Genomic DNA, 43,643 nt, shown 5'->3' with positions numbered 1-43,643 from the left:
ATATACCGGGTCGGCGTGTTTCGACCAGCAGGGCGACGCCGTGGATGACGAATCGAAAGACGTATGCGGCAAACGCCTTTCCGACTGTCGCGTCCGCTTCGGTGCCAACAACCCGTTGCCGACCCGGGCGATGCCCGGGCTGGCCCGCTACAAACAGTGAGGTATCACCATGTCTCTCAAGAAAACCTGCCCGCATTGTGGTGCCGTGATCGGTGCGTTCGGTTCTGCGTTCCAGCGTCACCAGTTCGTCGAACATGCCGCGATCTACGATCCGTCGAGCGACACGGTGCTGGGTTGTAGCGGGCCCATCGACCGCGCCGTGGTCGGTGCCTCGATGATCGAAACATTGCAGATCAAAGCTGACCAGAAGATCGGTCAAGCCCGCAGTCAGGGGTGAGCTTATGTTCCCCGAACACATCGACCAGCTGCGCCGCGAGGCCATCGAGGCGCACCCCCATGAGGCGGTCTGGATCATCTACGCCGACGGCGAGTGCCGGCAGTACGCCAACGTGGCCAGCGACCCGGCGACGACCTTCCGCCTCGACAAACGCACGCTGGCGCGGGCGACGGCGCGGGGCATCGCCGCGATCGTGCATAGCCACCCGGACGGCCCGGACTGCCCCAGTGAAGCGGACATGCACGGCCAGCGTGATACCGGCTTGCCGTGGGGCATCGTCAGCACCAACGGGCAGGATGCAACGACGCCGTTCTACTGGGGTGGCGATACGCCCCGCGCGGATCTCGAGGATCGCCCGTTTCGCCATGGCGTGACGGATTGCTACAGCCTGATCCGCGATTGGTACGCCGCAGAGCTGACCGTCGAGCTGCCGGATTTCCCGCGGGATTGGGAATGGTGGTTCAGCGGCGGCGACCTCTACCGGCTCGGGCTCGAGCAGGCGGGGTTCCAGCGTGTCGAGCAGTCCGATGCCCAGCGCGGCGATATGTTCTTTTGCCAGATCCGAGCGAAGGTGCCGAACCACGCCGGCGTCTATCTCGGCGACGGCCTGGCGATGCACCACCTGACCGCGTCCAAGCCGTTCGATCCGACGCGGCTACCCAAGACCGAGCCCATCCACCGGTGGCGTGACTTTGTCACGGCATTCTACCGACACCGCAGCCAGATGGAGTAACGATGCGCGAGATCCACTTGCATGGCTCCCTGGGGGATCGCTTCGGCGGTCCCTTTTCGTTGGAGGTCCGCGACCCGGCCGAGGCAGTGCGAGCGCTTTCCTGTCAGATCGACGGCTTCAAGGACGCGCTCCTCGAGGGCCAATGGCAGGTGATTCGCGGCAGTCTCGACGGCGGCGCCGAGGATGACGCCGACACGTTGGAGCTGGCGCTGGGCGCCAAGCGTGAGCTTCATATCCTGCCCTCGATTGGCGGGGCCAAATCAGGCGCCGGCAAGGCGATCCTCGGCGTGGCGATGGTCGGTGCGGCATTCGCCACCGGCGGGCTGTCGTTGGCCGGTACGGCGGCGCTGGGGATCTCTTCCAGCACGCTGGCCATCGCTGGTGGGGCGCTGGCGCTCACCGGTGTCTCGACGATGCTGGCCTCTACCGCCCAGACGGGCAGCTACGAAAACAGCGCCAACGTCGACGAGCGGCCGTCGTTTCTGTTCGACGGCCCGGTCAACAACAGCGCTCAAGGGCTAGCCGTGCCCGTGATCTATGGCGAGATCAATACCGGCTCCATCGTCGCGAGTGCCGGCATGAGCGTCGAACAGTTACCCGCAGACGAGTAGACCATGGGCGCATACAACGATATTACCGGCCGCAAAGGTGGCAAGGGCGGCGGCGGTAGCGGCCGCGTCGCGCAGGAAGACCCCAATACGCTGCGCTCCAACTCCGTCGCACGCATCATCGACCTGCTGGGCGAAGGGCCGATAGAGGGGCTGGTCGACGGCGCCAAGTCGATCTTCTTCGACGAAACGCCTCTGCAGGCCGACGACGGTTCGTGGAACGTCAGCGGGGTCAACTACACCACCCGCGCCGGCCTGCCGGATCAGGACCACATCGCCGGGTTTCCGTCGGTCGAAAACGAGACCGAAGTCTCTGCCCCGGTGACTCACGCCACACCGTTGATCCGCACGATCAATGACGCCGATGTCGACGCGGTTCGCGTCACGCTGCAGATCCCGGCGCTGACCGAGCAGGACAAGGAAACGGGCGACCTGCACGGTTCCCGCGTCCAGATCGCCATCGACGTGCGCCCGAGCGGCGGAAGCTGGAGCCAGCGCAAGACCGACACGATCAAGGGCAAGACGACCAGCCCCTACCAGCGCGGCTATCGAATCGAACTCGAGGGCGCCGCGCCGTGGGATATCCGCGTGCGTCGCCTGTCGGCCGACAACGACGACGACTCGGCGATCCGTAACGAGACGTACTGGTCGAGCTTCACCGAGATCATCGACGGCAAATTCATTTATCCGGATTCCGCCCTGGTCGCGCTCGAGGTCGACGCGCAGCAGTTCGGCAACTCGATCCCATCGCGGGCGTACCACGTTCGCGGCCGGCTGGTCAGCGTGCCGGACAACTACGATCCGGAAACCCGCGCCTATACCGGGATCTGGTCCGGCGCCTTCAAGCAGGCGTGGACCGATAACCCGGCGTGGATTTACTACGACCTGGCCACCAACGTGCGCTTTGGCGCCGGGCTGACCAACGTCGACAAGTGGGCGCTGTACGAGATCGGCCGCTATTGCGACGCGTTGGTGCCCAACGGCTACGGCGACGACGAGCCCCGATTCACGATCAATACCGTGATCAGCTCACGCGAGGAAGCCTACAAGGTGCTGACCACCTTGGCGTCGGCGTTTCGCGGGATGATGTATTGGGGAACCGGCACGGTCACCGTGGTTCAGGACGCCCCCCAGGCGGGCTCCGGCGGTCGTATCTTTGGCCCTGCCGATACCGTCGATGGGCAGTTCAAGTATTCCGGTTCGTCGCTCAAGAGCCGCCACACCGTAGCGCTGGTGACCTGGAACGATCCGAGCGACAACTATCGCCAGTCGATCGAGGTCGTCGAAGACCCGGCGGGCATCAAACAGTACGGCTGGCGGCAGACCGACGTGACGGCGTTCGGCTGCACCTCTCGCGGGCAAGCGCGCCGCGTTGGCCTGTGGCTGCTCTACACAGAGCGGGAAGAGACCGAAACGGTCGAGTTCACCGTGGGTCTGGATCATGCCGATATCCGCCCCGGCGAGATCGTCAAGATCAACGACCCGCATAAAGCGGGCGCTCGGCTGGCGGGTCGCTTGCGCGTCGCCGGTACCGATAGCCTGACGCTCGACAAGCGGCCGGACGTGGCCAGTGGCACCGGGTGGCAGGTTGCCGTCCAGATGCCGAATGGCAGCGTCGAGACGCGAGACGTCGCTGGCTTCAGCGGCGATCAGATCGACCTGGCCACGCCACTCTCGACGACACCCACTGCACATGCGATGTGGATGCTGTCGAGCGCCGACATTCAGCCGCGCCGGTTCCGCGTGCTGGGCGTTGCCGAGGATACCGATACGCTCGAGTACACGGTAACGGGGCTCGAGCATAACCCGAACAAATTCGCGCTGATCGAGCAGGGGCTGGTGCTGCCGGAAGCGCCGACATCGCTGATCCCCACCGGGCGACTGACGCCGCCGCTGGATATCTCGGTCGAGAGCTTCACGTATCTGAGTGGGGGCGCTTCTCATCAAGGGCTGCTGATCTCCTGGGTCAAGAGCAGCGACCCGCGTACCCAGTATTACATCGTCAACATTCTGCCCCCGGGCGAACAGGCTTGGCAGGACGTGGGCGCGACCGACCAGACATCGATCGAGTATCGCAACGCGCCGAGCGGTGAGTACCAAGTGCGCGTGCGCGGGGTCGATGGTGCCGGGCGTTTGTCGGCCTGGTCCGTGCGCGTGACCACGATCAGCTCGTTGTTGCAGCCGTTGCCACCGGAGACGGTCGACGTCGAGACGGCCAACTACTCGGTAACGCTGATTCCGCGTAGCGATCGCCAAGGGCAGCTTTACGAATACCGGCGCGCTATGACGCCGCTCGAGGGCGATGGCGAGATTGAGACCAACGCCGTCGACCTTGGCCAGGCCACTCAGTTGGCGGACACCAACCTCAAGTCTGGCACCCAGTATTACTACTGGGTGCGCGGTGTGAACGCCTACGGCGTGTCGAGCTGGTATCCGGTGCAGGCCAAGACGCGGGAGGATTTCGCGCAGGAATGGGGATACGTCGACGAACAGCTCCGCCGCCCGGGCGGCCTGGTCGATCAGCTCGAAAACGGCATCAATGACAACGCCGAGCAGCTCGCGGTAGCGCGGCAGCAGTTCGATGATCGCGTCGATGACGCCAACTCACGCATCGACGAGGCGGACGCGCGGGCCGATGAGCTGTCAGCCCGTGCCGATGATGCTCTGGCAAACGCACAGTCCGCGCTTGATAACGCCACGGCGGCGCTCGATCAGGGGGCGCTCAACGGGCAGGACATCGAGAGCGTGCGCAGCAACCTCGATGCCGCGCAGTCGACCATCGACGCCCTGCGGCTGGACGTGAACGCGATCCAGACCGACGGCGCGACCATCGACTACGTCGAGCGGATCACGCAGCAGCTCGAGCAGATGTCCGCGCTGCGCTACACCGCGCTGCGGGCGATCTCGTCGGGCAACGCGGCGACGATCGATGTCGTGCAGAACGTCATGGCCACTGACAACGCGGCGATGACGCAGCGGATCGAGCAGCAGTCGAGCCGCATCGATGACGCCGAGGGGCGTATCACTGATGTCGACACGACATACGCCGATCAGTACGGCGCGCTGTCGAGTCGGATCGGCGAGCTGTCCGCGAAGATCGACTCGGCGCCGACGTTCGGCTCGGGCTTCGAGCCTGGCGCTGATCTCGAGCAGTGGAACGTGCCGAGCAGCAACACGCTCGCCGCGCAGACGACCGACGTCTATGCCGGCGTGCAGTCCGCGCTCGTGACGTCATCGCGCACCGCGCCGTCGGCGACGCAGGTGCCGAACGCGCAGATTCCAAGCGGGGCGACAGCGGCGTTCGCGGGTTATGAGGTCGTCGTGCGCATTGCCGCCCGCCGACCAGCCAGCGGCGCGTCGTCTGAGTTCGCCGTGCGCTACACCGGTGGTAGCCAGAACAGCGGCTGGCAGCGGTTCACGCCGACCGAGGTCTGGGCGCTCTACGAGTTTCGCTATGACGTTGCTGAGGGCGCCAGGTCGAACGACCGCATCGCGGTGTGGGCAGATACGTCCGGCGCCGGCGGCGGCGTGCTGATCGATGCGGTGAGCGTGCGCCGGGCCGACGCTGCGATCACCGAGATCACCGCGCTGATCGAACGTGAGCAGCAGGTGCGCGCCCAGGAGGACGAGGCCAACGCCAGCGACACGCGGACGCTGAAATCCTCATTCGAGGGCGCGCAGTCTCGCAACGAGCAACGATTCGAGACGCTGACGCGGGACGGCGAGGCGCTGGCCCAGCGTACGGGTGATCTTGAGTCGACGGTCGGCGATCACGCATCGCAGATCCAGACGCTTGAGCGGACGTCAGCCGGCCGCGACAACGCCGAGACGATCCGCTATCTCGCGCAGAGTGCGAAAACCGCGCTGGCCGCGACGTCGATCGAGGTGCTCGACATTCAGCGCATCAACGACCGCGAGGCACTGGCGCAGCGCATCGTGACCGTGAACGCCGAACTCGCGGGCAATATCGCGGGCTTGCGTGATCAGTACACCGCGCTGTCTACGCGCACGACAGCGATCGCCCAGCGTGTCGAGACGACCGAGTCGCAGATCGGTGAAAACGCGGCGGACATCACCGAGACGCGGACGACTATCGCGGACGGTGAGCGATTCCAGGCGATTGTCGCGCTGGCGCAGCGGGCGAAAACCGCGCTGGGTGCGGTGTCGATCGAGGTCGAGCAGCAAGTGCGCCAGACCGAGGACGAGTCGCTGGCGCAGATCACGACGAAACTGCGGGCAGATCTCAACAGCGCCTCGTCGTCGATCGATCAGCGGCTAACCGCGCTGGTCACCGGCCAGCAATCGCTCGCGCAGACCGTCACCGATATTCAGACGGACTACGGCGACGCGATCTCGTCGATTCAGAACTCGCTGACATCGCTGAGCGACGAGACTGGGTCCATCGCCCAGGATCTGCGTCAGATCGATACCCGGTTCGGTGATTCAACGGCCGCGCTCGAGTCCGACGTCCGGGCATTGAGCGATGCCGATCAGTCGCTGGGCGAGCGTATCGATAGCACGCGGACGGAATTCCGTGATCGCTCGTCGTCGATCGAGTCGACCGTGTCGTCACTGTCGGACGATCAGCAGTCGATCGCCCAGCGGCAGGAACGATTCGAGGCCGAAGCCGGCGATCAGTTCGCCGCGGTCGAGGACAGCGTCAGCGCCCTCACAGGTCCGGCTGGGATCATTGCCAGCTCGATTCGGACGGTCAACGTCAACGGCAAGAAAGCGATGATCGGCATGACCGTCAACGGTGAAGTTGCCGAAATCGTGATGGCCGGTGACCGCATCGCGTACTACACCGGCAGCGGCGAGTTACGCCTCACTGCGCTGTTCGAAGACGGGCGAGCGGTGATTCGCAATGCCCGGATTCGTGATCTGACAGCTGACAACATAGACGTCAAGAGCCTTTCTGCAGCACTGGTTGACGCGGGAGAGATACGCGTCGGTTTCGATCAAGTCGACGGCTTGGGTAGCGTTGCAAAACAAAACTCGATTGAACTCGATGACCTCAACGGCGGCACACTCGAAAAAGGAAGGCTGAGCGACAGCGTCACACTCGACGGAGGCGACAAGGGCACCGTCGGCGAGCTGAGAGAGCGAGCGTTTGCGGGTCTGAAGGCCGGCGAAATTGTCGATATCTGGAAAATGGTCCAGGGCGGTAAGACCGTAATCAATCCAGAATATTTCGCTACCGATATCGCATTCATCAATCGCGGCATGGTGAAAAACGCGGTGATCGGCACGCTGCAGCTCGAAAACGAGGCTGTGTTCATCCCCCGCAAAACCTACGACCGCAGCGCCATCCGCCTCGGCAGCGACTGGCAGAACGTCCTGCAGCTCGATATCGATGACCTGGACTACGACACGGATTTCAGCATTACCGTTTCGTATCGCGTCGATACCAGCGGGTTCAGCGGCGCTTACCAAATGAACTGTTTCGTCGGCGGGGACAACCTGGCGCGCATCACGAACGGGCGTAGCTGGGAGTCCGGTCAGCGGTTCGAGTCGTTCAGCGTGGGCCGGCGCACGTTCGGCGGCGAGCGCCTGACGGTCGCGATGAAACGCGACAGCAACGTCAGCGGCGTCATCGAGATCAGCTATCGCGGCATCATCATCAACGGCGTGAAGTACACCTAAACCAACATCAACCCTATCGCCGCCCATCGAGGCGGCTTTTTCATTCCTGGAGATAATGAAATGGCAGATACGCCGACAAACACGAATCAGCTCAACGCGTTCATCGACGCGCTAATTGCACGAATGACGGATGTCGAGAAAGCCCAGCTGGGGATGATCGATGCTGGCAACTCCGGCGAGCTGGGATCGCTGGCGCTGTTCAACCGGTTGTCGGATGCGCCGATCGGCGATGCAGCGGCTGTGCGTGCAGCAATTAAAGCTTTGACTGCGGGAGACTTTGGTCTCGGGTCTACCAATGCCCCAAGCGTTAATGACCCAGATCAAATCACTAATACTGGTTTCTTTACGGGTTCTGGAAGCAGTGCCACCGAGCTCCCCGCAGACTTCAGATTTTCCACCATTCTAGCTTGTCTCAGAGGTGAGAATGTGAATCTAATTTATATTGCCCCAAAGGGATCTGGCAGTAGTGAGCCAGTTGCTGGGATACAAGCATATTATGATGGTTCTTTTGGCCCATGTAGAAATCTTCTAACAAACGGCAATACAACGACGGACTCAAACGGCTTCATCAAAGCCGCGTCGCCGATCTTTAGGCTAGCCAACCATGCTGAATACGCCAGTGGCGATGGCTTCACGTTAGACGGCTGTGGCGCATACAACGGCGAGGCCGAGGGCGTGACGGCGACTCACGATGAGACTGGCGTCTATACCGTCTCGGGCTCGCTGGGATTCGCGGGTGATGGCTGGACGATCGAGATACCCCAGGATGTGAACGGCAACCGCCTGTGCTTCGTCGAAACCGAAACGGCCAACGACGGCACGATCACCGTTCGCACGTTCGGCCGTCGGTTCGACTACGAGACCGCGATGATCGTTGCCGGTGATCCGATCGACATTCCTGACGGCCGCTGGATCGATCTGCGCCTGGCCATGCCGGAGCCCGAGCAGCCGGAAGACGACGATGCAGCCGAACAGGAGCCCACCGAATGAGCCAGTTTCCGGAGATCGACAAGCTGAACGATGCAGCCCGCGCCGCGCGCGACAAATGCGAAGCGAAGCTGCGCGAAACCCTGCCGCCCGGCAGGCGGGTCGATATCAAAGCCGGCCCGGAATGGATCGGGCCCTATGAAGTGCAGGAGTACCAGCGCTTCAGCTTCGGCCAAATCGCGCTGAAGAACATCGAGACCGGCGTCGAGCGCAGGGTGGGATATGGGCAGGTGAGGGTGGCGAAGGAGTAGAGAGGAGCGGCCGCCCCGGGTGTTTGCCGCACCCGGGGCGGCCCCGAACATGCAGTCCATGCCTGCAAGCCGGCCAGGGCTCCCCGCCTCGCGCGAGGCGATGCGAGTCTAGGCCAACGGTCCACGCGACAACAGGCTTGACATGGCAATCAATGAAATTCGATGCGGGCGCTGTGACCGCATGCTGGCTCGCGCCGGCGAATTCCAGCTACTCGAAATCAAATGTCCGCGCTGCGGGCATCTACACACTCAGAGGGCCACGAGCCCCGGACCCCGGAGAAACCCTCGTGGCCAAACCTATCATCCCGTGGATGGGCGGCAAGCGCCGTCTCGCTAAGCGCATCGCTCGGCTCATGCCTCCCCACCGCTGTTACGTCGAACCGTTCGCCGGCGGCGCCGCGCTGTTCTTCATGCGTGACGAGCCGGCGCCGGTCGAGGTCATCAACGACGTCAACGGCGACCTGGTCAATCTCTATCGTGTCGTGCAGAACCATCTCGAGGAGTTCGTGCGCCAGTTCAAGTGGGCGCTGACCTCCCGGCAGATCTTCGAATGGCAGAAAACGACGCGCCCGGAGACGCTGACGGACATTCAGCGCGCGGCCCGGTTCTATTATCTGCAGCGGCTAACGTTCGGCGCCAAGCCGGGCGGCTACACGTTCGGCACGAAGACGACTAGCGGCCCCGGGCTAAACCTGCTGCGGCTCGAGGAAACGCTGTCAGAGGCGCATCTGCGGCTTTCTCAGACGTTCATCGAGCATCTGACCTGGCAAGCCTGCGTCGAGCGCTACGATCGCCCCCACACGCTGTTCTACATGGACCCGCCCTACCTCGACACCGCGGGCTATGGCGTCGAGTTCGGCATTGAGCAGTACGAGCAGCTGGCGGAGACGATCGGGCGGATCAAAGGCCGGGCAATCGTCAGCCTCAATGACCACCCGGAGGTGCGGCGGATCTTCGCCGGCTATCACATCGAGTCGGCTGATATCCGCTACACCGTCGGTGGTGGCGCCAGCGGCGGCAAAGCGGCGCGGGAAGTGCTGATATGCAACTGGGCGGTAGACGCCTAGCTTTCACGGGCCGGTCGCTTGACCGGCCCTGTCTCGGGCTTACCCGGCTCGGCCGGGCGCCAGACCTGCATCGCGTGGGGCTCGTTACACAGCAGCACGGTTTCATGCGTGAAGGCGCCCCAATTCAGCGTCTGTGGTGACCGGCTTAGTACGCAGCGGCCCGAGTAAATATCTCCCCGATAAAGCGCGTGATATTCAATCATGCGCTCGCACGGCGGCCCCAGGTGGTCCCGCATCCTCCATCCTTTGGCGAGTAACCCGTCTCGCCATGTCCATACGTAGTTCGGCAGATCCCCCATATTTTTCTCCTTTCTGCGCTATTCGCGCCCAAAAAGGGCAGCAAGCCGACATTGGCGGGCTTGTGGCCATGAGATCCTGAGGCATGTCGCACACGCGACATGGCCGGCAGCGTGGCGGGCTGACAGTCTGTGACGGTCAGGATTCACGGTCGTCTACTGAGTGCCGTGTGCGATATCTCGTATAAGCGGGCGGTGTCAGTAGCCATAAAATACTGTTTAAATGTACAGTAAAACAGGCCGATAACAATCGGCTCTCTCACCCCGTGAGGGGCCATCACCAGAGACAGGAGGTAGTACGTATGGGTGGTACATCAGGGCGTTACGGCAGCAATCCTTTAGTGCGGGATGATTCGCGTGATACTCTCGCGGAGATTCGACACCAGATCGCCTACCTGGAATTGAGCCAAGACCGTGAGCACCCCGGTTACTCCCACGGGCTGAAAATGGTCGACGAGGCTATCCCCTGTTTGGTCCAGCAAGTCGCCGATGAAATGGGTGTCGAACAAAAAATCCTGTCACAAAACGTGTCAAAGTGACTTTTGTGGTGTTAGACTGAGGCCAGACGCAAACGCGGAAAGAGATAGAAAAGGCAGGTATTTCAATAATTTAGGCTGCACAAAAAGAAAACGCCGCCCGGCAAGGCAGCGTTTTCGGATGTTCTTCGCAGCGGACACACTGGAGAGAACCGACGCCCCCAGTGTATCCGCTGCCAGAACGATGGGCAAGCCTTGGCCAAAATTGGAGCCAAGCGGATCATGGGGTCAGCAGGACACATGCCGCATTTTGCCCTCAGATGGGGTAAATCGGCGTACCCGCACCCGGGTAAATTCTGGGGAACGGGCAATCGATGCGGGCACGACCCGCAAAAGGGCGAGTTCGAACGCTTCAACAAGCCGACGACGCAGCGCGAGCTGCCGAAGGCGCAACAGAAGCTGCTCGAGCTGGTCCAGCGCTATTACGAGTCGCCGGCCATGCTGCCGACGCTCTCGAATCTTAATGGGCGCAAAAACCTCGACGGCAATCCTCGCAGCAACCGCAGTGAAGCCCGGGCGGCGGAAAGCCTGGTGCTATCCGCGATCATTCAGCATCTCGATTTTGCCTCGCTGCGCGTGGGCACGCCCAAGGCCGATGGCACTTTCACCCCGCGCTCCTGCGGCGAGCTGGCCAGAGTTGCTGGCTTGCTCGCGCCCGGCTGCGACCCGAGCTACCCGCAGCCATCCGAGCGGTTTAATCGCGCATGGCGCCGGCTCAAACTGGCTGGCGCGTTCACGGTCCATCAGATCGCCGTGAAACGCCCGGACGGCAGCACGCGTGCCCGGCCCGCGATCAAGCACATCAATCAGGATTTCCTCGTCGCGCTGGGCATCGGTTACGGAAAGCTGAAAGAGCTGCGCGACTGGGCTAGCCGCTCATTCAGGCGTGCGAAAAAGCGTTTCGAAGAGCAGTTCCCCGGCGAGGGCGACGCGAAGAAAGCCAGGGCCAACCTGGTTACCGGCAAGATCGCCGGCGGCGGTGGTCGGTCATACATGCCGAAGGATCGACGCGGCCCCCGCGACACGCCGGACGTGAACCCGGATAAACAGCGTCAGCGGGAATACTCGCAAGAGGTGTTGCGCTGGACCGCCGAAGTCGCGGCGAACAACCCCAACGCTTCGCCGCGTGAGGTTCGAGAGCTGGTCAACAAGAAGTATCCGCCGTACCAGGTCTGGCTCGCCCAGCAGAACGAGTAGCACCACTCCCTGCCCCGCCTTCCTGACCCGGCCCCGCCGGGCATAGCCCGTTCCCTAGCGCCCATATTTCAGCGCCGACACTCCCCGATCGGCTGCTTTTGCCTCCCTCCGCGTGCCATTTCCTCCTCGAATCCCGTCGCCCAGTATCGATGGTGGGAGACCAACAAAATTAAGTGATTTGGTAATGATATTAAGTCTGGCCGTTTAGAAATTACCTGCCTATCGTTAATACGTAGTTCCTTATGAAAAACCGTAGTTAGGTCTACCACCCAGTGCCTGGGTGTTATCCCCAAGGCATTTAAAATGCCTCGACAAGTCGAGATCCTGCCGCCGGTGCTTACGCACCGTTGTCCCAAAGGGGCTACGCCCCTCTGGACACCCCTAGTGCTGCAATGAAGAAGTCCGAGATTTGCCAGTTGTCCAGCGCCTACGGCGCGTTACGGCGCGATAGAATGGGTAACCGTGCCCAATGGCCGGTGGGCGCCTTTCATGGCGCTACGCGCCATCACTGCAACCCCGTACAATATGGCCATGATCGATACCAGCCGACACTTTGCCGCCGAAGCCTGCCCCTTATGCCATGGCCAGGGCACACTGGCGGGAGTATTCCATCGCCTGCATTGCGAACATTGCGCCGGCGTTGGCTATCTGCAGGTGGCCACCGGCCAGCCGGTGGATCTGCGTGCCGCGAAGTTGCTTCGTCGGCCGGCGCGATCCGGGCCCGCTGGCTACGTCGAAACGACGCCGGACACCTGGCAGCTGGTGAATCACTTCCGCGGCGATTGATTGCGTGACATATTCACGTTTACCGGCGAAAATGGTGTGACATTGTCACGGAGATTACGGCATGCCCCGCGAACGCTATTCGAGTATCGCCCCGGAGGAAGTCGAGATGTGGCTGGGCGCGTTGATCGGTGCGGCGATAGATCCCACCAATCACACGCTGAACCTGGGCCGGAGTGCTGAGCTGCTGAATCAACGGATGCGGGAAAGCGGCATTGAGTTCACGCCGAAGCGTGGGCGTGATGGGATCTCGCAGCTGCTGGCGCTTGCCGGCGACTTCGTGAACTATCCGGATGACCACACGGCGGCCAGGCGCGCCGAGCTGCTGGCGGAATGGTGCAAGCTGTGGCTGCAGCCAGACGACTGGACGCGGATCAGCGCGAAGATTCGCAAGCGGCGACAGCGGGCCGCGCCGTAACGCTATAACGATTTAACGCTATAACGCACAATATAGCGATATTTGGCTATGGCCCGTCGCGCTTCACGTCTTTGACGGTGCTGGTACTGCAGCCGATGAAGTTGGCCACGTCTCGGATCGAGTAGCTCCGGCCGTCTGCGTGCGTGGATTGCAGCAACGCGGCGATGCGTCGGCGCTTCGGCATGTCCTTTTGCCTGCCCTGGTACTTCCCTTCCCCTTTGGCCTTTTCGATTCCTTGCCGCTGGCGGTATCGCCTGTCCTCGTAATCCTTCCTGGCCACGGCGGCGAGTGTGTCCAGCATCATGCCGTTGACGGCATCCAGCACGCGGGCGGTGAAGTCATCGGCCGCCGTCGGCGATAACGCCAGGTGGCTCGTCGGAAGATCCAGCGCGACGACACGCAGACTCTTGGCGTCGAGCTGTGCGCGCAGTTCGCGCCAATCGTCGCGATCGAGACGGGATAGCCGGTCGATGGCTTCGACCAGGATGACGTCGCCGGCGTGGGCGTCCTCGAGTAGCCGCCGAAGCTCGCCGCGGTTTGCCGATGCACCCGAGGCATTCTCGACGTACCAGCTGGCGATCGGGGCACAGTGCTGGCCAGCGAAGTCAACGAGCTGCTGGCGGGCTCTCTGGGCGTCCTGCTCGGCGGTACTGCCACGGAGGTAGGCTCGAACGAACATCGCGACACCTGGGGCGTTATGGGTAGGGTGCTATGGTGTGGGGCGATTAGGATGGGCGCAAGAGTGAAAATCGGTCTCGGCAATGTCGTCGAGATCTGGGGCGGTTAGGGAGTACTCTAAAAACCTTACGGGCTATTTGACCTGCGACACGTTACGCATTACACTAGGTGTGTCGATCAACAACAAGGAGGCAAAGCAATGCGATGATTAAGCGGATCAAACACAAGGGGCTGAAAAGGCTCCATACGAAAGGCGAACAGCAAGGAGTACAACCGAACCACATAGAAGATCTGGAAGACATACTGGCAGCCTTGGACGCAGCGGTTAAACCAAGCGACATGAACCTGCCGGGGTTTGACTTCCACGAGCTGAAGGGAAATCGAAAAGACACCTACTCGGTACACGTCAACGGTAACTGGGTTGTGACGTTCACTTTCGATGGAGCGGACGCGGATCAGGTGGATTACGAGGACTATCACTAAGCCGGCGCCCCTTGGTATCCGTTGATGGGCGGATACCAAGGCCCACCGAAGTGATCATGGATAGACCGTTGTAAAGATAGACAGGCAGACAGACTAGTCTGATAGCTAGACTAACCAAGAGACGAGAGACAATTGATATGACCATGAAGAACCCGCCGCACCCTGGCCGCCTCCTGCGCCGCCGTGTTGTGCCAGCGCTGGGGCTTTCTGTCACCGAATTTTCCGAAAAACTGGGCATGTCCAGAAACGCGGTATCCCGCGTGCTGCACGAGCATGCGAGCATTTCTTCCGACCTGGCCGTGCGTCTCGAGCATGGTGGCATTGGTAACGCCCATCATTGGCTTACCATGCAGGCGAACTACGACCTTTCCCAAGCGGAGAGCCGCAATCAGAACCATATCCCTAGATTCGCGGCCGTGTAATGGTGTGGTAGGCATTCAGCCTCAATAAAGAAAGCCCGGCGACTCCATCCCGCCGGGCTTTTTGCATACTAAAGCCCGCCACGACCCTAGGCCGCGCCGGGCTTGCTACTACTTGACGAGGATCATCACCAGTATCTTGATGATGTCCACGACAAGGGTGGCGATACGAATGAATTTATCCATATCGTTTCCTCTATCGAGGATCGCCCGCTTGCAGTTGTCTGCCTTACACGCTTGCGGCGGCCGTTAAGCAGGTCTTGGACGCGATCGATTGCGGTTCTTCGCCTTTCAGGCAGCCGGTTCCCTGTCCGGGGCAAAGTCCAAAACTGTTCAGATGCGTTACCGATCGCGGCCAGCTCAACGACTCCAAGGCTTACATTCAAAAATCTGCGCGTAAAAGGCATAAAGAATTCGCGGTGCCAGTTACAAATAGATTCAACTAAAAGTTGAAAAACGCCATTTTCGAGCGTAAATTGGACTTCAGCCGTTAAGCAGGTCTTTGACCGCAGCAATCGTGTTCGAGCACGATTGCACATCTCGCCGCCCACCCAGGGCGGCGTTTTGTTTACTGGGAAAAACATTCTACCACACTCTGTTTTTTACCCTTCCGTATCGCCTTATACCGTTACCGATGCTGCTCGCTTACCACCCAGGTCATCTAACCTGACTGATTCCGCCGGCGAAAACGAAAACGGGCCGCGTGTGCGGCCCGTGGCGGTCATGGCTTGCGCTACCTGGCGCGGAATATCGGATCGAGCGCGGCGCGCGTGAGCGGGCAGCAACGCTCGAGTAGCGCCTGCAGCTGATCATCGGCAGCTGGAGGATCTGCGTTATCGGGGTGCGTGCGATGATGCTATAGTCGGTATCTGACATGATGCTTTCCAATCCCATGGTGGTTTTGTGTCGCGGCCGTCGGGTGGTGAGAGACCCGACGGCCACTTCGTTTCTGCCCTGCTTCCCTACTCTTGCGCGACGTAGACCGTCAGGCCTAGCACCGGGTCGACCTCGATCCCCAGCCGCTCTTCTCTTGCGAGATCCAGCCACGCGAACGCGATCTGTTCGCCGCTCAGCGTCTGGTACTCGTCGCCGGCCTGTCGCCGTCGATTCTCGATGGCCTCCATCCACTGGCCGCGATTGGCGATGCCGTTGAACGACTGCACCAGCTGGTCGACGGCGACGCGGTAGTCGATCGACTCCATCAGCCGCCCTTCTCTCTCAGGCTCTTGTCGACGGCTTCCATCATGAAGTCGACCATGTCGATGTTGTGCTCGACGCAGAACACCTTCAGGCGGCGTTTCCACTCCGGCGGGACGCGGGTGTTGAACGTGGTTTTCTCGCCGTCTGCCGGCTGGCTGGTGTTGCTGGCCACGGCCGGGGTGTCGTTCAGCGTCGGCGGTGCGCCCTTCCCTCTTGCGGGCTTTTTGCTCGGTCCTGCCATTGGTCTATCTCCTATGCGGTATTGCGTCACAGCGTTCTATGACGATTGCGTTATAGCGTTACGCCGTGAGCTTTTCGAATCGGTCGATGATTGCCTGGATGACCTGGTCGGCTTTCGCACGCGGCCCGGCGTGCTGGGATTCGGTGATCGACTGGCCAATGTCCTGCGCCTGCCGTAACGATGTCTTCTCGGGGATCTGTCCGTCGAGTATCAGGTATGGCGTCTCGCCGAGATAGGCGCGAACGTCGCGCAGCTCGGCCTGGCTGTCGCCGCACTTTGATAGCGCGATGGCGATTTTCTCGAGCGGAATGCCGTGCTTCTGGACGAGTGTCGCGGCGAGGATCACGGCCGGCTCGAGATCGTCCAGCGCCAGGCTAGTGGGTATAACGACCAGATCCGCCGCCTGGGCGATCTCGACGGTTGCTTCGCTGGCGTGTGGCGCTGCATCGAACACCAGCAGGTCGTATTGGTCGGCGACCTTGAGCGCCCGGGATACGCTGCCGAACGATTCGACCGCGACATCTGGCTTGATGCCGTTATCCAGGCGGCGCTTTAGCCAGCCGACTGTCGACGACTGCTTCGTGTCCATGTCCGCGATCTTGACGTTCCAGTCATGCGCGGCGAATGACGTCGCGATCGCGCGGGCGATGGTGCTTTTACCTGGTCCGCCTTTCTGGCTGACGACGCCGATGATGTTTCCCATGGTGGCTTTCCTGTCGTGAGAGATTGAAAGCGTTACATAACGCCAGCGTTACAGCGTTACAAGTACAAATTGAGTCTATGCCTAGAGGGGCGGGGATTCAAGTGGTAAAGCGTCAAATAACGCAAGCGTTACAGCGTTACGAATTCGAGGGCATGGCCATCCGTGGCCAGGGTAGGGCGGTCAGTCGTTGGCGGCAGGTGATGAAAGCTCGGCACAGTGGGACGATAGCTGGCGGACGTGGTCGGCCATCATCGCGGAGAGCAGAGCAATGTGCTGGAGCTGGTCGTAGCTGGCCTCGCCGTTCTCGACTGCACGTTGTGCGAGCGCGTCGACGCCGTTGGCCATGGCGAGCGCCTGCTGGCTCTGCAGGTGAATCCGCTGGCGGGTGCGTAACGATATCGGTGATTGAGGTAGCGGGGTGAGCGTGGAGGTCGTGGGCATGATGGGCGTTCCTGGTTGCGATGAGCGATCCGCTGGCGCTTCCAAGCGCTGGAGGCGGATCGTGCGCAGGTTGGAAGACCGGGGCAACCAGAACCCGGCGCGCCGTGGCGCCCCACGCACGACCCGCCATAAACGGGCGTGCGCGGTCGGCGCCGCGCCCTGGGGCGTGCGCTGGCTGCTTTCAGGCTTCCAAACCTGGTCGACGATGAGCGACGACGAACGGACATTAGACCCGGGGCCGATGAGCGTCAATGCAACCGGCAGGGGGATCATCGGCGGGGGAGTGGGTCAATTCAGAGGATTGATCTAGGCTGGTGGTGCGGCTGGCGGGCCGCACTCACAGCAGTTCGATAAACGACGGGCGCCATTGCGGCGCCCGTATTCGTGACAATGTCCCGATTATTTCAGAATAGCCGCGCCCAGGTCTGGCAGGGGCCGTCCTCCGTATCGACGATGGCCAGCAAAAACCAGCCGTCTGCGTCGCTGGGCGGTTGCAGGGGCCATTCGTTGAGGTCGATCGGCTCGCTGGCTTCTAGCTGTGCGGAAAACCGGCTTTCTGGCTCGTCCTCAAGCGTGTGACATTCGACGATGAGGTTGTGGCTTTCGGACCAGGTGTCGAGTTCGTCGCAGGTGATGTTCTCGCGATCTCCGAACAGTGCATCCCATGCGGAATGGCTCCACATGCCGTCTCGATTCCGCTCGACGGTTTCGGGGGTGATGGTCATGGCTAGGACTCCTTGTCTTTGTCGTCGTCGATAAGCCAGTTTGCCGCCGGGATCAGGCGTCCGAGCTGGCGGGTTTTATCGTTGGTGTCCGGGGCGCTCCGCAGGCTGATCATTCTGTCGGTGACGACGGCCAGCAGCGTGAGCCGGACGCCGTCCGGCATTGCGTCTGCCGCCGGGCTGCCTTCCCGAGTTGGCCGACTTTCGATAGCAGCGGCCGCGCTGAAGGTGTGGTGAGTTTTTGCCTGGGCACGCCGAATCTGCTCTTCGCGGGAATTCATGCGGCACCTCCGTCTAGAGGTTCAACGATTGCACGCGATAGCTCGTTGGCAACTATGGTGGCGAGGTTCCCCGCCTTTTCCTGGGAGGTGACGCCCAGCGTTTGCCACTGGGTCCGCTCCCAGGCTTTTTCCGCAACTAGCCTTGCGCCTTTCGCCTGCATGGCGATATCGCGCTGGGCGAGGCTGGTTTCTGGGGCGTCTTCGCAGGCTTCTACCCAAAGCTCGGACTCCCGTGTAACCCCAAAGGCGCACATATCGGCGCAATTACCGATCTGCGTCAGCCGCTCCACATGCGCCGCCAACGCGTCGCGTGCTGCCGCGTTCTTCACTGCTGCGTCATATGCCGCCCGGGCAGCCTGTTCGGCGCTCTGGTAGGAAATGCGCCAAGCTTCGTAGGTCATGGTCATGCCTCAACCTCCCCAGCCCGCGCCGTCACCACCCGCCGCGTGCCGCTGTTGTCCATCGCGGAAACGACGCCGGCGCGCTCCAGATCCTCGATCAAGCGAGCGGCGCGGTTGTAGCCGATCTTAAAGCGCCGCTGCAGGGCGCTGATCGATGCGCGTTTCTCACTGAATACGAACGTCGCTGCGTCGGCTAGCAGGGCATCTTCGGCTTCGTTGACGGGCTGGCGGATCTTGATCGAGACACCTTCCTCGAGCGCGGCCGGCTCGGTGGCCACCGCTTCGCCGCCGAGGGCGTCGATCAGCTGCGCGATCACGTCGCGGAAGACGTCGGTCATGATGGCGAAGTCAGCGTCAACGCGTGCGGCCTCGCTTTCGGTCTCGACACTGGATGCCTGATCCAGTAATGCATCATCGAACGTCAGCGACTTGATCGCGAGATCGTCGGTCAGGACGAAGCGGGCGCGGCTTTCGTTGCCGATGCTCATCTGCGTGGCCTGACGGCCGTTTTCGACCAGCTTCTGGACCTCTTCGCTATCGAGATCCACCTGGCGGGCGCGGAAGACGCCGTCGTCCTCGGCGGCGCGCAGCTCGACGATGCCGCCCAGGGTGAGCCATTGCGGCCGCGTGCCAGCATCGGTCAGCCACTCGGTCATGGTCCGGGCTGGCGGCGTCTTGGTGGCCAGCGGCGTGACCTTGAGCGAGCCGAGCGTCTGGCGCAGCAGGTCCAGCACCTCTTCGGCACGCTTGCGGCTGGAGGCGTTGATCGCGATGGTGCCGCGCTGGGTATCCCACCACAGCTCGATGCGCTGGGTGCGGGTGAATGCCTGGGGCAGCAGCTCCTCGAGGACGGCTTCCTTGATCAGCTGCTTTTCGCGGCGGGAGACTGGCTGGCCTTCGGCCTGCTCGCGTGCGGCGCACCGATCGTCGACCTCGTCATTGATCACGGCGGCGGGCAGTAGGCGTTCCTGGCGCAACATGGCCAGCAGATAGTGGCCGTTGACCGCGTGGGCGCGGATCTCGCTGCTGCGGCCGGCGGGCGTCGTCCAGCCGACCCGGCGCGCTTCGCGTGGTGATACCGGGCGGAAGGCGAATTCGGCTAGCGCGGCTTCCAGTTCCTCGACCGCGACCGCCGCCTGGTGGACCTTGTAGAGAATGGCGTATTTGAAAAACATGGGATCTCCGGGCGTCAGGCGACGCGCATTTCAGGGGTGCCGGCGGTGACATACCCGACGTCGGCGGTTTTGTTGGTCAGCATGTCGATGAACCACGGCTGCCAGGCGGGAACGATGCGCCGCAGATCGATCTCGCCGGGGTGGGCGATGATGAAGTCGCGCAGCGCCTTGGTGGAGATGAATCGATGCGTGTTGGGCGTGCCGGCGTGCGTTGAACGCCGTGTCACTTTCAGCCGCCCGGCATCGATCCAGCGGTTGATGCGGTCCGATGTCATGCCGAGGGCTTCGCTCAGCTGGTGGGGCGTGTACAGGTTGCTGTCGGCGGTACTGTTGCCGAGCTGCTGCTGGCGCTGGGCGACGGCGGAAAGGGGATAGCAATAGCCAAGGGATTTAAGGCGCCGATAGATCACGTCAGGGCTGGTGCCATCCATCTGCTGGATCAGAGCGTCGACCTCTGGCGGCCATCGGCGGTATTTGGTGGTGGCCAGGCCGCGCTTGGCGGCGACGTGCTTCAGCCAGTAGTAATCGACGTGGTGTCGAGCGGCCAGCTTCTTGAGGTCAGGCCGTCCGGTGCGGTATTCCCGTTCCAGATCGCCGATCAGCGCCTTGGTCTCCTCGCCTCGGAGGAATGGCTTGCCGCGCTTCACGCCAAGGCGCGACGCCATGGCGCGGATCTGCTCGTCGGTGTGCGTCTCTTGAAGGTGCGGGCGTACCCCGCCGGCGCCGCCGGTGGGGTAGTGGTCCATGATTGCTTCTCGGTCTGGGTCGCTCCAGCGTGGGCCTGGCATATCACGCCTCCTTCCCGAAGATGCCGGCGGCGGCATAGACGAAGAGACAAGCGACGGTGACCCAGTAGATCGCCCGGCAGGCGAGCTGCAGCCGTGTTGGTTTGGGGTGGCGGATGCGGTTGTAGGACATCATCAGGCCTCCAGGTCGCTTTGCTGGATGACGTAGGGGCGGGAGTTTTCGACCGCGTAGAACGACGGCGGGCAATGTTCATCCGCCCAGGACTTCATGAACGATTCGAGCAGCCGCATCGCTTCGGGGCTCGGGTTTGGGTAGTCGTCGGCGAACTCTCCGACCTGGTCATAGGCTTGCTCTCCCATCCGTTCGATGACATCGGCGCTGTTGTCGATGTAGCCGCTGCCGGTGTGACGTACCGGATCGGCCCGATAGACCGTCGCGCCAGCTTCGATATCGTCGTTGTCGTCGACCAGTTCTTCGAGGCTGGTCCAGCGGTATTTCTCGTCGTTTAGGCTCCAGCACTCCGATAGCGTGTCAGGCGAGGGCTGATCGGATACGTGAGCCCGATCCAGTCGCTCGATCTCGGCGAGCAGCAGGGCGGTCGCTTTGACCAGGTTGCGGCGGGGCGACGTCGACGGCTTCCACCAAGCGGACCGGAATGGCCAGCCTTCTCCGGCACCGCGCGCGGCAATCGGGTCTAGGCCGCATACCTGGCGAACCGCAGCGAAGGCGTAACAGCCTGCTGCTGCAGCTAGTTCGCCGGCATCGTGGGTGTCGTCGTGTTCCGGCTTCCAGCCTTCGGAATCGATCTGTCGCTGACGTTCGTTGAAGGCGTCGAGTAGTGCTTTCATGGTGTCGGTTCTCCAGTGGTTATTCGCGGGCGCATTGCCGTGCGGTCACGCGAACATGCGGCGGTCTAGCTCGACCGGGTAATCGGGGTTTTCGTAGCACCACAGCGAGCCTTCGCGGTGCGGGAAGTGGTAGCCATCGCAGCGGCAGACGTGCCGGCGCCATGGCTTGCTATCCGCCCATTTGTCGATGCGAAGCGTGCCGACGCGCGCGCAGTTGCGGCAGCGAGGGCCGCGCACGTATTCGTCGGGGTGCTTCGGCTTGACCTGCCGGGCACCGCAAATGCGGCAGCGGCAGTGTCGACGGGTGGGCAGATAGACAAGCACGTCATGCCACCTGACACGCCATCAGCGCGACGAGATCCGGCAGCGGGCCGTCGTCGCGCTTGCTCTTGGCGCTGCGGGCGCCGCCCATGGCGGTGATCGGTGCGCGCGAGCGCTTCGGGACGCGCTGGGTGCCATCGGTGTGGTAGGCGTTGATCGAGGCGATGCAGAGCAGCAGGCAGAGCGCTCGCGGGATAAGGACGCCGAGGACGAACGCGCGGGACATGGTGTGCGGTTTGGTGCCGGCGCCCAGCTTGGCTTTGGTAGTCCGCTCGAGCTGGCTGACGGTGAACGCGTCGAACCCGAGATCCTGCTGGATCTCGCTGGGCTTGCGACCATTGGCCTGGGCGACCAGCAGGGCCAACTCGTCGTCGTTGAGGTTCTGGCCGGGCAGGCCAACCACGTCTTCGCCCATGAATCGCGGATCACTCATGGCTGCGCGCCTTCGACTGGAGAGCGGCCAGCGTGCCGCTCAGCTCTTCCATGTCCCGTGCTTGCTGGCGGAGACGCTGGGCCAGTAGCTGGGTGCCGGCATGCATTTGTTGCAGCGTGTCCGGATCGCACTCGCCGTTATCGACGGCACGGCTCATCGCGGCCTCCAGACCGAACGCAATGGCGGTGTTCTGATGCATGCACGTGCTGAATGTGCGCGTGGTGGTAATCAGGCTGATCTGCTCAAAATCGGCGACGCGCATCAGGCTGACAATCGATGGCTGCGTTATGTTCTGGCTCATGTGGCTCTCCCGGCTGTCCCGTAATGTTTCAACCTGCCACGTTTTGTGTCAAGTCGAGACGCAAAAAAACACGGCCTTGCTGCCGTGATTTGCGGTGTCTAAGGGTTATCGATCGCTGGCGATGCGGGCAACGCGCCCGAGAATGTCCAGCTCGTCGAGCGCTTCACGCGATAGCGTCTGCTCGTTGTCGGTTGCCTCGGCGGATACCGTGAAGGTGTTGTCGAGGTTGCGGCGAATCCAGCGAACCCAGGCCTGGCCGTCGACGAGAATGCCGAACAGGTCGCTGGAGCCCGGCGCCTTTACGCTTCGATCGATCAGCACTTCATCGCCCCGCTTGCAGACCTCGCGCATGTCGTCGTCGGCGACGATGAACGACAGGCATTGCGTCTCGGTGAGCCCGCGCTTTTCCAGATAGGCGGCGCTGTAGGCGGTGATGCTGGCGGCATTGTTGATCCGCGCCGAGCCGTTGCGGGTCGGCACGCTGGTGCGATTGGTGGTGACGTAGCCAGTGCTGCCGATCGCGACGTTCGAACGGTCGTTGGTCCAGCCGACGATCCAGCCCGCCGGCACGCCGAGCTTGTCGGCAACGCTGGCCAGTTCGTCCAGCTTGGGAGAGCGAAGCCCGGTTTCCCAGTTGGCGTATCGCCCGCGCGAAATCTTGAGAAAGCGAGATATTTCGTCCTGCGTCATTCCCCGTTCACGACGCAACGTGGCCAGCCGTTCGGCGATGACTTCGGTGGTGTCGGACATCGAGTGTTCCCCATGCTGTGCGGCGCTGGCCGTTCGTTTCCGTGACAGTTTACACAAAACGTGGCAAGGGGAATATGAAAACCCTTGCAGCTGGCGGCTTTCACGCTTTAAGCTGTCACAAAACGTGACAGCGGAACCCTATTCGTGACATTTAACGACTGGGTCGACGAGGTGGGCGGAATCAAACCGGCGGCGACACTCCTGGGAGAGAAGCACCGCTCGGTGCGCAGCTGGTATCACGCCGAGCGCGCCCCACGTCAACGATCGGCCAGGAACATCATCGAGAAAAGCGGCTATCGAGTCGACTGGAGCGGCATTTACCAGCCGATCGAGACGGCGCGCGCCGAGGCTGAGGTTTCCGCATGAACGCCTTTCTATTCCCCGTCGATTACTCGTCTCGCCCCAAGGTCGAGCAGGTCATCGAGCGTTTCGCGCTGATCGGTTACGCGCGGCTGTTGCTGCTGCTGGAGGACCTGGCCAAAGCGCCCGAGGGCGACACCTGTCGCCGCAAATACGTCTATAGCGCGCTGGGCTCGCTGCTCGAAGCGCCGCCCGATGTGGCGCTGGAGTTCATCCAGGCGCTGGCGGAGATCGGGCTGGTGACGCTCGTGGATGATGGCGAATTCGTCACCGTGACGACGACCGGCATCTGCTGGCCAGTAGCCGAAACCGCGCCGAGCGGCCCGCAGTTGTTCACCGACCCCGAGCAGTGGGCGGCATGGATGCATGCCGAAGTGGGCGTGCCGTTGGCATACGCAAAGGGCGAAGCCTATTCGAGCAAGTACCGCCATTGGATCGCGTCGAACGTGACGACCGATGAAATGGAAAGGGCGATCACGCGGACAGTCGAGCATGGCGTGGGGCCGACACCTGCCGAGCTACACAATCAACTCAAGGCCGTACGCGCGGCCCGCATCCAAGAGGCAAGACAATGATTCTGATCGGGCTGGCGGGGTCGACGATGGCCCGCCGCGACAACATGGGCTTGGCGCTGGTCGATGCCGGCTTGCGGATGGCGGGCGGACCACGACGGCTGGCGCGCTTGGCCATCTGCTCGCCAGAGCCGGGAAAGATGCACGACGAGATCATGCGTGCCGAGCGCACGCGGGATCGAATCGACGATATGCGTGGCTCTTCATTTTCCGGGGCCGTGATGGTGCATGTGATGTGCGAGGCGGAGGCGAAGGTGATCCGCGCCCGTGGCGGCGAGATATGGCACGTCGAGGGCATGCCGAGCGACAGCGTGGTCATTCACTGGGGCGATCGGCTGGTGACGGATACCGAGGGTGGCAATCGGCACTACTTGGATGCCGTCGAAGCGCTGTCCGAGCTGTCGCTGGCGGCGAAAGGCAAGCGCTCGACGAAGGGGGCGTGATGTTCAGCTACGCGAGAGGTTCTGCCAGAGTTTGCCAGCAGTCGGTATTTCGTGACTTTGTCATATCGAAAGGCTATCGCGCCTCGACTGACGACGAGGCGGCTAATGCTATGCGCGATTACTGCGGGGTCAAAAGCCGCGCCGAATTCGATAGCGATGTCGGTGCCCGCGATCGTTACCTGGCGATGCTCAATGAAATGAATGCCTGGCTGGCGGGGATTCTTCGTGCCTAGTCACCGCATGAAGCGACCGCCGACGCTCGAGCAGGCGCTGGGCAAAGGCGGCAGCAAGTACGGCAACAAGCGCACGGTGATCGATGGCATCACGTTCGACTCGAAAAAGGAGGCGAACTACTACCTGCAGTTGAAAGCGCGGCAGCAGGCCGGCGAGGTGGTGATGTTCTTGCGCCAGGTGCCGATCGGGCTGCCAGGCGGCGTGAAATACGTCATCGATTTTCAGGTGTTCCTGGCGGATGGATCGGTCGATTGGGTCGACGTCAAAGGGCATCGCACCGACACCTATAAGCTGAAAAAGCGGCAGGTCGAGGCGCTTTACCCGATCGAGATCATCGAGGCGTAACGATGGCGCGACGCGCACGAACCCGGATAGATGACCTGCTGGATGCTTGGGCGCTGTGGCTGGAACAAGGCAACCACCATGCTGCCCCGCGTTCGGTGCTGGCTAAGTGGATGGAGGGCAAGGGCCAGATACTGCCGAGCGCTGGCGGGGCGGACGTGGTGTGCGCGGCGGCGTTCCCGATCGAGGAACAGGTCGAAGCGGCGGTGCTGGCGATCGCGCTGGATGAAACGCTGGCAGCTGACGTGCTGCGGCTGGAGTACAACGCGGCGCACGCGGGAGTTTGCCAGCGCCGTGGCGCTAGACCGTACAACCCGCATCGAACGGATCAGGCGGCTAAAGCGGCGCTGCTGAATGTCTCCGTGCGGACCTATCGAAGCCGGCTGGCTTGGGCCCGAGGTGAAGTCGAGCGACGGGTCGTGGCGCGATGATCATCAACCGGGTGTTTCGCGTGCAGGTGGCCGACTCCCGAACGGGAGAGGTCAAGTCATTCTCGATGGTGTCGTCGAGGCTGGCCAGCGAAGCCGAGGCGTTCGAAAGAGTGGTCTCGCAGTTCGGCGTCGCGCGGGTGGTGAGCGTAACGCTATAACGCTTTAAAGATATAAAGACATCAAGCTGGCGGAATCGCGCACGGCAATGCGCCCGCCGGAGAACCGACGAGAGGTAACAGCCATGATTGGTGTGCCCGATAAGCTTCGTCCTTTGCGGCCGGATGAGATTCAGACCCTTAAGCGACTTCATGAAACGCGAGTGGATCGATATGAGGAGCAGGGTCTTACGCCCAGACAATCTGACCTTCAGGTGTTGCGCCTGATCGAAATGGTTAAGTGGGGCGTTTCACCAGCAAAGGAGGGCGTCCAATGAATACCGTCAGACAAGTGACTCGGCACCACATCGAACCCGGGCGGGCCGACATGAATATTCAGATAACTGCGCAAGGCCCATACGGGCAAGGCGGTGATCAGAGTCAGTACGTCGTGACCGCCGGCGCCGAAGCGTTGCTGCATGTTCAGTTCCAGCAGAGCAATCCTGCCGATCATGGCGTCAACGGCGTGAGCCTGGAAGCGTTGCTTGCGATCTGCCTGGATCGTCTAGACCATCTTCAGCGCGGCCCCTATGCCAATCCCTACAATGAGCATGCCAGGCTCGACGTTGAGCGCGCCATTGAGTCGCTGAATGATCGCGTCCGGGAGAGGGACCTAGCCAAGGCGGGATTTCTCTATGACGAAGATCGTGTGGCGTTCGCCCAGGCGCGAGATCGCTGCTTGTCGCGCGGCGGATCGCCGGCCGAATTGCATAAAGAGCTGGAGCTGTTCGGCGAGCGTTGCGCTGATTTCATCTTCAACGGTGGAGGCTGGCTAAGGGATGCTATTGTCTGCTTGGGCATCACGTCCAAGGATCTCGAGCGCCGATCTACCGATCAGTGCCTCGGGCTGTTCATCCGTCGTCTCAACGAGCTGCCGAAATATTCTGACCGCGTCTTCGCCGCTGAGAGTCTGATCGCCGACGGGCATGTCTGGCTGGCACTACCCACCACAAATACGTAACGCCATAACGCTTTAACGCTAACGCATCGGCTCGCGGCCGCACTGTCGCGGCTGCGCGGGCCGCTGCTGCCCGGAGTTCAGCCGATGCCTGATCATTCCCCGGCGACACTCGTCGTCAATCTCTCCGATGCCGTCATTCGTCGGCATATGTCCGACCCAGCCATTCGTCAGCTGCGCGATCCGCGCTACCCGCTGCGCGTGCGCTTCAACCAGGCCCGCACTCGAGCTTCGTGGTTCGTGGTGCGCTTTGCGGGTGGGTCTGATCATTGGCGCAAAATCGGTGCTTGGCCGGATCTGGCGAGCCGTTCCGTCATCGCTCAGCTGCCGGAGATTCAAACGCGGATGGCTGTCGATCCTACGTTACCCGTGGGCGCGACGAGCTGGAAGACGGTGGGAGATCTGCTGGTGTGGTTTCGCGATCGCTCGAGCAAGAGTCGGCAGTTATCAGCGAGCCGGAAGTCTCAATATCGCGTCGCCATCAACCGGCACCTGTTGCCGGCGATAGAGTCGTTTCCGCTTGCCGACCTTGCAGCGGCGGATCTCGACGACAACCTGGTTTGGCCGATGCAGGCCCGCTATGCAGTGTCGACGATCCGGCAGACGCTTGCCGTTTTGAAGGTGGCTTTCAAACAAGCCGCGAAGGTGGGCCAGATATCAGTCAATCCAGTGGTGGACGTGAAACTATCCGACTTCCTCGATGCTCGGGCGAAGCCGAAACCGGGCCGCTTGCGCGCCGATCATCTGCCGGAGATCCTGCCAATCATCGGTTCCGCTCGCGTGGGAGCATGCGTGCTGATGCTGCTAGTGCTTCTGTTCGGGACGCGAATATCAGAAACGCGTCTGGCCAAGTGGCGGCACTTTGATCTGTCGGCTGGTCGCCGGTGGACGATACCTGCCGCGCACGTGAAATCCCGCCGAGAACATCGCCTGCCATTGACCGACGTCGCGTTGACGCTATTGAAGCGATACCGGGAGTGGCAGCTGTCGCGCGGATACCGTGGTGTGTATCTGTTCCCAGGATCGCAAGGAAAGCCGATCGGGAAGAGTGCCGCGCATGAATGGGTCGCTGATATCGGGGGCGGGGATTGGACGTCCCACGATCTCCGAAAGCTGGCACGTACTGCATGGGCGGATCTCGGCGTCGATTACCTGGTGTCGGAGTTGCTCCTAAATCATGCGCTGTCGGATCTCGATCGAACCTATATCCATACGTACGTGGAACGCCAAGCGGAAGAGGCTCTGACTCGCTATCACCAGTGGCTTTTCGAGCGCGGAATTTCCACCATCCTGACCGAGACAATCCCGAGACAGACGTCTGGAGCCGATAACCATGCAGCTCAGTGGTGGCGCGGTGCCGTATAGGATCGACCGGATTTAACCGTTAGGAGTGTCCGTTATTGAGCATCGAAGCGGAAAACGGCGGCTTGTCATTGTCACGATTTGGTGAGACTTGTTGCATATCGTTGCAGTTAGCTATATCGTTCCCGTCATGGTGTGTTGCTGTGCATGCAGCGCACCACCCTTGAATGATCCCTGCTTTGCCCAGCCCTCACCGGCTGGGCTTTTTTGTGCCTGACAGTTGGAGCATCGAATGAGAGTCGATTCTGGCCGCGTGATCGCATACGGCGGCGGCAGTGGCGTTACGGCGTTGTCGTCTAGCGCCAAGGCCTCCGACGTCGGCGTCATGCCATCACCAGGCGACGTCATGACGCTGCTCAACATGCCGCTTTTTCAGTTCGGAGGCGTGCAGGTTGTAACCGCCGACATTGTCAGCATCGCGGGCGTGGTGCTCGTCATGGCCCGCCTGGCGTTCGATGTCATCAAGTATCTATCCGAGCGCCGGCGGGATCGCCGAGGAGGCAATGGTGAGACTGACTAAGAAGCTCGGCGGCGCCATCGCCGGTGGTGCGATGGGAATCCTGCTGCTGATCGTGCCCTGGTTCGAAGGCACCGAGATGCAGAGCTATCAGGATGCGGTAGGGGTCTGGACGGTCTGCACGGGGCACACGGGTGACGTAACGGCAGGCATGACCGCGACGCCGGCGCAGTGCGAAGCGTTTCTACGCTCAGATCTCGGCGTAGCGTTGAGCGCTGTCGATGATCTCGTAACGGTCGACATTCCGGAAACGACGCGCGCCTCGTTGGGCTCGTTCGTCTTTAACGTCGGTCGCGGTGCATTCGCTGGGTCGACGCTGCTCAAGAAGCTGAACGCAGGTGACATCGTCGGGGCGTGTAACCAGCTCCCGCGTTGGGTCTATGCCGGTGGTAAGCGCTTGCGCGGGTTGGTGACGCGGCGGGCCGAAGAGCGGTCGCTTTGTCTTATGGGGGTTGAGTGATGGGCTCAATTCTTGCTGGTCGCGTTCTGCCGTGGGGGCTGGTCGGGGGCTTGGCTTTGGTGGCGTGGCTCGCCTACGACGGTCAATCGAGCCGCGCCGATCTTGCCGAGGTTCGGCAGGCAGCGGCGGAGGATGCGGCAGAGGTGGCGATGACGACAGCAGACTGGCAGCGAACGCAATTCGAGTCAGCCATACAGGCGCTCGATGATCGGCAGGCCACGCTCGAAGCGGCAGCCGAATGGATCGAAGGCCGTCGAGCGGATCTCGGCACACTGGAGGATGACGATGGTGAGAACGCTGAATGGTTGGCTCGCCCTTTGCCTGCTGACATTACTGACTGGGTGCGGCTTCTCCCCCGTGAAGGAGCCACCGCCGAAGCTGATGTGCCCAATCCTTCCAGAGTACCTGACCGACCCTCTGCCAGCGCCGGCGCGGTCGGTGACTGACAGTCGAGACCTGCTCGACCTGCTCGCTGACTATGAGTTTCTGCGCCGTCGCGCGAACGCCGATCGGGCGGTGGTGGCGAGCCAGTCTCGGCAGGAACCGGCCGACATCGATTGATGCACCGAAGTGGTGCATATTTTGGCTTGGGTCCTCCCCCACCCCCTACCCGTAGTACGGGGGCAGAGCATCGCGGAATTTGGCTACATACGAAAATTTCCTGAGCCGAGGTTGTTGTTATGTCGAAGGGGAATAAGCCGACCCAGCTTCACCCCGGCTGGCTGAACAAAACCGACATGGCCAAGAGCCTGCGGATTTCGACGCAAGCCTTCGATAAATGGGACGTCGAGCCGGTGGCGAAGGTTGGGCGGTCGGTCTATTTCGACTGCGCCGCCGTGGTCGAAAGACGGCTGGCGCATCAGGCCGAGAAGCACCAACCAAAGCCAACCGATGGCGACGAGGAAATCGACCCGTTCATCGAATACAAGTTGGCGGTCGAACGTCGACGGCTGACCGCCGCCCAGGCAGAGGGGCAAGAGCAGAAAAACGCCATTGCCGCGCGGCAGTCCGTGCCAGCCGAATTCGCCATCTTTGCGCTGTCCCGAACGGGTGCCGAGATCGCCACGATACTCGACACGCTGGCCTCGACGATGAAGCGGAAGCACCCCGACCTGGAGGTGCGCCACTTGGAAACTCTCGCGCGGGAGCTGAGCAAGGCGCGGAACCTGGCGGCGGGGCTCGACCAACGCCTGCCGGAATTCCTTGATGAGTACATCGACGCCAACACCTGAACAGGCCGACGAGTTCGCCAAGAGCGTGCGCGCCGGTCTTGCTGCGCTGTACAAGCCACCGCCGGTGACAGGCGTCGAGTGGGCTGATGAGAATTTCTATCTGTCGTCGGAGTCGAGCTACCACGAAGGCCGCTGGCAGACGCTGCCGTTTCAGCGCGCGATTCTCAACGCGATGACGAACGACCAGATTGAGGTGGTCAACGTCGCCAAGTCCGCGCGACTCGGTTACACCAAGATGCTGCTGGCGGCGCTGGGGTACTTCGCCCAGCACAAGAAGCGCAACTGTCTGACGTTCTCACCGACGGACGACGACCGCGACCGCTTCATGAAAACCCACGTCGAGACGATGATCCGCGACGTGGGGGCGGTGCGGGCGCTGGCCCCGTGGTACGGCAAAAAGCACCGCGACAACACGATCTCGGCGAAGGTGTTCGCCAACGGTAAGCAGTTGATCTGCCACGGTGGTAAAGCTGCCCGCAACTATCGAGAGATCTCGGCGGACGTCGTTATCTACGACGAGCTGGCCGGCTTCGACCGGGACATCGAGAAGGAAGGGACACCGACCAGCCTGGGCGACAAGCGCCTGGAAGGCGCCACCTATCGCAAGTCTATCCGTGGCTCGACGCTCAAGATTGCCGGCCAGTGCATGATGGAGCAGGCCGCCGCCGAGGCGCCGGTGCGGCTGCGTTTCCACGTCCCGTGCCCGCATTGTGGCGAAGAGCAGGTGCTCAAGTGGGGCGACAAGGAGTCCGCCTACGGCATCAAGTGGGATGAGGGTAAGCCGGATTCCGCGTATTACCAGTGCGAGCACAATGCTTGTGTGATTCGGCAGCACGAATTGCACGATGAGTCGCGCGAGTTCCACATCGCCCAGGGGCGTTACGTTTGCGACGAAACCGGCATCTGGACCCGTGACGGTATCGAGTGGCTCAGCGTCGACGACGAGCCCATTGCCACGCCACGCGCGGTGTCGTTCTACATCTGGACAGCCTACAGCCCGCTGACCACGTGGACCCAGATTGTCTACGACTTTCTGAACGCCAAGGGCGATCCGATCAAGCTCAAGACGTTCGTCAACACGACGCTAGGCGAGACGTGGGACGACACTGCCGGGCAAAAGCTCGATTGGGAAATCCTCTACAACCGACGCGAAGTGTTCGCGGAAGTGCCCGACCGTGCGGTGGGGCTGTTCGGCGGAATTGATACGCAGGACGACCGCTACGAAGGTCGCGTCTATGCGTACGGCGAGCAGGAAGAATCGTGGCTTGTCGACCGCTGGATCGTCTACGGCGATCCAGCGGGTGCCGAGTTGCTGCGTAAGGTCGGCGAGCGGATGCACAAGACCTACGCCCGATCGGATGGCGCGCGCATGACAGTGGTGCGGTGGTGCTGGGATTCCGGCGGCCACTACACCGATGAGGTCTACAAGGCGTCGAAGCGCCACGGCATTCAGTGGGCCATTCCCACCAGGGGCGCGAACGTCTATGGCAAGCCGATCCAGAATTTCCCGCGCAAGCGGAACAGCAAGGGCGTGTTCCTGACCGAGATCGGCACGGATAACGCCAAGGAACTGATCTTCAATCGTCTGCAGATCCAGCCCAACGCGGGCGAGCCGGTGCCTGGTTGCATTCACCTGCCGGCGAACGATGCCATCTGTGACAGCGACGAGGTCAAGCAGATCACCGCCGAGATCAAAGTTCGAAAAATCGTCCAGGGCCGCGCCGTCTATCGCTGGGATTCCGGCGGTCGACGAAACGAAGGGCTCGACTGTGCGGTGCTGGCGCTGGCCGCGTTGCGGATCTCGCAGGAGCGTTTCGGGTTCGATCTTGATGGCCCGGTTGCCGTTGCGCCGGATGACGACGATACACCACCGACACCGCCCGTCACGCCACCGCCAAGCGGCAACGGGGGCGGCTGGCTACAGACTTCAGGAGGGGCGTGGGTATGACCCCAACCCAGCAAGCGCAAAGCATGGTCGGCTTTTACATCGAAGCCGAAACGGCGGTGCTACAAGGTCAGTCGTTCTCGAAGAACGGGCGGACATTGACCATGGCCAATCTCGGCGAGATCCGGAAAGGCCGAGAGTATTGGGAGCGCCGCGTTCAGCAACTCAGAGGACGGGGTGGCGGCGTCTGCAGCTTTGCGAGGTTCGTCGATGAGTAACGCACTCGAACGCGCGATCGCGGCCATGGCGCCGCAGTGGGGCGCTCGTCGCGCGGCCGCCCGGCAGATGTTCAATGCCTACGAAGCCGCCGATCGCACCCGCACCAACAAGGCCAAAGGGTCGGTGCTGAGTGGTGACATGACCGCGCAGATCGGCGGTCGTTCGTTGCGCGAGCAAGCTCGGTGGCTGGATGAAAACCACGACCTGGTGACGGGCATCTTTGACCGTCTTGAGGAACGCATCGTCGGTGCTGACGGCATGGGTGTCGAGCCGATTCCGCTAACGCTGGACGGCAAACGGCATCGAGAGCTGGCCAAGCAGCTCAAAGCCGAGTGGGCGGCGTGGTCGCTCAGGCCCGAAACCACCGGCGAGATGACGCGCCCGGAAATGGAGCGGCTTGTCGTGCGCAGCTGGTTGCGCGATGGCGAGGTGCTGGCGCAGGAGCTGCGCGGCCGCGTGCCGTTCTACGATCACCTGACCGATGTTCCCTACGCGCTGGAATGCCTCGAAGCGGACTTTATGCCGATCCACTTCGACGACCCCGGTCAGGGGATTTTCGCCGGCATTGAGCGCAATGCCTGGCGGCGCGTCCGGGCGTATCACGTCTACAAGCAGCACCCCGGCGATATGAAGGCGTTTTCGTTGGCGACCAAGCGGGTGCCGGCGGAAAACATGATTCATCTGGCGCATCGCAAGCGCCTGCAGCAGTCGCGGGGGATCTCGGTTCTCCATGCGGTGATCCAACGGCTGGCGGACCTCAAGGACTACGAGGAAAGCGAGCGCGTCGCGGCACGCATCGCGGCGGCCATGACGATGTACATCAAGAAGGGCGAGCCCCTGATGTACGACGATCCGGCAAAGGGTGGGGGCGCAAAGCAGCCCGGGCAGTCGCAGCTGCCCAGCGGCGCTCGCTCGATCCCGATTGCGCCCGGCATGGTGTTCGACGGTCTGATGCCCGGCGAGGACGTCGGCACCATCCAGTCGAATCGCCCCAGCGCACTGTTGGATGGGTTTCGGGGCGCGATGGTTCGCGCAGTGGCCGCCGGTACGCGCATGGGCTACTCCACGGCGAACCGGGACTACAACGGCACCTACAGCGCCCAGCGTCAGGAGCTGGTCGAAGCGCAGCTGGGGTATGACCTGCTGCAAGGCCAGTTCCGTGATCAGTGGTCGCGGCGGGTCTATCGCAGCTTTGTCGATATGGCCGTGGCCAGCGGCCGGATCAAGCTGCCACCGGATCTCGACCGTAGCACGCTCTACAACGCGTTTTATCTTGGTCCGGTCATGCCGTGGATCGATCCCGGCCGCGAAGCGGATGCATGGGAGCAGCTGGTTTCGGCGGGCTTTGCCGACGAGAGCGAAGTGGCGCGAGCCCGCGGGCGCAACCCGCAGGAGCTGAAACAGAGCCGCGAAGACGAGATCGCGGAGAACCGCGAGAAGGGGCTGGTGTTCAGCTCTGACGCCTATCACGAGAACTACGGAGGCAAGAACGGTGCAGACCAGTACGGCAACACCAAGCCTGACACTGCCCGCGATCGTAACCGGCAGCTTCGCCAGTCCGATGGCGATGGCGGCAACGAAAACGGCGATTGATCAGGTCGGGAATCAGACGTGGTACATGATCCGCGCCGTCGCCCAAGGCGTCGCCGAGATCGCCATCTACGACGAGATTGGCGCCTGGGGCGTGACCGCCAAGCAGTTCTCGCAAGATCTCAAAGCCATGGGCGATGTGCAGACCATCAACCTGCACATTCACAGCCCCGGCGGCGATGTCTTCGAGGGTATGGCGATCTACAACCTGCTCGCCAACCACCCCGCGACGATCAACGTCTATATCGATGGGCTGGCGGCGTCGATGGCCTCGGTCATCGCGATGGCGGGGAACATCGTCAACATCCCTGAAAACGCCATGATCATGATCCACAAGCCGTGGGGCATTCAGGGTGGCAATTCCGACGATATGCGCCGTTACGCGGAGCTGCTCGACAAGGTCGAGTCCACGTTGCTGACGGCGTACACGAAGAAGACCGGAAAAACCGAGGACGAGATCCGCAGCTGGCTTGCGGCCGAAACCTGGCTATCCGGTCCCGAAGCGGTGGAGCACGGCTTCGCCGATCAACTGGTGGAGCCGCTGGCCATGGCGGCATCGCTCAAATCGAAACGACTGCAGGAGTTCGAGCACATGCCCGAAGCATTGAAAAATCTACTGGCGCCGCGCGCTCAAGGTGGTCAGCCGCAAGGTGGCCAACCCGCTGGCGGTCAGCCTCAAGGCGCCCAGCCGCAAGGTGGTGCGCCCTCCGGTGGGCAAGGTGACGGTGGCCAGCCGCTAGGCGGCGCGCCTGCCGGTGGTCAGCCGCAGGGTGGTGGTCAGCCTGCGCCGACCATGCAGCAGTTCCGGGAGCAAGAACGCACCCGCCGCGACGCCGTTCGTGCCGTTTTCCAGCCGTTCCCGCAGCACAACGAATTGCGCGACACGCTGCTGGACGACATGAACATCAACGCCGAAACCGCGCAGGCTAAGCTGCTCGCAGCGCTCGGCGCGAATACCGAGCCAACAGCGCCGCCGCGAACCGATCACGGCGTGCATGCCGGAAACGGCAATATCGTTGGTGATGGTGTCCGCAACGCGATCGCGGCCCGGGTCCAGTTGGACAAGCTGGAAAAGGACAATGCCTACGCCGGCATGACGCTGATGGAAATGGCGCGCGCGTCCCTTTCCGAGCGGGGCGTGGGTATCGCCAGCTACAGCGGCGACCGCATGTCGATCGTCGGGGCGGCGTTCACGCACACCTCTAGCGACTTCGGGCACCTGTTGGCGGACGTGGCGCGTCGCCAGATGCTCAAGGGCTACGACGAAGCCGAAGAGACGTTCCAGAAATGGACCGCCCAGGGCAGCTTGCCGGACTTCCGGCCGATGCAGCGTGTCGACCTGACCACGTTCCCGTCGCTGCGCAAGGTGCGCGAGGGCGCGGAGTACAAATACGCGAGCGTCGGTGATCGCGGCGAGCAGATCATGCTGGCCACCTACGGTGAGCTGTTGAGCATTACCCGTCAGGCGATCATCAACGACGACCTGTCGGCGCTGCAGCGCATCCCGCGCATGATGGGCCGCGCCGCAATCCGTACCGTCGGCGACCTGGTCTATGCGCTGCTGGGCTCCAACCCGACGATGAGCGACAGCAAGAAGTTGTTTAGTGTCGATCGCGGCAATCAGCTGTCTGCCGGTGCGCTCTCCATCGCTCGCATCGACCAGGCCAAGACCATGATGGCCATGCAGAAGGAAGGCAACGCCACGCTGAATATCCGGCCCAAGTATCACCTGACGCCGGTATCGATGGAGTCCACGACCAAGGCGCTTTATACCGCCGAGTTCGACCCGGCCCTGGCCGAAGCGCGTGTACCCAACCCAGTGCGCGGTCTGACCGAGGTGATCGCGGATGCGCGCCTCGACGAGCAAAGCAAAACGACCAGCTACATGGCTGCCGATCCGAACCAGTTCGACACCATCGAAGTGGCCTATCTGGACGGCAATAGCTCGCCGTACCTGGAGCAGCAGCAGGGCTTCACGGTCGACGGTGCTGTGTTCAAGGTGCGCATGGATGCCGGCGTCGCCCCGCTCAGCTACCGCACCATGGTGAAGCTGCCGGGCAACTGATCACAGCTAGTCGAAATAAACCGCGCCCACCGATGACCGCCGCTGGCGGTTTTTTTGTGGGCGCCTTTCTCAAAGCGTGAATTTGTCACGACATAGATCGTTACGAATAGGAGAAGCCAACCATGGCTAAGAATTTCAACGGTTCCGGCAAGACTCTAACCATGATCGCCCCCGCTGGCGGCGTGACGTCCGGGATCCCCGTGGTGCTTGGCGCGCTGGTGTTGGTGCCGCTCGATAGCGCTGACGCGGGCGAAGAGTTCGTCGGGCATACCTATGGCGAGTGGAAAGACGTTCCCTGCGCGTCCGGACTCGTCGCCGGTGCCAGCGTCTCGATGCTCGACGATGAGATGGTCGCCGCCGGCGCCGCCGATAGTGCAGGCCCGATCGGTGCGCTTACCACCGACTCAGCCGATGGCGTCGCGACGGTGTTCATCGTCCAGGGTCTGGCGAGTGTCGCCAGCGGCGCGTAATGAGCCGCTTCGCCAAAGCGATGGCGCGGGCTAACCGCGTCCTCGCTGAAAACCTGGCCGACGGCCTGGCCACGTACCGGCGCGACAACGGCGAGACGATCGAGGGCGTGCCGTACGAGCTGAATCTTTCCTTCGAGGTTTACAAGGAGGGCGATCAGCTCCCCACCCCGGTGAAGGCGGTCGAAGTGCCGGTGTCGTTGGTGCCTACGTATCAGCGCGGCGACGAGATCGTCATCGACGGCAAGACCTGGGAGGTGTTGTCCACGCTCACCGACGACGGCGATTTTCGCCAACTGGAGATCGGATGATCGAGTACAAGTACGACATCAACCGGCTGCAGAAGCTGAAAAACCGATTCGACGAGAAGATCGTCGAGAAGGCGCTGCGGCAATCGGTTGCCACGGCGACGAGCCGGGTGCGGACCTACGTCTCCCGCGAAGTTCGCGGCGTCTACCCGCTACGGGCCAAGGATCTCAACGGCAAGGTCCAGATCCGGAAGTATCGGCAGATGGCAACGCGGGCGCTGGTCTACATCGGCGGTCGCCTGCCGCTGTCGACGTTCAAGCCGACGACTCGCAAGGTCAAGGTCGTGGCGACTAGCCGCCGAGGTAACCAGTTCAAAACGACGCGCCGGCGCGTGTCTGTTCGAGTCCGAAAGGATAAGGGCCGGCAGGTGGTGCGCAGCGGTTGGTACGCCAAGGGCGAGGTGATGCGCCGCGCCAAGGACGGATCGCCGCGGACGCAGTATGGCCCGTCGATCCCCGGCATGGTGGCGCATGAATCCGTGATCACCGGTGCGACCGACGTGGCGCGAGACGTGCTGCCGCGTGAGTTCTCGCGGCGCTTGGAAGTGCTGCTCGAGGAGGAAGGCAAGGGATGAGCGAGATTGCCAGTGGCGACGATCTGACACTGGAAGTGATCGAGCGCCTGCGCGCCGAGTGCGACCTGCTGCAGAGCGTCAACGAGGCCTGGTTCGCCGAGCCGATCGACGACCTGAGCGAAGAGCTACCCGCCGCGTTCGTCTACATCGAGAACGATGCAGCCGAAGGCGCGGCGGAGACGTTACGGCCAGTGCAAGCGGTCAAGCAGGTTTATGGCATCTGGATCGTCACCCCGCGCGACCAGTTCCGTGAGCTGCGCAAACAGGTGCGCCGAGCGCTGTTCGGCCACGACTTCAGCCCCTACCACGACCCGATGGAATACCAGAGCGGCCAGCAGGCGGACGTGAAAGGCCGTTATGTGTGGTGGCTCGAGATGTGGTCGACCGACACGCATATCCGTTAGGTCATCGATAACGCAATTCGAGAGGTAACCTCCATGCCCGCAAGATCCGGCGGCAGCTACGTGCTGCGCGGCGGCAAGCCCGAGCTTGCCCATTTCAGTGGCGGCAAGAAAACCGTCCAGCCGCAGGCGGAACCCGCAGACGCGTCGGTAACGGCCGTCGAACCCGAACCCACCCAGGAGCCAGACGACGATGAAGATGCGTAAAAAGCTGCTGCTCGCTGCCCCAGAAGCCGCCGATGGCGCAGGCGCGGACCTAGAAAATGCCGTCGTTATCACCGTTTCGGAGTTGGACAACAGTCCCTATGAAGGGGATCGAGTCACCAGAGACAGGTTGCGTGAGTATTTCGGTGCCGTGCCCGAAGCCAACGCGGCACCTTACGCCACTGTGACGGCTACGGTGCCCATTGCGGGCTCCGGTACTGTGGGTACGCCTCCGGCTTATGGCTTATTGCTGCGCGCCTGTTCGATGTCAGAGAGCGTCGAAGAGGGTGTGTCGGTTACCTACCAGCCAGTGACAAACAATGCTGAGTCGGTATGCCTATGGTTTGTCGAAGACGGTCAGTTGCAGAAAGTCCCCGGGGCTCGCGGAACGGTGGAATGGTCTTTCACAGTCAAACAATACCCGACGATGTCATTCACCTTCACGGGTCTCTACAAGCGTCCTGAAGCGTTGGCCAATCCGATCAATAAGCAGCCGACCAACATCGTTGCAGAGCTGATCGTGAACAACCAAAACACGCCTGATCGAAGTGTTCACGGCTTTAAGGCTGTTCTCCAATCGCTCAGTCTCAATGCGGGGAATGATGTTGAATTCGTTTCGAAGCTGGGCAAAGAACAGTCTGAGGTGACCGATCGAGATAGTGCCGGCAACGTCGAGATCGAGGCGCCAGACATCAGCACCAAGAACTACTTCGCGGCGATCGAGAGCCACGAGGTGATCTCGCTCGAGCCAGTCTCGCTGACCCATGGCACGAAGCCCGGCAACATCGTCACGGCCGCCGCGCCGAAAGTCCAGCTGTCCACGATCAGCCGCAGCGATAGCAGCGGTACCACTCATTACTCGATGGGCATGCGTCTGAACCCCGACCAGGGCGATGACGAATTCACCATCACTTATACCTAAGGGCAGACCATGATCGTCAAAAGCGATATCACTACCATCAAGGTCGACGTGACTATCGTCGACCCGGAAACGGGCGAGCCGAACACCTGCCAGGCGCGCTGGAAGCTGTATCCGGTTGATGACAGTCAGGCCAAGATCAAAGAGATCAACGCCGGCAACGTCTCCGACGAGCAGCTGGTCGAGGACGACCTGGTCGAGCTGATCGGCATTACCGATGGCAAAGGCAAGGCGATCGAGGATGACGCCTCGCTGCGCGAGTGGTTCCTGAAATGGCCGCATACTCGCGGGCCGCTGATCCGCAGCTGGTTCAGCGCTCAGGCAGGGCACGCGGCGGCCGCCCAAAAAAACTGAGAGACCTGGGCCGGCATTGGGCCGGCGCCGGCTCAGGTGGAAAGAACGAGCTGGCCAGCGACGCCGAGATACTGGGTGTTTCATTGCCTGACAGCTACTTCGAGCCGGAAACGGCCGAGTGCTGGCCCGAAAACTGGGACGCGCTGCAGGTGTTTCTGTCGTGCGGCAGCCAATGGCGCACGATCTCCACCGGCAAGTCGATCATCTATCAGGGGCTGGATTATGGCGCGCTCGAGGCTGTGATCCGGCTGCGCGGTATCGCCGAGCCCTGGCAGGTGTTCGAGCAGGTAGGGCAGATCGAGCGCGGGGCGATGGAAGTGATCAATGACTGACGACCGTTGCCAGCCGACGCTTATCGTGGCCTAGTGTTGCGGATACGACACAAAGTGATACGCGCAGGGGGATTGATGAAAGTCATCGGGGGATCGTTTGGCACAACAGGCTCGGCGCATATCAGCCGCGATAACACGCTGGTGGTGAAGTCAGGCAAGAAGCACTTATTCAAGCCGGACCAGGTGAAAAGCATCGACACGCGAGTGGATAGCGATGGCGGTTTCAGTTTCTCGCGCGGCCTGGTGGCGATGCTGATATTAGGGGGCATTGGCCTGGTAGTGCTCAATCTGCTGGGGGCTATTGTGGGGCTGTTGATCGGTTTCGGTGTCGGGTTTCTGCGCGAAAAGCGCAACGTCGCCGAGCTGGATATCGAGGGCGGAAAGCGTCTCACGCTGGAGTGTTCTCCCAAGGCCATCCAGTGGCTGTTGGAATTCAAAGGCTAGCCGTTCGGCCAGCTACTAAAGACCTCGCCCTCGGCGGGGTTTTTTAATGCCTGAAATTTGAGGTCCCCATGGCCAAGAAATTCGAAACCGGCATCATCATCTCGGGTGACGGCAAAGGCGGTGTGCGCGCTGTCAAAGCCAACCGGGAAGAGTTGGAGCGTTTCGACCGGCAGTCAAAACAAACCCGCAGCAGCACCGAAAGCCTGTCGGCCAGCTGGCGTTCGGCGACACGTATCGCCGGCGGCCTAACGAGTGCCTTGGGCCTTTCGACAGCGGGTTTCGCGGCGATGGTTGCGCGTCAGGCCAGCGCTGCGCGAGAAACGGCAGCACTGGCTAGCTCTATCGGTGTTTCCACCGGGCGGCTGCAGGAGCTGCAATACGCGGCCAAAAGCGTTGGGCTCGAGAGTGACGCCATGGGCGACATTCTCAAGGACGTCTCCGACAAGATCGGTGACGCCTATGCCAACGGCGGCGGCGAGGCGCTGGATGTCATCAACAACCTGGGTCTGTCGGTTCAGGATCTGATCAACCTGCGCCCCGATGAGCAGCTGCTGGCTATCTCCCAGCGGCTCAACGAACTACCGCGTGCGTCCCGAATCAACGCGCTGGAATCTCTGGGTAACGATCTTTCGCGTCTGCTACCGCTGCTGGAGAACAACGCCGCCGGTCTGAAAGCTGCCGCCGATGAAGCGCGCGACTTTGGCTACGCGCTGGACGAAGAGCAGAACAAGGCACTCGTCGACGCCGGCAACGGATTGACACGCCTGACTGGCTTCGCTGAAGGCTTTGCCAATCGCCTGACCATTGCCGTGGCGCCGGCGATCAGCCAGACCACTGACAACCTGGGCGAGTTGAACGACCTCGTTTCTGATCCTGGTTTCCAGCAGGCATTGAATGACGTCGCCAGCATCGGCGCCAAGATGGCCCAAGGTCTGGCCAAGGGCTCGCTTCAGTTCTTGCGTCAGGTGGGAACGATCGATGACCAGCTGCGGGTCTGGGCATCCGGTCAGTTCGGCATCGGCGACGATTTCAGCGTCGACATGTCTCGAAGCAATGCCTTGCGCACCGAGATCGACTATCTGCAGACGTTGGCTAACGGCAACTGGTTCGACCGGATTGGCAATGGGTATGCCAGCGTCGAGGCGGTCAACGAGAAGCTGGCCGAAAAGCAGACCGAACTGGCCACGGTCAACGGGAGAGTCTTCGACAGTTTTGGCGCGCTGGTCGCGGGTATCGGCGGTGCCAGTAGCGCAGCAAAGGCTCATGCCGATGCGACCGATGAGGATTCATCGGCAATGGATGGGCTGGCCAGCGCGATCAAGCCGCTGCTGACTGCCTATGATGCGGATCATACAAAGCGCCAACAGCTGCTCGCCGATCGCAAGACGCTGACCGACGCGCTCGACAAGGAGCCCGAGAAAGCCGAAGCCATCCGGCGCGCCATTGCCGATATCGACGATCAGCTCAAGAAGCTCAACGGTACACAGAAAACGACCCAGAGCGAAGCCCAGAAAGCCGCCAAGCAGCTGCAGCAGCGCTACGAGTCGACCCGCGACAGCATGGCCCAGCAGATCGCGTTGATGGGTCAGGTGGGGCAGGCCGCGCAGGTGCGCTACGACACCGAGTTCGGCGAGCTGCGCAAGCTCAGCGACGAGCGGAAAAAGGCGTTGGTCGATCAGGCGACCGAGCTGGATATGCTCCAGCAAAAACAGGATCTCCTGGACAGCTTCGTCAACGCGCAAAGCCTGGGCACTTTGTTCGATCAACGGGACCAGGCCCAGCAGATCGGCGGGGCTACCGGCCGCATCGCCGAGCGCAACGTGGGCAAGGCGATCACCGATCAGGCCCGCGATGGTGCGCCGCAGGTGCAGGGGCTCGACGCGCAATACTCCGGCGCCTTCGGTGAAGCCAACCGCATAGAGAAAGAGCGTGCTGATCTGCAGGCGTGGTATGCCGAACGCATCGCGATGTATGAGGACTTCAAAACAGCCGAGGCTGACAAGGCCGACGAGTACAACGCGGTGATCGCGGGGCTCGAGCAGGACCGGGCGTCGCAGATGCTGGCGATCGACCAGCAGTCACAACAAGCCAGGCTGATGGGCTATTCCGACCTGTTCGGCAACCTGGCGGACCTTTCGAAGTCTTTTGCCGGTGAGCAGAGCGGCATCTATCAATCGATGTTCGCGGTCTCCAAGGCATTCGCCATTGCCGACTCGATCATCAAGATCCAACAAGGCATCGCTAACGCGGCCGCGCTCCCGTTCCCGACCAATATCCCGGCAATGGGCGTCGTGGCAGCAGAGACGGCAAGCATCGTCAGCACGATCGCGTCGACGAGTCTCGTAGGTCAAGCGCATGAGGGGATCGACAACACGCGTGCTGGAACCTGGCTGCTCGAGGACAACGAGCGTGTCGTCGACAAGCGCACCAATGCTGACCTGAAGCAGTACCTGAACCGCGCCAACGCGGCCAACCAGAGCCACTACTACGGCGGGAAGGGCGGTGACGTGACTGTTCAGATGGCAGTGCATGTACAGGCGCAGCCTGGCATGAGCGATGCGGATGCCCGCCGTCAAGGCAAGGCCGTCGGCGACCAGGCAGAGGCCCAGATGCGCCAATTCATCATGAAAGAACAGCGGCCCGGCGGGCTGCTGGCCAAATAAGGGCAGCCGATGGACACCCTACCCGATGTGCCGATGGACTGGGAGCCGCAGATCACGCCCCAGGCCAATGTCGATACGATCAAGTACGGCGACGGCTACGAGCAGCGCCGGCCCGCTGGTATCAATTACGTGAAACACCAGGCGAACGTGCAGTGGTCCTCGCTGACGCGGGACGAGTTTGACCGAGTCTATCCGTTCCTGACAGCCCGCCTTGGGCTGACGCCATTTCTATGGACCGAGCCGACCGAGACGACCCCGCGAAAGTGGATTTGTGACTCGGTCGCCAAGGCAGAGGTCAATGCGCGTTTCTGGCGCGTATCGGCGGCATTCCGGGAGGTGTTCGCATGAACGAGATCATTGCACGCGAATCCCAGTCGGTCAGCCAGGAGCCGGTGGTAACGCTATTCGAGATTGATGCGCGGGAGTGGGAAGCCGGCATTCTGCGATTCTGCAACCAGACCGCGCTGGATGGTGGGCCGATTCACTTCAACGGCTATGCCTATACGCCGGTGCCGATCGAGGCTGACGGCTTCGAATGGAACGGCAAGGGCACGTTGCCGACGCCGTCGATGCGGCTCTCGACGTTGGAGGTCTCGATCGTCTCGATGCTGCTGGCCACCAACGATCTGATCGGCGCGCCGGTGAAGCGCATCCGGACGTTCGCAAACCACCTCGACGACGGTGCCGATCCGGACCCGGAGGCGACTTTCCCGGTGGACGAGTACCACATCGAACAGAAGCCGGAAGAGATCCCGGCGCGCGGAACGCTGGAGTTCTCGCTATCGATCTCGCTCGATCAGCAGGGCCGGATGATCCCGGCGCGGCAGTGTCTGCGCGACACCTGTACCCATACCTATCGCTACTGGAACGGCTCGCGCTTCGTCTACGAGGGCGTGAGCTGCCCATATACCGGGTCGGCGTGTTTCGACCAGCAGGGCGACGCCGTGGATGACGAATCGAAAGACGTATGCGGCAAACGCCTTTCCGACTGTCGCGTCCGCTTCGGTGCCAACAACCCGTTGCCGACCCGG

At 62.0% G+C, this 43,643-nt stretch carries 61 protein-coding genes; 45 read left to right on the top strand and 16 right to left on the bottom strand.

Annotated features, from left to right (window positions below; translation table 11 throughout):
• From ACUN9V_RS18890 to ACUN9V_RS18830, 13 genes are all read left to right on the top strand, one after another.
• Positions 1–160 (top strand): hypothetical protein (locus ACUN9V_RS18890; protein WP_445512515.1); only part of this gene is annotated, 160 nt, incomplete at its 5' end.
• A 9-nt stretch (positions 161–169) separates the two neighbouring features.
• Positions 170–397: a hypothetical protein gene (locus ACUN9V_RS18885; protein ID WP_445512514.1), complete on the top strand. Its 228-nt coding sequence runs from the start codon at positions 170–172 to the stop codon at positions 395–397.
• Between the two features lie 4 nt (positions 398–401).
• Entirely contained in the window at positions 402–1,130 is a 729-nt protein-coding gene (locus ACUN9V_RS18880; RefSeq protein WP_445512513.1) for an NlpC/P60 family protein, read from the top strand.
• A gap of 2 nt (positions 1,131–1,132) precedes the next feature.
• A complete protein-coding gene (locus ACUN9V_RS18875; protein ID WP_445512512.1) occupies positions 1,133–1,741 on the top strand; it encodes a hypothetical protein in 609 nt (202 codons plus the stop codon).
• A gap of 3 nt (positions 1,742–1,744) precedes the next feature.
• Positions 1,745–7,381, top strand: coding sequence for a TipJ family phage tail tip protein (gene gpJ / locus ACUN9V_RS18870; protein WP_445512511.1), 5,637 nt, complete (start codon positions 1,745–1,747; stop codon positions 7,379–7,381).
• A 60-nt stretch (positions 7,382–7,441) separates the two neighbouring features.
• Positions 7,442–8,371, top strand: a complete 930-nt coding sequence (locus ACUN9V_RS18865; protein ID WP_445512510.1) for a phage tail fiber protein — start codon at positions 7,442–7,444, stop codon at positions 8,369–8,371.
• On the top strand, positions 8,368–8,619 hold the full coding sequence (locus tag ACUN9V_RS18860) for a hypothetical protein (RefSeq protein WP_445512509.1): 252 nt from the start codon (positions 8,368–8,370) through the stop codon (positions 8,617–8,619). The genes ACUN9V_RS18865 and ACUN9V_RS18860 overlap by 4 nt, the downstream gene beginning before the upstream one ends.
• Before the next feature lie 142 nt (positions 8,620–8,761).
• Positions 8,762–8,956: a Com family DNA-binding transcriptional regulator gene (locus ACUN9V_RS18855; protein ID WP_445512508.1), complete on the top strand. Its 195-nt coding sequence runs from the start codon at positions 8,762–8,764 to the stop codon at positions 8,954–8,956.
• Positions 8,907–9,686, top strand: coding sequence for a DNA adenine methylase (locus ACUN9V_RS18850; RefSeq protein WP_445512507.1), 780 nt, complete (start codon positions 8,907–8,909; stop codon positions 9,684–9,686). Before ACUN9V_RS18855 ends, ACUN9V_RS18850 begins: the two co-directional genes overlap by 50 nt.
• 598 nt (positions 9,687–10,284) lie before the next feature.
• Positions 10,285–10,521: a hypothetical protein gene (locus ACUN9V_RS18845; protein WP_445512506.1), complete on the top strand. Its 237-nt coding sequence runs from the start codon at positions 10,285–10,287 to the stop codon at positions 10,519–10,521.
• A 237-nt stretch (positions 10,522–10,758) separates the two neighbouring features.
• Positions 10,759–11,715 (top strand): hypothetical protein, encoded by a 957-nt coding sequence (locus ACUN9V_RS18840; protein ID WP_445512505.1) that lies wholly within the window; start codon positions 10,759–10,761, stop codon positions 11,713–11,715.
• A 489-nt stretch (positions 11,716–12,204) separates the two neighbouring features.
• The gene (locus ACUN9V_RS18835; protein WP_445512504.1) at positions 12,205–12,501 is read left to right on the top strand and encodes a hypothetical protein; all 297 of its coding nucleotides are present in this window, start codon (positions 12,205–12,207) and stop codon (positions 12,499–12,501) included.
• Positions 12,502–12,562: 61 nt separating this feature from the next.
• Complete coding sequence (locus tag ACUN9V_RS18830) at positions 12,563–12,916, top strand: hypothetical protein (protein WP_445512503.1); 354 nt, start codon at positions 12,563–12,565, stop codon at positions 12,914–12,916.
• A 46-nt stretch (positions 12,917–12,962) separates the two neighbouring features.
• Here the strand turns inward: ACUN9V_RS18830 and ACUN9V_RS18825 are convergent, their stop codons facing one another.
• Positions 12,963–13,595 (bottom strand): recombinase family protein, encoded by a 633-nt coding sequence (locus ACUN9V_RS18825; RefSeq protein WP_445512502.1) that lies wholly within the window; start codon positions 13,593–13,595, stop codon positions 12,963–12,965.
• 203 nt (positions 13,596–13,798) lie between these two features.
• Here ACUN9V_RS18825 and ACUN9V_RS18820 point away from each other — a divergent pair, with 203 nt between their 5' ends.
• Both ACUN9V_RS18820 and ACUN9V_RS18815 read left to right on the top strand, forming a co-directional pair.
• The gene (locus tag ACUN9V_RS18820; protein WP_445512501.1) at positions 13,799–14,077 is read left to right on the top strand and encodes a type II toxin-antitoxin system RelE/ParE family toxin; all 279 of its coding nucleotides are present in this window, start codon (positions 13,799–13,801) and stop codon (positions 14,075–14,077) included.
• 137 nt (positions 14,078–14,214) lie between these two features.
• Positions 14,215–14,499 carry a HigA family addiction module antitoxin gene (locus ACUN9V_RS18815; protein ID WP_445512500.1) on the top strand — a complete coding sequence of 95 codons (285 nt, stop codon included), beginning with the start codon at positions 14,215–14,217 and terminating at the stop codon, positions 14,497–14,499.
• 959 nt (positions 14,500–15,458) lie between these two features.
• Here ACUN9V_RS18815 and ACUN9V_RS18810 read toward each other — a convergent pair.
• The 15 genes from ACUN9V_RS18810 to ACUN9V_RS18740 all read right to left on the bottom strand — a co-directional run bounded on the left by ACUN9V_RS18810 (position 15,459) and on the right by ACUN9V_RS18740 (position 23,060).
• Positions 15,459–15,698 (bottom strand): hypothetical protein, encoded by a 240-nt coding sequence (locus tag ACUN9V_RS18810; RefSeq protein WP_445512499.1) that lies wholly within the window; start codon positions 15,696–15,698, stop codon positions 15,459–15,461.
• A complete protein-coding gene (locus ACUN9V_RS18805; RefSeq protein WP_110644107.1) occupies positions 15,698–15,937 on the bottom strand; it encodes a hypothetical protein in 240 nt (79 codons plus the stop codon). Before ACUN9V_RS18805 ends, ACUN9V_RS18810 begins: the two co-directional genes overlap by 1 nt.
• Before the next feature lie 58 nt (positions 15,938–15,995).
• Complete coding sequence (locus tag ACUN9V_RS18800) at positions 15,996–16,640, bottom strand: ParA family protein (RefSeq protein WP_110644106.1); 645 nt, start codon at positions 16,638–16,640, stop codon at positions 15,996–15,998.
• A 180-nt stretch (positions 16,641–16,820) separates the two neighbouring features.
• On the bottom strand, positions 16,821–17,081 hold the full coding sequence (locus tag ACUN9V_RS18795; protein ID WP_445512498.1) for a hypothetical protein: 261 nt from the start codon (positions 17,079–17,081) through the stop codon (positions 16,821–16,823).
• A gap of 404 nt (positions 17,082–17,485) precedes the next feature.
• Complete coding sequence (locus ACUN9V_RS18790) at positions 17,486–17,806, bottom strand: hypothetical protein (RefSeq protein ID WP_445512497.1); 321 nt, start codon at positions 17,804–17,806, stop codon at positions 17,486–17,488.
• Positions 17,807–17,808: 2 nt separating this feature from the next.
• Entirely contained in the window at positions 17,809–18,084 is a 276-nt protein-coding gene (locus tag ACUN9V_RS18785; RefSeq protein WP_445512496.1) for a hypothetical protein, read from the bottom strand.
• Complete coding sequence (locus ACUN9V_RS18780) at positions 18,081–18,491, bottom strand: hypothetical protein (protein WP_445512495.1); 411 nt, start codon at positions 18,489–18,491, stop codon at positions 18,081–18,083. Before ACUN9V_RS18780 ends, ACUN9V_RS18785 begins: the two co-directional genes overlap by 4 nt.
• Positions 18,488–19,660 carry a recombination-associated protein RdgC gene (rdgC, locus tag ACUN9V_RS18775; protein WP_445512494.1) on the bottom strand — a complete coding sequence of 391 codons (1,173 nt, stop codon included), beginning with the start codon at positions 19,658–19,660 and terminating at the stop codon, positions 18,488–18,490. Before rdgC ends, ACUN9V_RS18780 begins: the two co-directional genes overlap by 4 nt.
• A gap of 14 nt (positions 19,661–19,674) precedes the next feature.
• Positions 19,675–20,406: a hypothetical protein gene (locus ACUN9V_RS18770; protein ID WP_445512493.1), complete on the bottom strand. Its 732-nt coding sequence runs from the start codon at positions 20,404–20,406 to the stop codon at positions 19,675–19,677.
• A gap of 43 nt (positions 20,407–20,449) precedes the next feature.
• Positions 20,450–20,581: a hypothetical protein gene (locus ACUN9V_RS18765; protein WP_445512492.1), complete on the bottom strand. Its 132-nt coding sequence runs from the start codon at positions 20,579–20,581 to the stop codon at positions 20,450–20,452.
• Positions 20,581–21,255: a hypothetical protein gene (locus ACUN9V_RS18760; RefSeq protein ID WP_445512491.1), complete on the bottom strand. Its 675-nt coding sequence runs from the start codon at positions 21,253–21,255 to the stop codon at positions 20,581–20,583. Before ACUN9V_RS18760 ends, ACUN9V_RS18765 begins: the two co-directional genes overlap by 1 nt.
• A 45-nt stretch (positions 21,256–21,300) precedes the next feature.
• Entirely contained in the window at positions 21,301–21,579 is a 279-nt protein-coding gene (locus ACUN9V_RS18755) for a hypothetical protein (protein ID WP_445512490.1), read from the bottom strand.
• Between the two features lies 1 nt (position 21,580).
• Positions 21,581–22,009 carry a hypothetical protein gene (locus ACUN9V_RS18750; protein WP_445512489.1) on the bottom strand — a complete coding sequence of 143 codons (429 nt, stop codon included), beginning with the start codon at positions 22,007–22,009 and terminating at the stop codon, positions 21,581–21,583.
• Positions 22,002–22,310, bottom strand: coding sequence for a hypothetical protein (locus ACUN9V_RS18745; RefSeq protein ID WP_445512488.1), 309 nt, complete (start codon positions 22,308–22,310; stop codon positions 22,002–22,004). The genes ACUN9V_RS18750 and ACUN9V_RS18745 overlap by 8 nt, the downstream gene beginning before the upstream one ends.
• Positions 22,311–22,415: 105 nt before the next feature.
• Positions 22,416–23,060, bottom strand: a complete 645-nt coding sequence (locus ACUN9V_RS18740; RefSeq protein ID WP_110644095.1) for an XRE family transcriptional regulator — start codon at positions 23,058–23,060, stop codon at positions 22,416–22,418.
• Positions 23,061–23,204: 144 nt separating this feature from the next.
• Between ACUN9V_RS18740 and ACUN9V_RS18735 the strand changes: the two genes are divergently transcribed.
• From ACUN9V_RS18735 to ACUN9V_RS18590, 30 genes are all read left to right on the top strand, one after another.
• Positions 23,205–23,426: a hypothetical protein gene (locus ACUN9V_RS18735; RefSeq protein WP_110644094.1), complete on the top strand. Its 222-nt coding sequence runs from the start codon at positions 23,205–23,207 to the stop codon at positions 23,424–23,426.
• Complete coding sequence (locus ACUN9V_RS18730) at positions 23,423–23,995, top strand: hypothetical protein (RefSeq protein WP_445512487.1); 573 nt, start codon at positions 23,423–23,425, stop codon at positions 23,993–23,995. Before ACUN9V_RS18735 ends, ACUN9V_RS18730 begins: the two co-directional genes overlap by 4 nt.
• The gene (locus ACUN9V_RS18725; protein ID WP_445512486.1) at positions 23,992–24,435 is read left to right on the top strand and encodes a hypothetical protein; all 444 of its coding nucleotides are present in this window, start codon (positions 23,992–23,994) and stop codon (positions 24,433–24,435) included. Before ACUN9V_RS18730 ends, ACUN9V_RS18725 begins: the two co-directional genes overlap by 4 nt.
• A gap of 110 nt (positions 24,436–24,545) precedes the next feature.
• Positions 24,546–24,668 carry a hypothetical protein gene (locus tag ACUN9V_RS18720; protein WP_445512485.1) on the top strand — a complete coding sequence of 41 codons (123 nt, stop codon included), beginning with the start codon at positions 24,546–24,548 and terminating at the stop codon, positions 24,666–24,668.
• Entirely contained in the window at positions 24,661–25,014 is a 354-nt protein-coding gene (locus tag ACUN9V_RS18715) for a DUF1064 domain-containing protein (RefSeq protein ID WP_445512484.1), read from the top strand. Before ACUN9V_RS18720 ends, ACUN9V_RS18715 begins: the two co-directional genes overlap by 8 nt.
• A gap of 2 nt (positions 25,015–25,016) precedes the next feature.
• Positions 25,017–25,442 (top strand): hypothetical protein, encoded by a 426-nt coding sequence (locus ACUN9V_RS18710; protein WP_445512483.1) that lies wholly within the window; start codon positions 25,017–25,019, stop codon positions 25,440–25,442.
• Positions 25,439–25,600, top strand: a complete 162-nt coding sequence (locus ACUN9V_RS18705) for a hypothetical protein (protein ID WP_445512482.1) — start codon at positions 25,439–25,441, stop codon at positions 25,598–25,600. The genes ACUN9V_RS18710 and ACUN9V_RS18705 overlap by 4 nt, the downstream gene beginning before the upstream one ends.
• 271 nt (positions 25,601–25,871) lie before the next feature.
• A complete protein-coding gene (locus ACUN9V_RS18700; protein ID WP_445512481.1) occupies positions 25,872–26,558 on the top strand; it encodes a hypothetical protein in 687 nt (228 codons plus the stop codon).
• A gap of 84 nt (positions 26,559–26,642) precedes the next feature.
• Positions 26,643–27,920 carry a tyrosine-type recombinase/integrase gene (locus ACUN9V_RS18695; protein WP_445512480.1) on the top strand — a complete coding sequence of 426 codons (1,278 nt, stop codon included), beginning with the start codon at positions 26,643–26,645 and terminating at the stop codon, positions 27,918–27,920.
• A gap of 229 nt (positions 27,921–28,149) precedes the next feature.
• Positions 28,150–28,437: a hypothetical protein gene (locus tag ACUN9V_RS18690; RefSeq protein ID WP_445512479.1), complete on the top strand. Its 288-nt coding sequence runs from the start codon at positions 28,150–28,152 to the stop codon at positions 28,435–28,437.
• Positions 28,421–28,894 carry a lysozyme gene (locus ACUN9V_RS18685; protein WP_445512478.1) on the top strand — a complete coding sequence of 158 codons (474 nt, stop codon included), beginning with the start codon at positions 28,421–28,423 and terminating at the stop codon, positions 28,892–28,894. The genes ACUN9V_RS18690 and ACUN9V_RS18685 overlap by 17 nt, the downstream gene beginning before the upstream one ends.
• Positions 28,894–29,340, top strand: a complete 447-nt coding sequence (locus ACUN9V_RS18680; protein ID WP_445512477.1) for a hypothetical protein — start codon at positions 28,894–28,896, stop codon at positions 29,338–29,340. The genes ACUN9V_RS18685 and ACUN9V_RS18680 overlap by 1 nt, the downstream gene beginning before the upstream one ends.
• Entirely contained in the window at positions 29,333–29,455 is a 123-nt protein-coding gene (locus ACUN9V_RS18675) for a hypothetical protein (protein WP_445512476.1), read from the top strand. The genes ACUN9V_RS18680 and ACUN9V_RS18675 overlap by 8 nt, the downstream gene beginning before the upstream one ends.
• A gap of 176 nt (positions 29,456–29,631) precedes the next feature.
• A complete protein-coding gene (locus tag ACUN9V_RS18670) occupies positions 29,632–30,126 on the top strand; it encodes a terminase small subunit (RefSeq protein ID WP_445512475.1) in 495 nt (164 codons plus the stop codon).
• Positions 30,101–32,074: a phage terminase large subunit family protein gene (locus tag ACUN9V_RS18665; RefSeq protein ID WP_445512474.1), complete on the top strand. Its 1,974-nt coding sequence runs from the start codon at positions 30,101–30,103 to the stop codon at positions 32,072–32,074. Before ACUN9V_RS18670 ends, ACUN9V_RS18665 begins: the two co-directional genes overlap by 26 nt.
• Positions 32,071–32,289: a hypothetical protein gene (locus ACUN9V_RS18660; RefSeq protein WP_445512473.1), complete on the top strand. Its 219-nt coding sequence runs from the start codon at positions 32,071–32,073 to the stop codon at positions 32,287–32,289. The genes ACUN9V_RS18665 and ACUN9V_RS18660 overlap by 4 nt, the downstream gene beginning before the upstream one ends.
• A complete protein-coding gene (locus ACUN9V_RS18655) occupies positions 32,282–33,883 on the top strand; it encodes a phage portal protein (protein WP_445512472.1) in 1,602 nt (533 codons plus the stop codon). Before ACUN9V_RS18660 ends, ACUN9V_RS18655 begins: the two co-directional genes overlap by 8 nt.
• On the top strand, positions 33,783–35,945 hold the full coding sequence (locus tag ACUN9V_RS18650; protein ID WP_445512471.1) for a ClpP-like prohead protease/major capsid protein fusion protein: 2,163 nt from the start codon (positions 33,783–33,785) through the stop codon (positions 35,943–35,945). Before ACUN9V_RS18655 ends, ACUN9V_RS18650 begins: the two co-directional genes overlap by 101 nt.
• Before the next feature lie 122 nt (positions 35,946–36,067).
• Positions 36,068–36,415 (top strand): DUF2190 family protein, encoded by a 348-nt coding sequence (locus tag ACUN9V_RS18645; protein WP_445512470.1) that lies wholly within the window; start codon positions 36,068–36,070, stop codon positions 36,413–36,415.
• Positions 36,415–36,723, top strand: a complete 309-nt coding sequence (locus ACUN9V_RS18640; protein WP_445512469.1) for a head-tail joining protein — start codon at positions 36,415–36,417, stop codon at positions 36,721–36,723. The genes ACUN9V_RS18645 and ACUN9V_RS18640 overlap by 1 nt, the downstream gene beginning before the upstream one ends.
• A complete protein-coding gene (locus ACUN9V_RS18635) occupies positions 36,720–37,295 on the top strand; it encodes a hypothetical protein (protein WP_445512468.1) in 576 nt (191 codons plus the stop codon). The genes ACUN9V_RS18640 and ACUN9V_RS18635 overlap by 4 nt, the downstream gene beginning before the upstream one ends.
• Positions 37,292–37,699, top strand: coding sequence for a phage tail terminator protein (locus tag ACUN9V_RS18630; RefSeq protein ID WP_445512467.1), 408 nt, complete (start codon positions 37,292–37,294; stop codon positions 37,697–37,699). Before ACUN9V_RS18635 ends, ACUN9V_RS18630 begins: the two co-directional genes overlap by 4 nt.
• A gap of 33 nt (positions 37,700–37,732) precedes the next feature.
• Positions 37,733–37,903 (top strand): hypothetical protein, encoded by a 171-nt coding sequence (locus tag ACUN9V_RS18625; protein WP_445512466.1) that lies wholly within the window; start codon positions 37,733–37,735, stop codon positions 37,901–37,903.
• Positions 37,890–38,822 carry a phage tail tube protein gene (locus tag ACUN9V_RS18620; protein WP_445512465.1) on the top strand — a complete coding sequence of 311 codons (933 nt, stop codon included), beginning with the start codon at positions 37,890–37,892 and terminating at the stop codon, positions 38,820–38,822. The genes ACUN9V_RS18625 and ACUN9V_RS18620 overlap by 14 nt, the downstream gene beginning before the upstream one ends.
• A 9-nt stretch (positions 38,823–38,831) precedes the next feature.
• The gene (locus ACUN9V_RS18615; RefSeq protein WP_445512464.1) at positions 38,832–39,173 is read left to right on the top strand and encodes a hypothetical protein; all 342 of its coding nucleotides are present in this window, start codon (positions 38,832–38,834) and stop codon (positions 39,171–39,173) included.
• A gap of 83 nt (positions 39,174–39,256) precedes the next feature.
• A complete protein-coding gene (locus ACUN9V_RS18610; protein ID WP_445512463.1) occupies positions 39,257–39,505 on the top strand; it encodes a DUF1799 domain-containing protein in 249 nt (82 codons plus the stop codon).
• A 75-nt stretch (positions 39,506–39,580) separates the two neighbouring features.
• Complete coding sequence (locus tag ACUN9V_RS18605) at positions 39,581–39,949, top strand: hypothetical protein (RefSeq protein WP_445512462.1); 369 nt, start codon at positions 39,581–39,583, stop codon at positions 39,947–39,949.
• Positions 39,950–40,017: 68 nt separating this feature from the next.
• The gene (locus ACUN9V_RS18600) at positions 40,018–42,612 is read left to right on the top strand and encodes a hypothetical protein (RefSeq protein ID WP_445512461.1); all 2,595 of its coding nucleotides are present in this window, start codon (positions 40,018–40,020) and stop codon (positions 42,610–42,612) included.
• A gap of 9 nt (positions 42,613–42,621) precedes the next feature.
• Complete coding sequence (locus tag ACUN9V_RS18595) at positions 42,622–42,960, top strand: phage tail protein (RefSeq protein WP_445512460.1); 339 nt, start codon at positions 42,622–42,624, stop codon at positions 42,958–42,960.
• Positions 42,957–43,643: phage minor tail protein L (locus tag ACUN9V_RS18590; protein ID WP_445512459.1), on the top strand; the 687-nt coding region annotated here is incomplete at its 3' end. The genes ACUN9V_RS18595 and ACUN9V_RS18590, both read left to right, overlap by 4 nt.

The sequence above is a fragment of the Salinicola sp. V024 genome (genome assembly GCF_052645315.1).
Note: the sequence above shows the minus strand (reverse complement) of the source record. Positions and strands in the feature narration are given on the sequence as shown.

Bases quoted from the DNA above. Each gene is read 5' to 3' on its own strand.
- ACUN9V_RS18885 (WP_445512514.1), top strand. From the start codon at position 170: ATGTCTCTCAAGAAAACCTGCCCGCATTGTGGTGCCGTGATCGGTGCG.
- ACUN9V_RS18880 (WP_445512513.1), top strand. From the start codon at position 402: ATGTTCCCCGAACACATCGACCAGCTGCGCCGCGAGGCCATCGAGGCG.
- ACUN9V_RS18875 (WP_445512512.1), top strand. From the start codon at position 1,133: ATGCGCGAGATCCACTTGCATGGCTCCCTGGGGGATCGCTTCGGCGGT.
- gpJ (WP_445512511.1), top strand. From the start codon at position 1,745: ATGGGCGCATACAACGATATTACCGGCCGCAAAGGTGGCAAGGGCGGC.
- ACUN9V_RS18865 (WP_445512510.1), top strand. From the start codon at position 7,442: ATGGCAGATACGCCGACAAACACGAATCAGCTCAACGCGTTCATCGAC.
- ACUN9V_RS18860 (WP_445512509.1), top strand. From the start codon at position 8,368: ATGAGCCAGTTTCCGGAGATCGACAAGCTGAACGATGCAGCCCGCGCC.
- ACUN9V_RS18855 (WP_445512508.1), top strand. From the start codon at position 8,762: ATGGCAATCAATGAAATTCGATGCGGGCGCTGTGACCGCATGCTGGCT.
- ACUN9V_RS18845 (WP_445512506.1), top strand. From the start codon at position 10,285: ATGGGTGGTACATCAGGGCGTTACGGCAGCAATCCTTTAGTGCGGGAT.
- ACUN9V_RS18840 (WP_445512505.1), top strand. From the start codon at position 10,759: ATGCCGCATTTTGCCCTCAGATGGGGTAAATCGGCGTACCCGCACCCG.
- ACUN9V_RS18835 (WP_445512504.1), top strand. From the start codon at position 12,205: ATGGCGCTACGCGCCATCACTGCAACCCCGTACAATATGGCCATGATC.
- ACUN9V_RS18830 (WP_445512503.1), top strand. From the start codon at position 12,563: ATGCCCCGCGAACGCTATTCGAGTATCGCCCCGGAGGAAGTCGAGATG.
- ACUN9V_RS18825 (WP_445512502.1), bottom strand. From the start codon at position 13,595: ATGTTCGTTCGAGCCTACCTCCGTGGCAGTACCGCCGAGCAGGACGCC.
- ACUN9V_RS18820 (WP_445512501.1), top strand. From the start codon at position 13,799: ATGATTAAGCGGATCAAACACAAGGGGCTGAAAAGGCTCCATACGAAA.
- ACUN9V_RS18815 (WP_445512500.1), top strand. From the start codon at position 14,215: ATGACCATGAAGAACCCGCCGCACCCTGGCCGCCTCCTGCGCCGCCGT.
- ACUN9V_RS18810 (WP_445512499.1), bottom strand. From the start codon at position 15,698: ATGGAGTCGATCGACTACCGCGTCGCCGTCGACCAGCTGGTGCAGTCG.
- ACUN9V_RS18805 (WP_110644107.1), bottom strand. From the start codon at position 15,937: ATGGCAGGACCGAGCAAAAAGCCCGCAAGAGGGAAGGGCGCACCGCCG.
- ACUN9V_RS18800 (WP_110644106.1), bottom strand. From the start codon at position 16,640: ATGGGAAACATCATCGGCGTCGTCAGCCAGAAAGGCGGACCAGGTAAA.
- ACUN9V_RS18795 (WP_445512498.1), bottom strand. From the start codon at position 17,081: ATGCCCACGACCTCCACGCTCACCCCGCTACCTCAATCACCGATATCG.
- ACUN9V_RS18790 (WP_445512497.1), bottom strand. From the start codon at position 17,806: ATGACCATCACCCCCGAAACCGTCGAGCGGAATCGAGACGGCATGTGG.
- ACUN9V_RS18785 (WP_445512496.1), bottom strand. From the start codon at position 18,084: ATGAATTCCCGCGAAGAGCAGATTCGGCGTGCCCAGGCAAAAACTCAC.
- ACUN9V_RS18780 (WP_445512495.1), bottom strand. From the start codon at position 18,491: ATGACCATGACCTACGAAGCTTGGCGCATTTCCTACCAGAGCGCCGAA.
- rdgC (WP_445512494.1), bottom strand. From the start codon at position 19,660: ATGTTTTTCAAATACGCCATTCTCTACAAGGTCCACCAGGCGGCGGTC.
- ACUN9V_RS18770 (WP_445512493.1), bottom strand. From the start codon at position 20,406: ATGGACCACTACCCCACCGGCGGCGCCGGCGGGGTACGCCCGCACCTT.
- ACUN9V_RS18765 (WP_445512492.1), bottom strand. From the start codon at position 20,581: ATGATGTCCTACAACCGCATCCGCCACCCCAAACCAACACGGCTGCAG.
- ACUN9V_RS18760 (WP_445512491.1), bottom strand. From the start codon at position 21,255: ATGAAAGCACTACTCGACGCCTTCAACGAACGTCAGCGACAGATCGAT.
- ACUN9V_RS18750 (WP_445512489.1), bottom strand. From the start codon at position 22,009: ATGAGTGATCCGCGATTCATGGGCGAAGACGTGGTTGGCCTGCCCGGC.
- ACUN9V_RS18745 (WP_445512488.1), bottom strand. From the start codon at position 22,310: ATGAGCCAGAACATAACGCAGCCATCGATTGTCAGCCTGATGCGCGTC.
- ACUN9V_RS18740 (WP_110644095.1), bottom strand. From the start codon at position 23,060: ATGTCCGACACCACCGAAGTCATCGCCGAACGGCTGGCCACGTTGCGT.
- ACUN9V_RS18730 (WP_445512487.1), top strand. From the start codon at position 23,423: ATGAACGCCTTTCTATTCCCCGTCGATTACTCGTCTCGCCCCAAGGTC.
- ACUN9V_RS18725 (WP_445512486.1), top strand. From the start codon at position 23,992: ATGATTCTGATCGGGCTGGCGGGGTCGACGATGGCCCGCCGCGACAAC.
- ACUN9V_RS18720 (WP_445512485.1), top strand. From the start codon at position 24,546: ATGCGCGATTACTGCGGGGTCAAAAGCCGCGCCGAATTCGATAGCGAT.
- ACUN9V_RS18710 (WP_445512483.1), top strand. From the start codon at position 25,017: ATGGCGCGACGCGCACGAACCCGGATAGATGACCTGCTGGATGCTTGG.
- ACUN9V_RS18705 (WP_445512482.1), top strand. From the start codon at position 25,439: ATGATCATCAACCGGGTGTTTCGCGTGCAGGTGGCCGACTCCCGAACG.
- ACUN9V_RS18700 (WP_445512481.1), top strand. From the start codon at position 25,872: ATGAATACCGTCAGACAAGTGACTCGGCACCACATCGAACCCGGGCGG.
- ACUN9V_RS18695 (WP_445512480.1), top strand. From the start codon at position 26,643: ATGCCTGATCATTCCCCGGCGACACTCGTCGTCAATCTCTCCGATGCC.
- ACUN9V_RS18690 (WP_445512479.1), top strand. From the start codon at position 28,150: ATGAGAGTCGATTCTGGCCGCGTGATCGCATACGGCGGCGGCAGTGGC.
- ACUN9V_RS18685 (WP_445512478.1), top strand. From the start codon at position 28,421: ATGGTGAGACTGACTAAGAAGCTCGGCGGCGCCATCGCCGGTGGTGCG.
- ACUN9V_RS18680 (WP_445512477.1), top strand. From the start codon at position 28,894: ATGGGCTCAATTCTTGCTGGTCGCGTTCTGCCGTGGGGGCTGGTCGGG.
- ACUN9V_RS18670 (WP_445512475.1), top strand. From the start codon at position 29,632: ATGGCCAAGAGCCTGCGGATTTCGACGCAAGCCTTCGATAAATGGGAC.
- ACUN9V_RS18665 (WP_445512474.1), top strand. From the start codon at position 30,101: ATGAGTACATCGACGCCAACACCTGAACAGGCCGACGAGTTCGCCAAG.
- ACUN9V_RS18660 (WP_445512473.1), top strand. From the start codon at position 32,071: ATGACCCCAACCCAGCAAGCGCAAAGCATGGTCGGCTTTTACATCGAA.
- ACUN9V_RS18655 (WP_445512472.1), top strand. From the start codon at position 32,282: ATGAGTAACGCACTCGAACGCGCGATCGCGGCCATGGCGCCGCAGTGG.
- ACUN9V_RS18645 (WP_445512470.1), top strand. From the start codon at position 36,068: ATGGCTAAGAATTTCAACGGTTCCGGCAAGACTCTAACCATGATCGCC.
- ACUN9V_RS18640 (WP_445512469.1), top strand. From the start codon at position 36,415: ATGAGCCGCTTCGCCAAAGCGATGGCGCGGGCTAACCGCGTCCTCGCT.
- ACUN9V_RS18635 (WP_445512468.1), top strand. From the start codon at position 36,720: ATGATCGAGTACAAGTACGACATCAACCGGCTGCAGAAGCTGAAAAAC.
- ACUN9V_RS18630 (WP_445512467.1), top strand. From the start codon at position 37,292: ATGAGCGAGATTGCCAGTGGCGACGATCTGACACTGGAAGTGATCGAG.
- ACUN9V_RS18625 (WP_445512466.1), top strand. From the start codon at position 37,733: ATGCCCGCAAGATCCGGCGGCAGCTACGTGCTGCGCGGCGGCAAGCCC.
- ACUN9V_RS18620 (WP_445512465.1), top strand. From the start codon at position 37,890: ATGAAGATGCGTAAAAAGCTGCTGCTCGCTGCCCCAGAAGCCGCCGAT.
- ACUN9V_RS18615 (WP_445512464.1), top strand. From the start codon at position 38,832: ATGATCGTCAAAAGCGATATCACTACCATCAAGGTCGACGTGACTATC.
- ACUN9V_RS18605 (WP_445512462.1), top strand. From the start codon at position 39,581: ATGAAAGTCATCGGGGGATCGTTTGGCACAACAGGCTCGGCGCATATC.
- ACUN9V_RS18600 (WP_445512461.1), top strand. From the start codon at position 40,018: ATGGCCAAGAAATTCGAAACCGGCATCATCATCTCGGGTGACGGCAAA.
- ACUN9V_RS18595 (WP_445512460.1), top strand. From the start codon at position 42,622: ATGGACACCCTACCCGATGTGCCGATGGACTGGGAGCCGCAGATCACG.